Origin of the sequence: Hahella sp. CR1, from assembly GCF_029813005.1 — a bacterium.
Taxonomy (GTDB): domain Bacteria; phylum Pseudomonadota; class Gammaproteobacteria; order Pseudomonadales; family Oleiphilaceae; genus Hahella.
Genome location: NZ_JAPELK010000023.1, coordinates 1 through 56,438 on the forward strand (window position 1 = coordinate 1; position 56,438 = coordinate 56,438).

At 50.5% G+C, this 56,438-nt stretch carries 54 protein-coding genes and 2 pseudogenes; 38 read left to right on the forward strand and 18 right to left on the reverse strand.

What is annotated here, in order from left to right:
- Positions 1-928: 928 nt before the first annotated feature.
- Positions 929-3,106 carry an AAA family ATPase gene (locus ONV78_RS30330; protein WP_279508328.1) on the reverse strand — a complete coding sequence of 726 codons (2,178 nt, stop codon included), beginning with the start codon at positions 3,104-3,106 and terminating at the stop codon, positions 929-931.
- A gap of 835 nt (positions 3,107-3,941) precedes the next feature.
- Here ONV78_RS30330 and ONV78_RS30335 point away from each other — a divergent pair.
- Positions 3,942-4,145, forward strand: a complete 204-nt coding sequence (locus ONV78_RS30335; protein WP_279508329.1) for a hypothetical protein — start codon at positions 3,942-3,944, stop codon at positions 4,143-4,145.
- Positions 4,146-4,473: 328 nt separating this feature from the next.
- Here ONV78_RS30335 and ONV78_RS30340 read toward each other — a convergent pair whose 3' ends face one another.
- On the reverse strand, positions 4,474-4,602 hold the full coding sequence (locus tag ONV78_RS30340) for a hypothetical protein (RefSeq protein ID WP_279508330.1): 129 nt from the start codon (positions 4,600-4,602) through the stop codon (positions 4,474-4,476).
- Between the two features lie 35 nt (positions 4,603-4,637).
- Between ONV78_RS30340 and ONV78_RS30345 the strand changes: the two genes are divergently transcribed.
- The 15 genes and pseudogenes from ONV78_RS30345 to ONV78_RS30415 all read left to right on the forward strand — a co-directional run bounded on the left by ONV78_RS30345 (position 4,638) and on the right by ONV78_RS30415 (position 16,615).
- Entirely contained in the window at positions 4,638-5,129 is a 492-nt protein-coding gene (locus tag ONV78_RS30345; RefSeq protein ID WP_279508332.1) for a DUF2924 domain-containing protein, read from the forward strand.
- Positions 5,126-6,478 carry a recombinase family protein gene (locus tag ONV78_RS30350; protein ID WP_279508334.1) on the forward strand — a complete coding sequence of 451 codons (1,353 nt, stop codon included), beginning with the start codon at positions 5,126-5,128 and terminating at the stop codon, positions 6,476-6,478. Before ONV78_RS30345 ends, ONV78_RS30350 begins: the two co-directional genes overlap by 4 nt.
- The gene (locus ONV78_RS30355) at positions 6,475-6,978 is read left to right on the forward strand and encodes a LacI family transcriptional regulator (RefSeq protein ID WP_279508335.1); all 504 of its coding nucleotides are present in this window, start codon (positions 6,475-6,477) and stop codon (positions 6,976-6,978) included. Before ONV78_RS30350 ends, ONV78_RS30355 begins: the two co-directional genes overlap by 4 nt.
- Positions 6,979-7,181: 203 nt before the next feature.
- Complete coding sequence (radC, locus tag ONV78_RS30360; protein ID WP_279508337.1) at positions 7,182-7,730, forward strand: DNA repair protein RadC; 549 nt, start codon at positions 7,182-7,184, stop codon at positions 7,728-7,730.
- 273 nt (positions 7,731-8,003) lie between these two features.
- Positions 8,004-8,888: a competence protein CoiA family protein gene (locus ONV78_RS30365; RefSeq protein ID WP_279508338.1), complete on the forward strand. Its 885-nt coding sequence runs from the start codon at positions 8,004-8,006 to the stop codon at positions 8,886-8,888.
- 209 nt (positions 8,889-9,097) lie between these two features.
- Positions 9,098-9,460 carry a hypothetical protein gene (locus tag ONV78_RS30370; RefSeq protein WP_279508339.1) on the forward strand — a complete coding sequence of 121 codons (363 nt, stop codon included), beginning with the start codon at positions 9,098-9,100 and terminating at the stop codon, positions 9,458-9,460.
- 54 nt (positions 9,461-9,514) lie between these two features.
- Positions 9,515-10,315: a hypothetical protein gene (locus tag ONV78_RS30375; protein ID WP_279508341.1), complete on the forward strand. Its 801-nt coding sequence runs from the start codon at positions 9,515-9,517 to the stop codon at positions 10,313-10,315.
- Between the two features lie 527 nt (positions 10,316-10,842).
- Positions 10,843-11,019: a hypothetical protein gene (locus ONV78_RS30380; protein ID WP_279508342.1), complete on the forward strand. Its 177-nt coding sequence runs from the start codon at positions 10,843-10,845 to the stop codon at positions 11,017-11,019.
- Complete coding sequence (locus ONV78_RS30385) at positions 11,016-11,579, forward strand: hypothetical protein (RefSeq protein ID WP_279508344.1); 564 nt, start codon at positions 11,016-11,018, stop codon at positions 11,577-11,579. Before ONV78_RS30380 ends, ONV78_RS30385 begins: the two co-directional genes overlap by 4 nt.
- A 300-nt stretch (positions 11,580-11,879) precedes the next feature.
- A complete protein-coding gene (locus ONV78_RS30390; protein ID WP_279508345.1) occupies positions 11,880-12,431 on the forward strand; it encodes a hypothetical protein in 552 nt (183 codons plus the stop codon).
- Positions 12,432-13,018: 587 nt separating this feature from the next.
- A pseudogene (locus tag ONV78_RS30395) lies at positions 13,019-13,249 on the forward strand (hypothetical protein); the annotation flags it as partial.
- A 263-nt stretch (positions 13,250-13,512) separates the two neighbouring features.
- Positions 13,513-14,913: a tyrosinase family protein gene (locus tag ONV78_RS30400; RefSeq protein ID WP_279508347.1), complete on the forward strand. Its 1,401-nt coding sequence runs from the start codon at positions 13,513-13,515 to the stop codon at positions 14,911-14,913.
- Positions 14,914-14,929: 16 nt separating this feature from the next.
- Positions 14,930-15,658, forward strand: a complete 729-nt coding sequence (locus tag ONV78_RS30405) for a DUF2182 domain-containing protein (RefSeq protein ID WP_279508348.1) — start codon at positions 14,930-14,932, stop codon at positions 15,656-15,658.
- Between the two features lie 2 nt (positions 15,659-15,660).
- Positions 15,661-16,116 (forward strand): hypothetical protein, encoded by a 456-nt coding sequence (locus tag ONV78_RS30410; protein WP_279508349.1) that lies wholly within the window; start codon positions 15,661-15,663, stop codon positions 16,114-16,116.
- A 226-nt stretch (positions 16,117-16,342) separates the two neighbouring features.
- Positions 16,343-16,615, forward strand: a complete 273-nt coding sequence (locus tag ONV78_RS30415) for a hypothetical protein (protein ID WP_279508351.1) — start codon at positions 16,343-16,345, stop codon at positions 16,613-16,615.
- Positions 16,616-17,146: 531 nt separating this feature from the next.
- Here ONV78_RS30415 and ONV78_RS30420 read toward each other — a convergent pair.
- Complete coding sequence (locus ONV78_RS30420; protein ID WP_279508352.1) at positions 17,147-17,569, reverse strand: hypothetical protein; 423 nt, start codon at positions 17,567-17,569, stop codon at positions 17,147-17,149.
- A 61-nt stretch (positions 17,570-17,630) separates the two neighbouring features.
- Positions 17,631-17,918 carry a hypothetical protein gene (locus ONV78_RS30425; RefSeq protein WP_279508353.1) on the reverse strand — a complete coding sequence of 96 codons (288 nt, stop codon included), beginning with the start codon at positions 17,916-17,918 and terminating at the stop codon, positions 17,631-17,633.
- 469 nt (positions 17,919-18,387) lie between these two features.
- Between ONV78_RS30425 and ONV78_RS30430 the strand changes: the two genes are divergently transcribed.
- Both ONV78_RS30430 and ONV78_RS30435 read left to right on the forward strand, forming a co-directional pair.
- Positions 18,388-19,293 (forward strand): GIY-YIG nuclease family protein, encoded by a 906-nt coding sequence (locus ONV78_RS30430; protein WP_279508354.1) that lies wholly within the window; start codon positions 18,388-18,390, stop codon positions 19,291-19,293.
- An 18-nt stretch (positions 19,294-19,311) separates the two neighbouring features.
- On the forward strand, positions 19,312-21,198 hold the full coding sequence (locus tag ONV78_RS30435; protein WP_279508356.1) for a hypothetical protein: 1,887 nt from the start codon (positions 19,312-19,314) through the stop codon (positions 21,196-21,198).
- Positions 21,199-21,931: 733 nt separating this feature from the next.
- Here ONV78_RS30435 and ONV78_RS30440 read toward each other — a convergent pair.
- The 3 genes from ONV78_RS30440 to ONV78_RS30450 form a co-directional block, all read right to left on the reverse strand.
- A complete protein-coding gene (locus ONV78_RS30440; protein WP_279508357.1) occupies positions 21,932-22,309 on the reverse strand; it encodes a hypothetical protein in 378 nt (125 codons plus the stop codon).
- Between the two features lie 307 nt (positions 22,310-22,616).
- Entirely contained in the window at positions 22,617-22,808 is a 192-nt protein-coding gene (locus tag ONV78_RS30445) for a hypothetical protein (RefSeq protein WP_279508358.1), read from the reverse strand.
- A gap of 166 nt (positions 22,809-22,974) precedes the next feature.
- The gene (locus ONV78_RS30450) at positions 22,975-23,481 is read right to left on the reverse strand and encodes a hypothetical protein (protein ID WP_279508359.1); all 507 of its coding nucleotides are present in this window, start codon (positions 23,479-23,481) and stop codon (positions 22,975-22,977) included.
- A 182-nt stretch (positions 23,482-23,663) separates the two neighbouring features.
- On the opposite strand from ONV78_RS30450, the gene ONV78_RS30455 reads away from it, so the two are divergent.
- Positions 23,664-23,852: a CopG family transcriptional regulator gene (locus tag ONV78_RS30455; RefSeq protein WP_279508362.1), complete on the forward strand. Its 189-nt coding sequence runs from the start codon at positions 23,664-23,666 to the stop codon at positions 23,850-23,852.
- Between the two features lie 37 nt (positions 23,853-23,889).
- On the opposite strand, the gene ONV78_RS30460 is transcribed toward ONV78_RS30455, so the two are convergent.
- Both ONV78_RS30460 and ONV78_RS30465 read right to left on the reverse strand, forming a co-directional pair.
- Positions 23,890-24,591 carry a hypothetical protein gene (locus ONV78_RS30460; protein WP_279508364.1) on the reverse strand — a complete coding sequence of 234 codons (702 nt, stop codon included), beginning with the start codon at positions 24,589-24,591 and terminating at the stop codon, positions 23,890-23,892.
- Positions 24,592-24,703: 112 nt separating this feature from the next.
- Positions 24,704-24,934 carry a hypothetical protein gene (locus tag ONV78_RS30465; RefSeq protein ID WP_279508365.1) on the reverse strand — a complete coding sequence of 77 codons (231 nt, stop codon included), beginning with the start codon at positions 24,932-24,934 and terminating at the stop codon, positions 24,704-24,706.
- Between the two features lie 996 nt (positions 24,935-25,930).
- Between ONV78_RS30465 and ONV78_RS30470 the strand changes: the two genes are divergently transcribed.
- On the forward strand, positions 25,931-27,286 hold the full coding sequence (locus ONV78_RS30470; protein WP_216738903.1) for a cytochrome c peroxidase: 1,356 nt from the start codon (positions 25,931-25,933) through the stop codon (positions 27,284-27,286).
- Positions 27,287-27,298: 12 nt separating this feature from the next.
- On the opposite strand, the gene ONV78_RS30475 is transcribed toward ONV78_RS30470, so the two are convergent.
- Both ONV78_RS30475 and ONV78_RS30480 read right to left on the reverse strand, forming a co-directional pair.
- Positions 27,299-28,417, reverse strand: a complete 1,119-nt coding sequence (locus ONV78_RS30475; RefSeq protein ID WP_279508366.1) for a GGDEF domain-containing protein — start codon at positions 28,415-28,417, stop codon at positions 27,299-27,301.
- Between the two features lie 90 nt (positions 28,418-28,507).
- Complete coding sequence (locus tag ONV78_RS30480; RefSeq protein WP_279508367.1) at positions 28,508-29,842, reverse strand: DUF2235 domain-containing protein; 1,335 nt, start codon at positions 29,840-29,842, stop codon at positions 28,508-28,510.
- Positions 29,843-30,231: 389 nt separating this feature from the next.
- Here ONV78_RS30480 and xdp1 point away from each other — a divergent pair, with 389 nt between their 5' ends.
- Entirely contained in the window at positions 30,232-30,963 is a 732-nt protein-coding gene (xdp1, locus tag ONV78_RS30485; RefSeq protein ID WP_279508368.1) for an exosortase-dependent surface protein XDP1, read from the forward strand.
- 83 nt (positions 30,964-31,046) lie between these two features.
- On the opposite strand, the gene ONV78_RS30490 is transcribed toward xdp1, so the two are convergent.
- Positions 31,047-31,502 carry a MarR family transcriptional regulator gene (locus ONV78_RS30490; protein WP_347815439.1) on the reverse strand — a complete coding sequence of 152 codons (456 nt, stop codon included), beginning with the start codon at positions 31,500-31,502 and terminating at the stop codon, positions 31,047-31,049.
- Between the two features lie 204 nt (positions 31,503-31,706).
- Here ONV78_RS30490 and ONV78_RS30495 point away from each other — a divergent pair, with 204 nt between their 5' ends.
- The 8 genes from ONV78_RS30495 (at position 31,707) to ONV78_RS30530 (ending at position 40,517) form a co-directional block, all read left to right on the forward strand.
- The gene (locus ONV78_RS30495; RefSeq protein ID WP_279508370.1) at positions 31,707-32,924 is read left to right on the forward strand and encodes a diguanylate cyclase; all 1,218 of its coding nucleotides are present in this window, start codon (positions 31,707-31,709) and stop codon (positions 32,922-32,924) included.
- Between the two features lie 150 nt (positions 32,925-33,074).
- Positions 33,075-33,971: a methyl-accepting chemotaxis protein gene (locus ONV78_RS30500; protein ID WP_127968150.1), complete on the forward strand. Its 897-nt coding sequence runs from the start codon at positions 33,075-33,077 to the stop codon at positions 33,969-33,971.
- A 479-nt stretch (positions 33,972-34,450) separates the two neighbouring features.
- A complete protein-coding gene (locus ONV78_RS30505) occupies positions 34,451-34,663 on the forward strand; it encodes a hypothetical protein (protein WP_279508371.1) in 213 nt (70 codons plus the stop codon).
- Positions 34,664-35,206: 543 nt separating this feature from the next.
- Positions 35,207-36,229, forward strand: coding sequence for a 2-dehydropantoate 2-reductase (locus ONV78_RS30510; RefSeq protein ID WP_279508372.1), 1,023 nt, complete (start codon positions 35,207-35,209; stop codon positions 36,227-36,229).
- A gap of 149 nt (positions 36,230-36,378) precedes the next feature.
- Complete coding sequence (locus tag ONV78_RS30515; protein ID WP_279508373.1) at positions 36,379-38,826, forward strand: EAL domain-containing protein; 2,448 nt, start codon at positions 36,379-36,381, stop codon at positions 38,824-38,826.
- Between the two features lie 72 nt (positions 38,827-38,898).
- Entirely contained in the window at positions 38,899-39,309 is a 411-nt protein-coding gene (locus tag ONV78_RS30520; RefSeq protein ID WP_127968146.1) for a CoA-binding protein, read from the forward strand.
- A 12-nt stretch (positions 39,310-39,321) separates the two neighbouring features.
- Positions 39,322-40,026 carry a DUF502 domain-containing protein gene (locus ONV78_RS30525; protein ID WP_127968145.1) on the forward strand — a complete coding sequence of 235 codons (705 nt, stop codon included), beginning with the start codon at positions 39,322-39,324 and terminating at the stop codon, positions 40,024-40,026.
- Positions 40,023-40,517, forward strand: a complete 495-nt coding sequence (locus ONV78_RS30530; protein WP_279508376.1) for a glutathione peroxidase — start codon at positions 40,023-40,025, stop codon at positions 40,515-40,517. The genes ONV78_RS30525 and ONV78_RS30530 overlap by 4 nt, the downstream gene beginning before the upstream one ends.
- A gap of 51 nt (positions 40,518-40,568) precedes the next feature.
- Here ONV78_RS30530 and ONV78_RS30535 read toward each other — a convergent pair whose 3' ends face one another.
- Entirely contained in the window at positions 40,569-41,231 is a 663-nt protein-coding gene (locus ONV78_RS30535; protein ID WP_279508377.1) for a 2OG-Fe(II) oxygenase, read from the reverse strand.
- A 146-nt stretch (positions 41,232-41,377) separates the two neighbouring features.
- Entirely contained in the window at positions 41,378-42,283 is a 906-nt protein-coding gene (locus tag ONV78_RS30540; protein WP_216738916.1) for an alpha/beta hydrolase, read from the reverse strand.
- A gap of 280 nt (positions 42,284-42,563) precedes the next feature.
- Here ONV78_RS30540 and ONV78_RS30545 point away from each other — a divergent pair, with 280 nt between their 5' ends.
- Positions 42,564-42,953 carry a DUF3461 family protein gene (locus ONV78_RS30545; protein WP_279508378.1) on the forward strand — a complete coding sequence of 130 codons (390 nt, stop codon included), beginning with the start codon at positions 42,564-42,566 and terminating at the stop codon, positions 42,951-42,953.
- Between the two features lie 167 nt (positions 42,954-43,120).
- The gene (locus ONV78_RS30550) at positions 43,121-44,080 is read left to right on the forward strand and encodes an AEC family transporter (RefSeq protein WP_279508379.1); all 960 of its coding nucleotides are present in this window, start codon (positions 43,121-43,123) and stop codon (positions 44,078-44,080) included.
- Between the two features lie 9 nt (positions 44,081-44,089).
- On the opposite strand, the gene ONV78_RS30555 is transcribed toward ONV78_RS30550, so the two are convergent.
- Positions 44,090-44,593, reverse strand: a complete 504-nt coding sequence (locus ONV78_RS30555) for a GNAT family N-acetyltransferase (protein WP_279508380.1) — start codon at positions 44,591-44,593, stop codon at positions 44,090-44,092.
- Positions 44,594-44,710: 117 nt separating this feature from the next.
- Here ONV78_RS30555 and ONV78_RS30560 point away from each other — a divergent pair, with 117 nt between their 5' ends.
- Positions 44,711-46,039, forward strand: a complete 1,329-nt coding sequence (locus ONV78_RS30560; protein ID WP_279508381.1) for a DASS family sodium-coupled anion symporter — start codon at positions 44,711-44,713, stop codon at positions 46,037-46,039.
- On the opposite strand, the gene ONV78_RS30565 is transcribed toward ONV78_RS30560, so the two are convergent.
- Entirely contained in the window at positions 45,986-46,948 is a 963-nt protein-coding gene (locus tag ONV78_RS30565; RefSeq protein ID WP_279508389.1) for a DMT family transporter, read from the reverse strand. The two genes, ONV78_RS30560 and ONV78_RS30565, sit on opposite strands and share 54 nt — an antisense overlap.
- A gap of 468 nt (positions 46,949-47,416) precedes the next feature.
- Here ONV78_RS30565 and malT point away from each other — a divergent pair, with 468 nt between their 5' ends.
- The 3 genes from malT to malK all read left to right on the forward strand — a co-directional run bounded on the left by malT (position 47,417) and on the right by malK (position 53,146).
- Positions 47,417-50,173 (forward strand): HTH-type transcriptional regulator MalT, encoded by a 2,757-nt coding sequence (gene malT, locus ONV78_RS30570; protein ID WP_279508382.1) that lies wholly within the window; start codon positions 47,417-47,419, stop codon positions 50,171-50,173.
- A 200-nt stretch (positions 50,174-50,373) separates the two neighbouring features.
- Positions 50,374-51,996: an alpha-glucosidase family protein gene (locus ONV78_RS30575; protein ID WP_279508383.1), complete on the forward strand. Its 1,623-nt coding sequence runs from the start codon at positions 50,374-50,376 to the stop codon at positions 51,994-51,996.
- Positions 51,997-52,030: 34 nt separating this feature from the next.
- On the forward strand, positions 52,031-53,146 hold the full coding sequence (malK, locus tag ONV78_RS30580; protein WP_279508386.1) for a maltose/maltodextrin ABC transporter ATP-binding protein MalK: 1,116 nt from the start codon (positions 52,031-52,033) through the stop codon (positions 53,144-53,146).
- A 151-nt stretch (positions 53,147-53,297) separates the two neighbouring features.
- Here the strand turns inward: malK and ONV78_RS30585 are convergent, their stop codons facing one another.
- Together ONV78_RS30585 and ONV78_RS30590 are read right to left on the reverse strand one after the other, a co-directional pair.
- Positions 53,298-53,519, reverse strand: a complete 222-nt coding sequence (locus ONV78_RS30585; protein WP_216738998.1) for a hypothetical protein — start codon at positions 53,517-53,519, stop codon at positions 53,298-53,300.
- 17 nt (positions 53,520-53,536) lie between these two features.
- On the reverse strand, positions 53,537-54,064 hold the full coding sequence (locus ONV78_RS30590) for a GNAT family N-acetyltransferase (protein ID WP_279508387.1): 528 nt from the start codon (positions 54,062-54,064) through the stop codon (positions 53,537-53,539).
- Between the two features lie 219 nt (positions 54,065-54,283).
- Here ONV78_RS30590 and ONV78_RS30595 point away from each other — a divergent pair, with 219 nt between their 5' ends.
- The 3 genes and pseudogenes from ONV78_RS30595 to ONV78_RS30605 form a co-directional block, all read left to right on the forward strand.
- Positions 54,284-55,186: a GGDEF domain-containing protein gene (locus ONV78_RS30595; protein ID WP_216738996.1), complete on the forward strand. Its 903-nt coding sequence runs from the start codon at positions 54,284-54,286 to the stop codon at positions 55,184-55,186.
- Between the two features lie 47 nt (positions 55,187-55,233).
- The gene (locus ONV78_RS30600; protein ID WP_216738995.1) at positions 55,234-55,779 is read left to right on the forward strand and encodes a hypothetical protein; all 546 of its coding nucleotides are present in this window, start codon (positions 55,234-55,236) and stop codon (positions 55,777-55,779) included.
- A 230-nt stretch (positions 55,780-56,009) separates the two neighbouring features.
- Positions 56,010-56,438: pseudogene (locus tag ONV78_RS30605) on the forward strand (RHS repeat protein); the annotation flags it as partial.

Sequence of the window (56,438 nt, forward strand, 5' to 3'; positions counted from 1 at the left end):
CGCCTACAGCCGGCCTCGTCGCCGGCTTTTTTCGTTCGCTGTCCCTGAAGGAGAGATAAAAAGAAAACCCGCCAGCGGATCGCTCCAGGGGCGAGTATGGGGAAGAGTCGTTTGATTCGGACATCGCCCCATGGTTCGCACGAAGTACGCTAGGTTCGCAGCCAGCTGGGTCATGCCTGAATATTTATGCTTCGACCTGAAAGCTACACCAGAAGGGGTGTTTGGACTTCGGTATCATTTGGCACACGCGAACCGCAAACCCTGCAAACCTCGTTTTTAGCGCTGACGCTAAACAAACGCGGCGCTGTCGCCCCCCGCTTCGACTCATGGCCAGGAAGGACCCATCAGGAGCCCCAAAAGCGCCCAGATAGGCCAAATAATCGCCTGGCGGCTGCCATAGCGGGGAGGTGCGCGCCCTGATAGATGGAGCAGCGCTTATGGTAGCAAAACCATGCGCTTACGCTACCTCTAATTTCACACCAACCCTGCACCAGCACTACGTTTTCCGCAGGAGTTGTTTAAAACTATTCCTACCCTCGGAAAATAACGACGCCCAAGTCTAAGGACTGGATTATGTTGAGCGTGTCCATCGAGACACTTATCTCATGAGACCAATCGCTCAGGTTTTCGGCGGCAATAGTCTTAGTGTTTTGGTAGAGACCTCTGCGCTTATGCGTGAGGTCTCTACTACCCCTGTAAGGGGTAGTAGTCTGCGTGCAAACTGAAAACTGCCCCGCAGACCGCGTCGTTGCTGGGTTTCATCTCAGTTTGCAGAGGGTTTTGCAAACTTAACGCCTGCAAACTAAAAACTCACCTAACCAATTGTTTTTATTCGTTTTAAGTTTGCAGCCAGATTGCAGATTGCAGCAAACTGGCTCAGATTGCAGAGTGAATTCGGGGCTTTGTCCATAGAATATCCGTAGGCTAATCACGGCGCTAACTCCTCGTGATAGACCCAGATTTCCGGGTTTTCCACTGGCAAGAGCGAACCTGTTTTAGGACACTTGTAATGGGTTGGTCGAACAGCGGCCCCGGCGAGAACGTCCTCATCCGCGCCTGCGCTGGTTGGGCCTCCTAGTAACGCCATGCCCTCCACACACATATACCCAAACTTGCTGCGGCCGACGGCTGGCAGGCCATAATCCTCTGGGTTTCGGAAGAACTTTATATACCCTTTAGTCGCTAATACGGAAAGCCGTTCGTTAATGGTGCGATTGGCCCCTAAGCCTGCCACCCCCTCAAAAGACTCTGCGAACTGGTTAGCGGTATAACACTTACCTTTAGCGGCCTCTTCGAACAGGATCTGCAGAATATTGTCTCGTTTGCGACGTCGCTCCGCATCCAGGCGCTCCCCATAATCTTTCATAACCAGACGTTCACTGGAAGATACCTCGCGCCATTCTCCCTCGAGTTTGTCGACATACTTAGGAGGGATGTGAGCGCCATTACGCAGCTCAAAGTACATCTGCCTTACTGAGTTAGCCTCATCGGGTCGAAACAGCAGCATTCCTGTTGAATAGTACCCTCGTAGGCTACCGGCCCCCGCCAGCGCTTGAAATGGGTCCTCTTCTAACTGTCGTTTACCGAGCTTACGGGTATGGTGCGCCAAGATAATTCCTGCATTGGGATTTACCGTTTGGCGTAGTCGCTCAACGCGTTGCGACAGGAAAAACAGCATGGCGCCGTTATCGTTTTCGCCGCCAGCCTCTCCACCGTCGAACAGATTGCGGATGGGGTCGATAGCGATAATATCCGGTCCTTCAGGGCCAAAGGCATTGGTGATCGCTGGAATCACTTGAGCAAGTCCACCCTCATCAAGGACGAGTCGTAATTGTGGGGTTGCGACAAAGTTCTTACGCGCTTCCACCATACGATGGGACGGTAAACGTAATGCTTTCACTCGCTCACGCAGATAGTGGTATTGCACCTCCGCTTGTAGGTAGAACACACGTAACGGCCTTGCGGGAGTCATGCCGAGGAAGCTGGCGCCCGCCGCCATATGCGTCAGCCATGCTAATAAGAAGTCGCTTTTGCCCACTTTGGGAGCGCCGCCGAACACCAAAGTACCTGCTGGTGTGAGTACACGTGGCGCAATGAGGTCCGGCGGAACCGGGGCATCGTCATCCAGCAGTTCCCCCAGTGTGTAAGAGGGCAAGCGGTGTGGCGTTGCCTTGATGATCCGACGCTCGCCGTGGGTAACAAAACCCTCCATGTCGAAGCCCTCGGCAATGGCGTCCGCCGCATCCCATTTTTCGGGTTTATCCGGTGACGGAACGAGGATGGCCACAGAGGTTGCTCCCGCCTTCACACAAGCGGGCGCCACGCTTTCCGCATACTCCCAGCCCGGTCTGTCGCAGTCTGGCCAGATCACCACATGCTTGCCCGACATAGGGCTCCAGTCGGTTTTGCCCACCGGCGCTTTGGCTCCATTCATCGCCGTGGTGGCGCAGATGCCCGCATCGATCAGCGCCTGCGCGCATTTCTCGCCTTCCACCAACACCACCCGATCCGTTTGTGCGATGCCGGGTTGATTATACAAGGGGCGCGAATCTGGAGCCCGCCAAGCACGCGCCCGAGCATCCCAGGGGCGATACTCTTTGCCCGATGGTGGATCATAGCGATATACGCAGGCGATCAACTCGCGGTTAGCGTTTAGGTAATCCCATTTGGCAGTGTATGGCCCCAAATCATCCATGACAGGCGCAGACTTGCCCCTCTCCACCTGTCGCTGTTCATGCCTGCCGTCCACCGTATCCGTGTTTCCCAACCAATGCGTAATTGAGCGCTTTAATTCTGGAAACTGACCTTGAGCATCCAGTCCTTTAACTGCGGCCCAAAGCGAGAGAACGTCGCCGGACTCGTTAGTTTCGAAGTCAATCCAGACTCCCATTTTGGGACCGGCAAGCTCAACCACTAGGCTTTTACCTGGGTTCCCCTGCAGGTCGCCAATAAAAAATTGCGCGCCGCGAACCTTGCCATTGGGAAACAGATGGGAAAGCGCATCAGGAAGGCGTTCCAGCAATTGCATTTTCAGTTGCTGAGCGTCGCAACGAGGCGGCATAGAGAGTGCGGGACTCGCAACATCATTGAAGTCCAACCAGCTCACTGATAGTCCCCCTCCGGAAAATAGGCTTTAAACCAGTCGCCGTTCTCACGAACGCAGTAGTACTTGCGGCCGGGACCTAGGTACTTACGATCGGGTGCGATCCAAAGATGCTCTGCTTTATCGTATGCCCAACCTCCCTCACCAAAGAGGGAGTTCATCAACACGGGCATGCCACCCTGTTTGAGAGCACGACGAAACTTTCGCAACAAGGATTGATACTGCTTACTAGTTTGCTTCACGCTAAGTGCTTCACTCCTATCAATTATTGCCGTCAGCCCCTCCGCTAATATGGGACTCTCCTAGGTATTTCCGACCTAGTCTCCATCACACTCCAGCGCAGGTTTTTCAGTAGTTTGAACGTTCTGTGAAGCCGCTGAAATCCCCGTTTCAATGGGGTTTCCTGCAATAACCTGAAATAGCCCGCAATAGCATGTTAAAACTAACGGAGTTATGAAAAAAAATGAATGGGAAGAGGTGGGCGTATCCATGTTGGATTCACTCAGTATCCCCCACGAGGATTTTCACTGGTTCCTAGGGCGAAGCCGGACGCCAGTGACCATCTCGCGGAAATGGTCTCAACTACATTTCAGTTCTTGGTGACGGATGGTGACTGGCCTACCGAATAACCTTATTGCGCGTACGCGCGTGTAGGGGTAAATCAGAATGAGAGTCACCATCCGTCACCAATCGGTCTTTTCCTTTCAATTAGCCGGGAACGCGCGCTGTCTACGCCACCACAAAAAACCCTTATTAACATTACCTTAAGAGAGTATCGCTCGTTAAAAACCCGAAATCCCTTACTCTCTTAAATACGTCAATAATTCGCATGGAACAGATGACTTTCTCCGAAGCCGAATACCAGAATATGAAGCGTAAGACCCGCCGGGAAATCTTTCTGGAGCGGATGGATAAGCTGATTCCCTGGGAACGGTTAGAGAAGAAGGTCGCCCGTCATTATCCCAAGGGTGAAAATGGACGGCCGCCGTATCCGTTATCCGCCATGCTTCGCGTTCACTGCTACTTACAAAGTTCATGGTAGTCTCTGTGAGACGAAACAAGATTACGTTTTGGGTATAGCTCTGGAATCTTATCTTGCCGACCCATCCTTGCACTCTGTGTCAGTGGGCCCCGTTCAGCAAGCTATAAGTCGCCTCTAACAACGATTCTCAACATTAAATTTTCCCGCGGTTCCTGCAATTTCCTGCAATCCCCCCCACCTGCTCGCAGTATCCTGAAACTCCGTCATGGCTCGTTAGGCGGCCGGTACTGATAATGGCGTCTCCATCAAAAAGTTTGAATATTGGAGCCGCCTTATGTCATCAAACCTTCCGTTGTCTGGTCCATCCCAGGCCATTCCACCCGAGAAATTAAACGCGATGCAACGTCGCCAGGAAATGGCTCTTATCCTTGCCCACGGCATCGTTCGTCTGCGAGAGCTGAACTCTCAAAAACAGAGCAAGGTGGGACTTGCTTTCCAGGGCCTTCAGAGCGTTCATCCAACTCCGTCACACACAGAAAAAACGGAGAATAAATGAATCCATCAAGACTTCAGGAAAAACCATCAATTACCGCTCAAGTGGCCGCGCTACCCAATCTGTCTCTACAGGAGCTCCGCGCACTGTGGCGCGAGCTATTCAACAAAGAGGCGCCCACACATGTGAAAACCTATCTCGTGCGCCGCATCGCCTATCGGATTCAGGAGGTGGAGTTTCGTAAGCTCAACCCTGAGCTACTGGATAACAATCGACGGCGCATCGCCGCCCTCACAGAAACGGCCGAGCAGTCCAAGAAGTCTGCCGCCAACCTACTTCCAGCTGGTACTGTGCTGACCCGTGAATTCAGGGAGGTAGAGTACCGAGTGGTGGTGGCGGTTAACGGACAATTCGAGTTTCAAGGACGTATCTACCCTTCCCTGTCCATGATCGCCCGGGAGATCACCGGGACACGATGGTCCGGTCCTGAGTTTTTCGGATTGAATAAGGCCTCGAAATCGAAAGGGACACGCAAGGGAGTCAAAGAATGAGTGAAACCGTTAAACGTCGACTGCGCTGCGCCGTCTATACCCGCAAGTCCACCGAGGAAGGCCTTGAACAGGAGTACAACTCCATTGACGCCCAACGGGACGCAGGACACGCCTATATCGCCAGCCAGCGTGCGGAGGGGTGGATTTCTGTTGAGGATGACTACGACGATCCCGCTTATTCTGGCGGCGATTTGGAGCGCCCCGCTCTACAACGCCTGCTTAACGATGTGGAAGGCGGTAAGGTGGATATCATCGTTGTATACAAAATTGACCGATTAACTCGTAGCCTTGCCGACTTCTCCAAAATCGTGGACGTCCTAGATCGTAGCAGCGTGTCTTTCGTATCCGTAACCCAACAGATCAACAGCGCAACCTCGATGGGGCGTCTAATGCTAAACGTGCTGCTTTCCTTTGCACAATTCGAACGCGAGGTGATTGGAGAGCGTATTCGCGACAAGATTGCCGCGAGTAAACGTCGAGGGATGTGGATGGGCGGCATTCCCCCGCTTGGCTATGACTTGGAAGGGCGTTATCTCGTCCCCAATGTTCGTGAGGCTGAGCTGGTCCGTCATATCTTTCAGCGCTTCGTGGCGTTAGGCTCCAGTACGCCCCTCATGAAAGAGTTACGCCAGCAGGGCGTTACCGCCAAGTCCTGGACTACCAGCGATGGCCGTGTTCGTGAAGGAAAGCCATTTGATAGGGTGATGATCTACAGAGTGCTAACCAACCGCGCTTACATAGGGGAAATCAAACATCGGAAAGACTGGTACAAGGGAAAACATCCTTCCCTCATCACTCCTGAGTTATGGGATCAAGTTCACGAGATTTTGAGTAAAAATCACCGCTCTCGCGGAAACACCTTGCGCGCCAAAGTGCCCTACCTGCTGAAAGGCATTATCTTCGATTCAGAAGGCCGGGCGCTGACGCCCTGGCACACCACCAAAAGAAGCGGAAAGCGTTATAGATACTACATTCCACAGCGAGACGAGAGGGAGGGCGCCGGCGCATCAGGATTGCCTCGCTTACCGGCGGCCGAACTCGAATCCGCCGTCCTGGAACAATTACGCGGCTACCTGCGCTCCCCCACTCTAATTCAGGATATTTCATCCATGGGCGTAGGCCTGGACACGGAACTGGACGAGGCGAAGGTCACTGTCGCAATGACGCAATTGGACGCCATTTGGGAGCAGCTGTTTCCTGCGGAGCAGTCCCGCATCGTGCGCCTGCTGGTTGAGAAAGTCATATTTACGCCGATGAGTTTAGAGGTGAGGCTACGCATGAATGGCATTGAACAAATAACGCAAGAGCTGTCCAGCACTAATCACTTCTCAAAGGAGAAAGTAGCGTGAGCGGAGGAAGCATTCAAATCACTGGACGCACCAGCACCATTTTAGCGAGCAATGGCGCTCCAACCTTGTTTATACCCATTCGGATAAAACGCCGAGGCGGACGAAAACTAGTGGCTCTTCCTGAAGGTGAAAGCGGTGATCGCCCCTGGGACAAGACGCAAACCCCTTTGCAAGTTGCAATGGTCCGAGCTCATCGTCTGGCGGCTCGCCTTGAATCTGGAGAAGCACGTAATGTGCGCGACTTGGCGAAGAAAGAAAGTATAAACATCAGCTATCTCAGTCGCTTTCTGAACTTAACCTTACTGCCGCCTGATGTCGTGGCGGCCATTCTCGATAACACTCTGCCTAGTCAAATATCCTTTTCGGATCTGACAATAGACCCGCCATTACATTGGGATGAATATAGAAAAAAGGCCGGAATAGCTGAGAAGAATAGAAAGGTCAGCGTCGACAACGCCGTTAGCGGCGCTGACCTTACGGCCAAGCAAAGTGACTATTGAATGGTCATTAGTCAGTGTAGCCGCTGGTGCGTTTTTTAACAGGACGGAAGTCGTTTGCTTTGCACATAGGAAGGGCAGATATCGGATTGTATTAAGTTGCAATCCTCCGCTGATTACGCGTTCATAGGCTACCTCTAGTCGCCGGCGCTAGGTGTAGCAGCACCCAACGCCGACTAACCACAACCAACTGTTAGGAGTTGATCATGGCTGACGTCGAGTCTACTACGGCCACACTTCATTTGAACAGGCGCACCGGGGAATTTACCCTATCCGTGCCCTTGGATTCGGACATCGTTTTAAAGGCCGCCAAACGCGCTCTGGCGCAACGGTTTAAACGTCATTCCTGCCACATGGATGACCCAGGCAAAGTGAAAGAATATCTGATGATGCACTTGGCGCCGGAGCCGCGCGAAACGTTCGTAGGACTTTTCCTGGATACTCAGAACCGATTGATCGCCTACGAAGTGCTATTCCGTGGCGCGATCGACGAGGCCCATATTTATCCTCGCGAAGTGGTGAAAGCGGCATTACGCCATAACGCTGCAAAAGTCATCGTCGCCCACAACCATCCCTCCGGCGATCCCAAACCTAGCGTTAACGACCAGCTCATTACCTACCGTTTGCTACAGGCGCTTATGCTCGTTGAAATTCCACTCGTCGACCACTTTGTGGTGGGAGGAGATGAGGTTGTAAGTATGGCGGCTCAGGGCATCTTCGGAAAAAGACCGCGGAAGATTCCCGAACCAGCTTAACTAATGCCGTCTTGATAATACGCTCCGGGCAATCCCGGAGCCTGCACACACTTTTCTCCGAACAAAAGACGCATCGCATTTCCAACTAAGAGTTGCTCCATCAACACACATCAGCTATTTCTTGCAAGAGTGAAAAGGCAGCATGACAGCAAGAGAATAGACTTAACACCAAGATAATAACGTGGGAGTATAACTAACTCGTAAGCGCTATTCGGATGGGCGGTTGATAAAAATCAACGCTAGAAGTGACATGGATGGGAGACCTTGAATTCAATGAAACGAATTCCTTTTGGCTTGCAAGTCAACTCTTCGAAATTAGTCGATGTGCATGAAGTCCCTCGAGGAATCCATTCAGGCTGTATTTGCCCCTCATGCCGTATTGAGCTGGTGGCTCGGCAAGGCCAGAAAAAAACTTGGCACTTCGCTCATTTCACAAAAAACAAATCTGAAGAAGAAATCACGCAATGTGAGTATTCTTTTTATGTCTCAGTTGCCATGATGGCCCGGCAGTTAATGGACTCTGTTGATGCTTGTAATATCCAGCTCCCACTGTACGAAAGATTAGTTTCCGTAAACGGAATGTCAGAGTGGATAACTATAACAGAGTCACGGGAAGTGACTTTGAAAGATATCTTCGTCAGCCAACAGATGTATGGGGTTGACTTTGATGTACTTGGAAAGGTTCAGGGAAAGAAAAAAATGGTTCCCTTGGGGCTTCAGTTCGAATACCCAGAAAGGCGTATTGACCTAATTCAAGTGCCTGTAGAAAAACCAATAGGTATTCTCGCCGTTGACTTAACTGGGCTTGAGTCTTTGTTTTGGGAAGAAAAAGACCACTCAAACACATTTAAGCACGTGCTTAAAACTTTTTTGCTGGATAAGCTTGAAGGGAAAAGATGGCTTTTTCATCCAAATCAGAATAGTGAAATTCGTGCCGCCGAGAAGGAGTTGCAAAAAAAATCACCCCGCAACCCACTGTTCTCTCAAGTTGCCTACCACAACAGAACACACACTCCATACTCTACAACGCGTAACGCTCAGCAACGCACTTTTACGTGCGCGCAATGTGGGCACAACTACAACTTTTCAGCCAGCTATGGCAGCCGGTGCCCCAGATGCGTGCAGGAAGTTGAGGAAGCAGGTTGCAGACCAAGATAGCTCACTCCATCTAGCGCTCAATCAGCTTTATTTTAGGCTTGGCCTTTTGTCTCATTAAGAAACTATTCCGCACCTATTTAAGTAACTGACCAAAAAAATGCAATGTATAGATGGAATCCTACATCTGTAGGATTGGCTCTCTTAATACGTATACAGATAATTCCCCTTCAAACAATAACTCAACATAAAACGACAAAGGTGGAGTTAAAATGATTAATTTTAAATCATTACACAAATCACGTCCCTCATTAGTTATAGCATTTTCTGTTCTGGCTGCATCATATAGCAGCACGTCTATGGCCGGCAGACTTTGTGTGGAACGGGCGGAGGTTACGAAGTTGTTTGTAGGAGAAGTGAATGGAAATATGGGCACAGATGGAGGAAATGCTATTTATGCCGAATTTGATAATCAGACAACAATTGCAGCAAATCTAAAATATAATTTAGATGACGAAAAAGGAAAAGGGCTTTTAAGCATACTTCGAACTGCTTTCATTATGAAAGCAAAAGTGGATGTTTGGGATCATCATGGCGATAACTGTGACGACTTTGACGAAGTTGATATTTACTAAATAAAAACCATCAATGAGTCCAAATATTTAATTTTTTGGGCTCGAGAAGGAATTATGAAAAAAAACATTGCCATCTTATTTTTATTGCAAATATTTTCATTTTCATCAAGCGCTCAGGATTACTTTTGCCCAGATGAGAACGTTAGGTTTGTGATAGCCTCGCCTCTTATTCAAGTTTCAGATCCATCAGATGGTGCAGAAGAACTGACGAGTGCGGTGTACGGTTACGCACTGAAAGCGGGATATGACGAAGAAGATATAGCATTTTTGTATGGATCTCGAGCTACCACAGACAATTACTTATCGTACCTTTCCTGCAATAAGCTTGAGTTCTTTTTTAATATGTCTCACGGTAGTCAAGTGCATATAAAAACTTACCAACCATCATCCAGGACGATAAATTTGGGGATTTCACAGCTGGAGGATATCAATAAAGTCGAGAGCTATCCAAGGCAGCTAATATTTTATACACACAGTTGTAATAGTGGAGATATACCGAACCCAAATATTATAAACCCTAACACTTTGGCTGGTTCGGTGCTGAAATATCTTAGGGCAAAAGTATATGTTGGACAGATATCAAAGGTTGACTCACAGAAAAACTGTAGTGATGTTCGCAACTCAAAAAATCTTATTAAGTTTATACTTAATGGCTATGGAGGAAATGATTCACCTACTTTTTCTCAGGCAGAGAAGAAGGTTTTAAGTGGTGAAACAACCGCCAACTTTCGTCCAACTATGTCATTTGCAAACCCTGGCGACGACAATGATATAGCTAACACTCCAAAAAGAAGATCTGACCAAGCATTGATAGTTGAAAGCTACAATAATATGGATTATGAAGAAGAGCTTTAGTTATATGATACATTTTTAGATTGTAGAACGCTGGGCGGCATATTCAAGTTTAGAAATCCAGAGCTGATCTGACGGCTACCGGCTTTTAGGTGGTGTCTGTCAGGTCACGTTCAGCCTATGAGTTTTCCCTTTCCAGATTTTAGCCCTTCTTACTAGGCACATTTTACCCTGCTACTTTTTACCAACAACGGGTTTTCATTCGCTTCAGCTGATACTCCATTGACGACGGGCTTATTAGACAAGTGATATCCTTTAAGCTCAATCCACGATAAGTTTTGGCTTCTTTAGGAAAGACATTGCCTATCAGGAATAGCGTTTCAGAAACGCCACTTTGGATAGCATCAGGCACATATTCAGGGAGGTACCGCAGTATCGCTTCTTCAGCAATTTGTTGGGGAGATTATTGACTGCGCGGGTCCATAAGAAATATGGAATTTCTCCCGATAGGATTGAGGTTCTCGCATGCTGCCAGCGCCCGCCAAGTGTTGGCTAATGCAGCTGGCGTTCCTGTATTTGCAGGTAGAGGTATGGCAGTGCAATCAAATGGTGACGTACGCGTCGTCGATGAGAAAAAAGCTGCCGAGTTCTTTAGCGGAGAGGGTGCGAATATTAAGCCCGAAGACTTAACAGGAGCACAGCAAAGGGCTTTGAATTACCCTAAAGGCCAAGACGGCACTGTTTTCTTTCCGGAGAAAGAGTCATGAAAACATTCACTTTAGAGGCAATTGGGTTCTGGTCTGATCGTTACGAGGACGGAGTGACCCCGACGTATCTATGTGGCGAACTTCATTCAGACTTGAAAGCCAAAGTGATTGGTTATTTGAAAAATGGAGTTCGAGGCATGTCATTTTTAGGCTATGCCAGGTGCCGTTTTGAATGCGAAGACTCGGAAACGAATGTGCTTGGTAGTGCAGATCTGACCGACGGCAAATGGATTTGGCCTGAGGGCCTTTATCACTATGTTGAGAAGCACGATCTGTTATTACCCAGGAAGTTTATTGATCATCTGGTGTCGATAGACTTCGTCCTCCCAGAGATTGATAAGGATTTAGCTCGGGTGCATGAGGACCTTTTTGAAGCTAGCGATGTCGAGCTTAAGGTCAGCTCGCACGAATGGAATGCATGGCTAAAAGAAATGGGAGAAGACGAGTATTTAAAATCGCCCGTCATCGTGCCGAAGAAGGTGCATAAATTCGATCCTGACTACGACCCCATAGCAATGGCTCATTTGATGTTTGGGGACGACGACAATCAAAAATTCTGATTTCTGCTTACTCAAGAGATTTGCCGTGGTCACTCACTTATCATGTGAGGGGCGCGGGATAGGATAGTTTTATGTTGGACACCTCTAGCTCGCAACGCTTCAAAGAACATTGCCCCGGCTTTCGTCATTACTGCGCCCTGTACGAGTATTAGATGAACAGAAGGTTGCCCAGCGCACTGAAGCGAAGGGTCGCCCTCCTCTCACGAATGAAGAGCTAAATTCTTGTTTGCGTCCTGTAGGGGAAGGATTTCAAACCTTCGCACCCAATGGTTCATATTCTACCGTCGCATAGGAATAAACATGATCGTCACCTCTCTGAATGAAATCGGCTTCTGGTCGAATAATTATGAAAACGGAGTCACTCCAAGCTATCTGTGCGGAGATATCGGCTCTGACAAAGAAAGCATCATAAATTACCTGAAGAATGCCCCGCGCTGCGATGGCTGGCTCGGGTACGCACGCTGCCGCTTTGAATGTGAACACTCAGAGAGTAGTCCGCTTGGTGCTGCAGAACTGACTGATGGAGAGTGGTATTGGCCTGAGGGACTGGCTCACTATGTTGAAGTCCATCATCTATTGCTCCCCCCTCAATTTCTGGAACATATCAGGTCCTTAAACTACAGGGTCCCGGAGCTAGATCCAGTGTTCTTAAAGGCAGTCCGTAACGCCGCCAACCTAAATGAAAATGACGAGTTCAAGATCAAGTTCAGTAATCACATCTGGCTGAACTGGCTCAGTGAAATGGGGGAGGAAAGCTATCTAAGAAACCCTGTAGTTGTCCCTAAAGCAAAGCCAGCAGCTAGTTCAACTTTCGATCTGGATAGTTTACTACCGGGTGACGGAGACCTATAGGAGCTACGACTGGGGCGCTTGTTCTTGGCTGCTCAACTTTCGGCGACACTTTAAAATCAGGAAGAGTTGTACAGAATCCAGGACTTTTTCAATTTATCCACTTTAAAGGGCCACTGCCCCGGCTTTAGTCATTAAGTCGACTGCGCCATTGACTAGCGCATTTATCCGCAATTAACCAAAGGCTCCTGCGACAGCTCGACGCTCTTTGGGCATGGTATTGGCGAGACGCAGAAGGTTGCGTCTCGCCACCTAGTAGAGTCAGGCAGTGATCATTTCCCCAATTGGTTATTTCAGGAAGGCTGGGGCAACAGCTGGTCTATAAGTGGAACCACGGCAAAAAATTCAATCACCTTCTCGTTATTAACCCTCAGCCGACTAAACTCCCTGGCGACAGTCAATGGGGGTAGCAGCAACGGGCCGCAGAACCCCACATTTCCTGAATAAGGTTTCGGAGGGTCGCCATTGGGAATGGAGTGCCCCATTCCCAAACGAGAGTCCACTTTGTGGGGAAATTCTGCGAGGGGCCTGATCATGCGTAGTGGCCAACACCATCGATCGCTGTTACAGGATTCAGGCTCCAATCCTGCAGCAACGGCATACCAAGTGGAAAGCCTCAGAGTTGGGTAGTGGAGCGTACGTTTGGTTGGCTGTCTAAGTGCCGTGCGTTACTGATTCGCTATGACAAGAAGGACTGCAACTATCTGGGATTGCTGCAATTGGCATGTGGCCTGTTATGGTTTCGTCGGAGGAAGCGACCGTCGAAATTGGTGTGCCAAATCCGGTCGGGTGGCAAGAGAATCGTTGTTGTGCATGGCTAAAACTCCAAATGTGATAACAACCAAGCCAAATAGCAGGCGTTTTTCATGATGGGTATCCAACTCGGGCCTCCTAATTGGCCGGTAATTGACCTTATGCCTGTTAAATGAATCGTTGCCAACCCTCCAACAAAATGAGGGGACGCAATAGATTGCTCATATTTCCACCAGGATTTTTTAAAAAAGCATCTATATTTAACGGACAAAAGGTAGTTGTAAATTGGGACTACCTTTTGATGTGGCACAGCGCCCCAAGGAGGGACACCATGAAAACAAGACAAAACGTTTACGAATTGCAAGACGATACGCTTTCCTGGTACTCAAGAGCCGTTGAGGAAATGCAATCCAGGGACATTAACGACCCCACCAGCTGGTGGTACCAAGGAGCCATTCACGGCTACGCAACCTACCCCAGTGCTTTAATCTACTGGCAAGACGCCACAGGTTTTCCTCCATCCCAGCAGACCGTTAATAACGGCTTCTGGAACCGTTGCCAGCACGGTACCTGGTACTTCCTGCCGTGGCACCGCATGTACCTATTCTACTTCGAAGAGATTGTCGCCAAGGCAATCCGTGACATGGGTGGGCCCTCAGATTGGACGCTTCCCTACTGGAACTACTGTGACGCATATAACACAAGCGCTCAGGCGAGTGAGCAACAACAAGCCCTGCAAATCCCACCTGAGTTTGGATCTTCCCAGGGGCCCAATACCGACTTCGCCGCTTTATGGATCAAAAACCGGCGCAACTATGTGTTGAACAAGAACAACGTTAATCCGTGGCCAGCCATGAATGAAGTGGAGTTTACCAGTATCAGCAATGACATAAGCTTTGGCGGCGGAGTCACAGGATTCGCCCACTCAGGTAGCGAGACCGGGCAACTAGAAAGTCTTCCACACAACGTTGTGCACACCGATATTAACGGCGCCATGGGGAATCCCGATACGGCTGCTCTCGACCCCATATTCTGGCTACACCATGCTAATATCGACCGGCTGTGGCAGGTGTGGCTGGCTCAGGCAGGTCGCACCAACCCTGATGTGAATGCGTGGAAGGATTTCCGCTTCAAGTTCCATGACGGCAATGGCCAACCTGTCGAAATGGCGGTCAAAGACGTGGAGACGACCGAATTACTGGGTTATGTATATACCCCGTCCTTTCCTCTTCCTTCCACCAAGCCCGTCAGAAGAACAGCTCCGCCAATGGATGTTGTCGGTGCGACCCCAGGCAGCTTTTCGGTCGGCGATCATATGGCTCCCATGGATCTGACCATGGTGCCTCAGCCGGCAAGAGGCGCACGCCTTAAGTCCGCCAGAGCTGATGACGAAAAAAGAACCATTTTGCGAATCAGTAACGTGAAAGGTAAAGGCGCAACGTCCCCGATCGATCTGTTCATCACAAACCGTGATAACGAAGAAGGCAACGAAGAAAACTTCGTGGGTTGTATTGGACTGTTTGGCCTCGAAAATGCCTCAACCCCCAGTGTTGAGAGTGATGGCAGCGGCTTGAACTTTGCTCTCGATATTTCCGACACGATTAACAAGCTCAGGCAGCGTGACGATTGGGACGAAGAAAAAATTCGGGTCCAATTGATCCCCCAGTCAAAGCAGGACAGCGATGTCGAAATAAACGTTGGCAGGGTCAGTTTGCACAGTGAAATTGATTAGCGAACGGTATGCTGACATGAGCGACAGGATGAGCCGTCTGACAACGGCTCATCCATACTGGTGGCTTTTCATGGTGAGCGCGCTCAGCTGGGCATATTTGATTTCGGCTGAGCTGAGCAGCTCCGCACACTCACATCACCATATATCAGCCACTCCCATTGTGGCGCTTTCTGGTAGTTTGCTGGCCTGGCTAATGATGGTTTCAGCGATGATGCTGCCCATGCTCAGCGGTTCAGTCCGGCGGGTGAAAATTATGATGCCACGGTATCAACACTTAAGGTTGATGCCCCTTCTCGTGTTTGGGTATTCAATCGTCTGGCTGATCGCAGGAGCCGTGGTAGAGGTTATCAGGGGAATTTTTTATCAGCTGCCCTATATTGAGCATGACGTGATATCACCATTACCTGTTGGGTCGCTTACCTTTTTGGCGGCGGCGGTCTGGAACAATACATCATCCCGAAGAAAAGCCGTTTTTGCCTGCAGCAGCGGCGTCCCCATGCGGATTAGTGGCTGGTATGCCTACAGGGATGCAGTCTATTTTGGACTAATCAAGGGCATCAGTTGTGTAAAAGCCTGCCTTCATGTCATGTTGGCGCTAGTAATCGCCGGGCACAATCTTTGGCTGATGATGATTGTAACGGCTGTACTGTTATATGAACGCATGCTTCTTCCCAGAGAAACCAGACTGGTGTCCTGGATGTGCTATGCGCTGGCAGCGTACCAATTACTGATCTGGCTCAATTGATTATGGCGTCACCTTCCATAAACATTATGGCCGAGCATCCTGGACCGTTAACCTTGTCGGGAGATGAGGTAGAGATCCGGCTAGGAATGTATGAGGAAAATCGACCTCATTTCAATCACAAATCTTTGCTCACCTCACGGGTATTCCTAAACTTTCATCGCATCTTCGGTGAACCCGGCAGCCCTAACTACGATGTGTTTCTCGTTGCACACACACAGGGAGGTGCGCTCCACTATATCGGCTCATTATCGTTTTTTTCCGTCCGGCCAAAAAACCCGGACAACAACGAGGGAATGAACCTAAAAATAAAAATCGAGTCTCCAATAAAAGAATTGCTTGGTCAGGAGGCAAGCAAGAGAGATAACCTGACTCTACAAATCAAACCCCAGGACCAGACCAACGAGCCAATCCCCATAGAGGTGGAGTTCATATTCCTCTGCTGTATGCCACACGAATAGCAGCCTCTCTTGCCACTTTGCGAACCGATTCCACAGACAAAAAAGTTAGTGGCAGGACAATTTTTGTACTTTTCTTTCAATCTTCACAATACCACCCACTGAAAGCCGCTCACCAGATATCTCATCCTCCATCTGGCAGCCTTTCAGACCCATAAAGCAAAAATATAATCTCAAAGTCACATCTGGCTTCAGCGATCAAAATTCTGAAAATTGCTTTGAGCTTTTGATGATTACTAACCTGGATTCTGCGCCGCTTATTAAGCAGTTCGTTGGCTGGGCCATTAATTTTGAAAACCAGTCTGATTCCCTTGAAGTCGGAGATTTCCTTCAAACCAATGAGGAGCGAATTCCAGATACCATCTACGGCGGCTTTTTGGTTCTTCCTCCCGTATCCATTGATGAAGAGTTCCCAGTTGGAAACCGAGTTATTGGCGCGTACTTTTGGGCGCCACGCCCAGCGAGCTTGCTACAGCAAAAACTGAAGGACCATTTCATATAGCACAAGAATCTTTGAGGCAGGCTACAATGACGCAACTCCTAATAGCCGCGAGTCCGTAGCGTAACGCCCCCCCATAACAGAGACTAGTAGGGGGCAAAGCACAAAATACTTACTCATAATCCGTTGGTCCCAGGTTCAAGTCCTGGTGGGCCAACCAACTTTTCCATTTAAAAACAGCATGTTACAAGACAGCCCCTTTCTGGTTATGGCGTAATTTCGTGCTGTTTTCGCCAAAGTGTCAACGCGGAAAAGTCTGAGTTCTCACTAGCAACCAAAAACGGCGTTGAAATTGGTGATTTTCTTAAAAGCCTGTTTTCCCGAGCAGGCTTTTGGAAGCGCGGCCCCCTGCGACTTATCCAGAGCACCCCTTCCCTACTCTATCGTCGTGAACTTCTTCAGCGTCTACTTAACTGTTGTTTCCAGGTTGCCTCCCATGCAGGGAGCGTGGATTGAAACTATTTGTTGACTCCTTCCTTGAGAGCATAACGTCTGAGCTATGGGGAGGGGCGGCAGTCCCACATGAGTGATTTGTTATGGCTGAGGAAAATTTCCACACTCCAACTCAGGCAAATTACTAAAGGTTGCATGTTCTTCAAATTCACTCGTCATAATTTCATTTAGAGCATCAATACTTTCCTGGCGTGGGACTCCTCCGTGATGATCCAAGTCGAGATGACCTACAAGCACCGGAAATAATGTGAGATAACGTGCCAATAGTATCGTTCGGTGACGACCGTTAATAAACTTAATAACGCCTTCTTGAATGTATACGGCTGGCGGAGTGAAGTAACTCTCGCCATTAAATTCAAAGAACCAATCTTTATGATATGCATCGTCAATTCGTTGGGAATTACGGCACAGTAAGTCAGCTCGGTCAGTGAAGCTTATTAACTTCTCGGCATTAGCCAAAATCAACCGGTCAGTCGCTGCCGTTTTCATGACCTTTTTATTCATGTGGGCTCTCCTAACAACAGCCGAGCACAGCTAGGTCCAGCGCACGTAATGCACGGCCTTGTTAACTGTTTTGTATTTGTTGGTTATAGAACTCACACCGATCCTCTAGGCCCATAGATTTTGCAGCCTCCTTCAGCTTTAGCCAAATCTCTTTTGGCGGCTTGCTCGTTGCCTCAAGTGCTGCTTCTTCTAGCATATCAAGTGCTAGCTCTAGCTCGTTGTGATCAAGGTATTCATCGTACTCGGCGATATACTTGCTGCCCCCTGCGTAATCACAGAGAACTGCGCGGGCCTCGCTCAACAGGGCTATAGTAACCTTCCACTTTTTTTCTAATTTTCTGAAGCTCATAGGATAGTTAACATTTGTGTATCACGAATGTGCGTTTTTCCACTCCAACACTTTGAATATAGTTCCTCCAGCCACGGGTTCCAGTGTAAAAATCTCGGAAAGGCAAGCCACCAAACATACGAAAAACTGTACGAGTGCCTTTATAGATTCGTTAACGAGCAGCCTGTGTGCCGCCCTCACTATGAGAGGCGACTTATTCTCTCACTTACAATTCAAAACACCTCAAATATTTTCAATAAATGAATTTCAGCACTTAGGCGTCAGTCCTTCCAGTATGAGGTTTTACCCGTTTGCCAACTTTCCCTACATAAAGTTTTTTGCAAAACGCGCAGGCGTGGGGAGGAGTGAAAAATCTCGCTTAAGCGCGTTAATCGTCTAAGTTGTAAGGTGACATAGATCAGTTCAAGAAAGCGTCAGAGGAACTTTTTCTTAATGACAATAGAAAGCTTGGTCATAGGGAGCTGATATCATGAAACCAAACGTTTTTCTTACGAAAGTGTGGGGGTTTGGAAGCGATTGGCCTTTGGTGGCCTTTAACAAAGACGGTAATCGTATGGCGTTAATGCGCCAATACAAGTCTGGTGATTGGGTTGTCCTGGTAGGAACTTGCGGGCCACCAACAAAGGAGGAGGAGCGTGGGCGCATTTTGGGGATTGTCAAAATTGCTGCAATGTCGCCTGTAGATACCTTAGAGTTTTTAAAGGCTTTAGGAACAGAAATTACCCCTGAGAGTTTTAATGATGCAGGGAAATTTCGTTGGCCCTATAGTGTGCCATATATCGAAGCATACGCCATGGACGGCATGCCTCGTTTAAATGATGTATTGCCAGCTAGACGCCGTGACAGGGGAACCCAAGAGACTAATCAAGCTGTACGACTCCCCCCTGACGAGGCTGCAACAATATTGTCCTTACCCAAGACTGAGTTATCTCTGCCTACTTATCCAGAAATAGTAAATCTTCAGAGTCGTATACAACGTAGTTTAGAAGAAAAGCGTAGAGTTAATGGTCCTCCGCCTTATACAGGAATTTATACTGGTGAGCGCAAGGATGGCCCTGCGTGGGTTTATATTTTTACGGTTGTACTAGGTAACAAAGCGTCACGCTGCATTTGTCCAGTCATAAAGATTGGCTTCAGTAGCGATCCGCATAACCGTGCCGCATTTCTATCTGACTCAATTTATCGTGAATTATTACAGTTGCCAAGAATGGAAGTGGCTTTTTTGCAACATTGCAATAGTTGTGAAGAGGCTTATAAAATTGAGCAAAAAACTCATAATTCATTTAGAAAATATCGCTTTTGGGGGGAATACTTCCAAATATCTCCAGAAAAAGTTGAAGCTGAGATAGTTAGAATCGCTTTTTCTCTAAACTGAGCGTTAAGAGGCCTCTGGATGGAAAAGGAAATACTTCTAAATAATGGAATGAAGCTAACTCTCTCAAAGAAGGCAATAAATCACATAACTAATGGAGTAATAGTCGAATCAATAAATAACGTCAATGGCAAAAGAGTTGCACGCAAAGCAATTAAAGGCGGCCTGCACTCTTACCAAGGCTGGATTGATTTTAAGTCTAACTATAAAACAAAAATCGAACATTTGCGATTTTTTGATTCGGCTACAAATTCATTTTGGTATTTTTCTAGAGAGCTTTCGAATGGAGTCATAACACTAAGAATTCCAAGAGAGCTTTTTACAAAAAATTCTGCAAAATTAACTATGTATCCTGATGAATATTACAAATCAGGATACTTGTGGAAAACTTTGTTTCCAAAAAACTTTTCAGAGAATGATATTGTTAAAGCGATAGAGTCATCTCTCCTTAATATCGATGAAGATCAATGCCAAGTAGGGCAAATTGTAGGCTACTACAATATTAATTCACCAAGAGATACAATTAGAATAACTATCCAGCATACCGGTTCAGAGATACAATCGGCTTTTCCTTCTTGGACTCAACCAAATATAGATAACAATGGTAAACCGTATTCTCATTTTGAAAACATTGGATTTGTCCTAGCTGAATCAACAGAATATTTCGATGATTTCATAAAGATAAATAATAAATTAAGATTTAATATCGGTGGCGATAAATTAACCATAAGAAATATAATAAAAAACACACCTAACTTTTTTAAGTTGAGAGGGAAGCCTAATTTATCTTCCCCAGACTGGACTTATCAAAGAAATGAAGAAATAAAATTATTATCTAAAACCATAAGTAAAGAAGATGTAGAGAGTATTGTTACGTACCTATCCGAATTTGTTATGCTCAAAGAATATCCTTGTATTATGTCTAATGCATATTGCTGTTGCTATAATGCAATCACATCAAATATAAGATATTACAACTCATTCATGATACCTCAAAACATAATTGATGGAGTAAAATTACTATATTACCATGGGGATAAGTGCAGATTCCTTGAAGTCATTGAAAATATTTTTAAAAATATGGCCTCATTCACCATGTTTGATTTGGTCTCAAAGAAAAGAATATTGTCAACCATATTGATGCTGGTGTCTGATAGCAATGATTCAAAAATGATTTATAAATTTATAACATTTTTGTCAGTCTCACCAATAAGGCGTGAGCTATACACGGAATATAACTTGAATTCAATTAAAAGTAAGAAACGGAAACTGCCGATATATAATCTCTTAGACCTTGCAGTAATAAACAATCCATCAATACGTGCCGAATTAAATGTAAACGACTATATAGAAATACTAAAAGAGAGTGTAGGGGAGTCTTATACTTTAAATTTCAGTGATGAGTACCTCGACGACTATCTCTCGCGTCAGTTGGCGCAAATGGAAAATAATTACAAAAGCCTCATTTCTCACTCATTAATGCATTGTGATAAAGATGAATTCTTGTCCTTATCCGATCATATAGGAAAGCTTCTTGCAAACTTAAAAAGCCCGTATAAGGACAATAGTTTATTGACGGCCATAGAGTTAATAATGAGAGATTATGCGAGAATACAATTTGCGCAGAGACTACGTATTAATGCAAGATATAAAGAATATCATGATTTTACTAATGTAGTTTACTGTCCAGTTGATAAAAACTTGTTATACGGAACAATACTCAAACATGAAAGAATTTTAAATAGACTTCGGCTGGAAACTTTTTTTGACGATGTTAAAAAATATCTATTAAGTGTTAACAGTAAAAAGCAGTTGGAAACCTTAGAAAAGTTAAAGGCCAAAATTGGCAAGGAGGTTCCTCCTTTACCATTAAAAATTCCAGCGAAACTTTTTATTAAAAATAAATGACTATTTTACTACGAATACAAGAACAGTTACGACGTCAATAAGATCTATGACCTAGCCACCTTGTAGAGCAAATTAAGTTTAAACTCTCGATATTTGATCTTTCAGATTGCCCGTACGACTCGCTTGGCTGCTATGGCTCCCATTGCTTGAGACATCCTGTGTAGGTGCGGCTCTCTGTCGTAGCAGCCAACTTCTTAGTCATATAGCCAAATAGAAAAGCAATTGATTTATTAGTTTTCGTTAGTTTTAATGTAAGTTATCTCCCATCTTTTTATGACACTTACTGCATACTGGAACATCCTTTCCATTAACGTTGTACCAATATCTATTCGATTTTATCGTTAAATATTTTCCACATGAATAACAGCTATTTAAACCCTCTTTATGATTGTAGTAAATAATCGATATTGCTATTACTATAATGCCAATTAATATGAAAGAAGCTTCGAAAATACCTCTCTCCATTGCGTGATAGACCTCCGTCTTATGGGCTCCACTTTTTCACTCTAATTAAACAGAATGTTCGCTTCTTTTAATGAAGTTACTTTTTATACTCAACCCATGGGAAATTCAAAGGCTCAACAAACCCTGATGCGTGCGATGGCCTTATATACTTATGCGACAAATACTTGGCAACAATTTATAATGTTTCTTCAGATTCATTTTGAAGTACCATAGTGAACAACGAGTCTTCATTCCTTGGTTTGTATTTCTTTGAATTTTGAATGTGAATTCAATTCCTAATGCGCCTAAGATTATCTAGATTTTCATATATCCCAGTTGTTTTAGGGCCTAGCAGCTCATGTTTCTTCGAGACAGCTATCAATGTTTCAAGCTGATCTACATTCTTGCTTCTTATTTTTTTTAAAACTGCCTCAGCTACATTCCCCAAGCCTTCTCGCGTAAATTTGTTTATTCGAAAAAACATATCATATAGCAAGGCTTCAATTATAGATGTTTCAGTGACTATTATAGGCTTACAAAGTAAAATCCCGTCATCCTTACTCACAATACCCTGAGCCTTATACATCACTCTTAAACAATCGAGGTTATAGTTTATATTGTCGCCTGTTTTAAACTCTCCAATAAAGTTTCCATCAACAGTAAACATACCGTCCCCATTTACTTATCCACACAAATCAATCCTGATCAAGTATAGGTCATATCTGATGGGCCTCAACATGTATAACCGATAAATATAAATCTTCCTTGCAACTATTTTTTAGTTGTAGGGCTAATGTGTTGTTTGTAAAAGGGGTAGTTAACGTATGAGCATCAAAATTTGTGCTTTAATTGTGTCAGCGCGGCTTGCCTGAATACTATGACTACCCATGCTTGATGGCGTCCCGCTTCCTCCGCCTCCGTGGGTGTGGCTCGCCGTGGTAGCCGCCAACTCCTGAAACACCCCGATTAGATCCTCAATCACCTGCAACACATCCGCCGCCCATGGCGATGGCCGGCGTTTGGATGGTCACAGCGGAGCTGGCTTTTAGCTCTATGATTTGCGCCTGGATCTTCCTGTCCGCATGGTTACCCTGAACGTTTACGGTTTTATTGGCGCTGGTCCGCGTGTTGTTGCCGCTGATCGTCGCGGAGCGCGAGCCGCCCACCGTGGCGCTGTCGTTGCCTTGAATCGACGCGTGTCGGTTTCGCGCGATGGCCTAGTTAAAATCGGCGGCGGTGATCAGGTTCAGGTTATCCGTAGCCGAGAGGTTTGGTCAACATATGGTCATCCAATATCAGGCACTTCAGTGGCGCAAGAGAATGCCGACGAGACTACTCTCCACTGCTGTAAAAAACTCCAAATGCTAATTCTTTCTCAACATGTTCTATCCAACCTATATTTTCAATAAATATATGTGGAATTGAATTAAACGTCTGTATTTTCTTCTCATTCACCATGTCAGAATGCCAATTCCCATATATAAGCAACCCTTCAATAGCATAGATCACATCTCGTTTCGCTTGCCCTTGTGAGAAAAAAGGGGTTCCTAATGTCACCATAAAGTTAAGTTTAGGATAAGCTATTCTCAACCGCTCCATCCTTTCAATATGATCCAATGCTTGATTGCGAGCAGCAACCGTTTGATCCATTGTCATACCTATATAATAGGGCCACCAGACTCTTTTACTTTGCGCTACGATAGAATAAAAATATGCTGAAACATTTTCCTTTACCTTGCCAGAGAATAGTTCATCGTGAGTATATGGTTCAGACCATTCTAACTGAGCAATCACATCAAAATATTCCGGCCAAGCTGGTTTAAAAACACTATTCATCATTGGACTTTAATCACCTAAAACTGGAAACTCTCTTTAAGCTAAGATGACCTTAATCAAGGCAGAAAGCCACAGCTTTATGGTAAGGACGACTTTTCCGCCCATAGGTCACCACCCTATCCTTGCGCTATGAATTCCTCCCACATTACCCTATAATCTGATCACAGTATGAGGTAGCCCAAAAAATGGAAAACAAGAACGCCCGCCTAACAGTCTTAATTGATCCTCGAAAGAAACAGGCTTTTGAGGAGTTATGCGCATCCCAAGATCTAACCCCTTCCCAAGTTGTACGTCAGTTAATACGGGACTACTTAAAAAAATACAATGTCAATTATCTCTCTACTTCTAACACCGAGCTAAAAAAATCAAAGTAGCCGTCTTGGCATTCCCGCCACATCTCTAACTACGCTACTAATTGACCTTTAAATCAAAGCGTTCCATTCGCATAAAATATGGCATCATAGAAAAGCCCAAAAGCCCTTCTAGCTCATCGACCCTCTGCGCAACCATATCGTGACTCAACAACGGCATCGTATCCGTCGCTAGAACAATCCTATTTCCTGTAGTAAGGCTACAAACATAAACCTTTTCAAATATGCTCAGAATAGTATCAAAGGCAGATTTATGTACCCAGTGGGATTGAAAGTAGTTAAGCACCAACCATCCTTGTGTATTTAATAAACGCCTACACTGCCTTATGAATTTGGGATGTAGCTGTAGGCGCTCAATACCATCAGAGTGATACATATCACAAAACAGGATATCAGTTTCTTCAGTTTCTCCACTTGAAATATAAGACCATGCGTCAGATTTAATTACGGAAAGACGCTGATCTACAGGCAACTGAAAGTATTCAAATGCTATATCAATAACAGCTTTCCTCAACTCAACCGCATGAAGTCTGAGGTTACAAAAATGTTTAAAAAGGCAACTGACTAAGCACCCACCTCCTAACCCCAAAACTGTAACATGGCGAGGGTTGATGTATATTAGGGGCAACAACATCGCACGCATATGCTCGTGAACAAGGTATGCAGGATTAGACTTAAATTGACAGCTCTGCTCAAAAATTGACCCTAATGCTAGAATCCTCCTATCATCAGTATCATACACCTCCACATCCCCATATGAGTCACATCGACGGACTATTGGCCTTCCTATGCTTAGAAGTTGAATTAGTTTGTAGAATGCCAGCATTTTTTAGTCCTTGTTATTCCACAACTAATCAAAATGCAATCTCAGCACGCCTAAACCCGATCTCCTTCAATAGTCCAACTATTGACTCAAGGTTCACACAGCTAGTTACTTCGCCAGTATCACGAAGCAAGAAATGACTACGTCCGGCATAATCTTTAAATAAAATGATCCACTCACTACATAAAGATGGATTTGGCAGCACGACAACATCCTTCAACATTCCTCGGCTTTGCATCTCAATAGCTTGGTCCTTATGCATATGCGCTATGTGCCTCTAATTCTTTTAGTCGCCCACTTCTATAGCTCTGTACACATAGTTGACCTTGGTCCCATGGCTTGGTTACAGCGAAACCAAGAACCCCCTATGGTTTGAAGCCAATTCCAATTTGATGTTAATCATATTAACATCAAATGGTAATAGAATTAGCATAGCACACTACTCATAATGGGCAAGAAGCCTGATTAAGGGCGCATTTAGGAGTATCGCAAAGAATAAAGTACGATTGCGCCTTACCAAGTTACCAATCGCAGACGATACCCGGAACGAGTCAAGAAGGAATTAGAGGCCAAAGCAGTCTTTACACTGGTTTCGAGTTCTTGTCAGTGTAGAGTTCTGATTAACTCTCGATTTTCTACGCTGGAGCCAAATTTGAGAGCTACACAGATACTCACGCAACGACTAGACTCTTTAACGGTGATGATGAAGGAAGCCTTGACTTTGAGGCTTGTTGCAAGCCTCTTTTTTCAACCAATAATGTCTCTGGAGAGCATTTTATTTTTTGTAAAGAATCGCTACCTGAAATCACAAAATCTCCAGCTATTCAGAGATCTATCGTTATGTCCCACGCCCCCTCCTGAACCATCTTCCTGATTTCGGTATTAAGTGACTTTGCATTCTTACAAAGTCTCTTGTAATACCCCACGCAATTTCTCTATCTTCCGTTACTCTTCAGATCAACATTGTTTCTTCTTCCCACCGAAGCCATTGCCAAACCACTCGATTAGAATTCTTCGTAACACACTGTTTACAAAGAAAAAAAATCTTTATAATGTCGCGTACATTAACCTAACGAAAAAGCAGAGGAGGAGAGAGGACAGCCCAGGAGAGAGCAAATTAGGGTCAAATAGCATGGGTTGAGGCACTCCGCCAAGTACGCGAGAGCCAGCATGAACCCACGCCACCCCGCACAAACCTACAAAGAATAATACAAAGCAGAGGGAGTATTACTGCGACAGCTTTTTCAGGGAGAATGCTGTGACTCGTTCCAATCAAAATAATCTCTTACGTCGTTCTATCGCACTTACTATTTTAACCAGCGCACACGCCTTAGCCGGACCTTTACCAACGCCTGTCGTCGATTCGGATTACTACGATAATGGCGATCCGGCTCCGGCTAAATATGAGTTAGGGCGGATGCTCTTCTTCGACAAAATCATGAGCGGCAATCGCAATATTTCCTGCGCCACTTGCCATAACCCGCTTCTGGCCACAACGGACGGACTGTCTTTGGGCATCGGCGAAGGCGGGCGATTTATCGGCCCTTATCGCACCACAGGTTCCGGCGACGACGCCGTGCCCGGTCGAATAGGCCGACATGCGCCACACCTTTATAACCTGGGCGCGCGGGAGTTTATTCATCTCAACTGGCAAGGCATCATGGAGGGCAATGCGGACAAGCCCAGCGAAATCAGTATTCCAGCCGGTCCGGAAAAACCAGGTGGGTTAGATAACGTGCTAGCCGGACAGGCGCTGTTCCCCATCGCCAACATCAATGAGATGATCGGACAACGTGGTGAGAATGAAATCGCCGACTCCGTCCGCCCCGGCAATGGTCGCTTCCGTCCCATTTGGGAAGGTTATCTGAAACGCATCCGCGCCATTCCAGAATATGTCGAGTTATTCCAGGCCGCATATCCCAATATCAGCCTGCCTGAAGATATCAAGATCGCTCATTACGCAAACGCCATCGCCGCTTTTGAAACCAACGCCTTTCGCGCCGACAACAGCCGTTTTGATCAGTATCTGCGAGGCGATGTCGACGCACTCAGTCCGAAGGAAGTGGAAGGTATGAACTTATTCTATGGCGCAGCAGGTTGCGACAGCTGTCATAGCGGTAAATTCCAGACCGACCACAGCTTCCATAACATCGCCATGCCGCAAATCGGCCCCGGGCCGGAGGCGCGCATGCCATTAGAGGATCGCGGTCGGACGGAAGCCAGTCGCGAACAGAGTGACTTCGCCAAGTTCAAAACGCCCTCGCTGCGTAACGTCGCGCATACCGCTCCGTATGGCCACAGCGGCGCTTATGCATCATTGGAAGGCGTCGTCAGACATCATTTGAATGCACTGGAGTCATTGGACAACTACGACACATCGCAGACGTTGATGCCCTCGCGCAGCGACCTGGACGAGATTGACTTTCAGGGCTACGAGGATGTTTCGCTACGGGACAAGATCGCTCAGAACAACGAGCTACGCCCCAACCCGCTATCGGATGCGGAGGTCAGCGCTTTAATCGCTTTCCTGCATACGTTAACGGACGCGAACAGCCTTGATCTTCGTAAACTGATTCCCAATCAGGTTCCTAGCGGCATTGCAGTCAGCGATTAATATTGAGTCGCTCTAGGTAAGGGTATCCGCGGTTTGCCCCGCGGATACCACTCGATTACGTCCCGCGCCTTTGGCCGCATACAAGGCTTGATCCGCTCTGGCGATCAGGGCTTCCATGGCCTCGCCCTCTTCCAGCTCCGCCGCGCCAAGAGATATGGTGACGCGAAACTCCGGCGCTACTTCCGAAAATGAAGTCTCCATGACTGCCCGCCGTAATCGTTCTGCTGTAATGAAAGCGCCATCAAGGGGCGTTTGCGGAAGAATCAGTAAAAACTCCTCACCGCCATAGCGTCCTAAACAATCGATAGAACGCACCAGGGACTGCATGGTTTCCGCCACTTTTTTCAGCACGGCGTCCCCCGCCTGATGGCCATAGGAATCATTGATGCGTTTGAAGTGGTCGATATCCAGCAGACAGAGCGACAAAGCGCCTGAACTACGCCGACAACGACTGAGCTCATTGGACAGTTGCTTCATTAATTCCCGTCGGGTGCAGAGTCCGGTCAACTCATCTGTACTCGCCATAACGCTGATTTTTTCCAGCGCTTCATTCAATTGATGATTCTTCGCCCTCAGGCTCGCGCGTAAATTACTGATGAAGCCGCCAATCAGAGCCATCTGCGCCATGACCATAAAAAGCGCGGTCAACAATACAAATTCCGAGTTCGGCGTCACTAAGCGCGGTTTGAGCCATAGCAGCAGACCAAGCAGCCCCAGATACCCGCCGAAATAAGCTGCAGCAACGCGAATATAGCGTTTGGTGTCGATGCCGAGGATGCCATATAGCAGAGGAATGATAGCCACCATCGCCACTGCGCTGCGGGCCTGGTTGTCGTCCATGAAATACATGATATACAGCGGAGGAAATAAAGAGACCAGCATCTGCTCTTCCGTGAGGTTGGGATCTTTACGGCTTAAATTCCAATTACTCAGGAAGCACAGGTAAAAACCGCCGTTGATGGCGACGCTCATGATAAGGAAATGCACCGCATAGCGCAGCTCAAGCAGGCCTGCCGCCCACCCCGCCAAGGCGACAGCGAAGGTGAGGAGATAAGACCCAAAGGTCATCAGCGTACGGCGCTTACGAATGTGCTGATGACTCTTTATGCGTTCGTCCAGGCTGCTGCTCACTTTCCTTCGCGCTCCTTCCCTTTTAATTCGTCTCTATGTTCTGGAGCCCCTCGGACTTCCAGGCGCAAAGGAACGGAACCGCTTAATCCGTCATGCAGCGAATGCCAGCCCCGCCTCTTGTCCATTACGCCATTTCACTTCCGCGAAACGCTCGCCCCACAAAGGATGTCGCACAGTAACGCGATTATGTTCGCTGATAGCGCCGACCGCCTCCAGGCGAGCGCCAGCGCCGGAATAATCCAGCACTCGGCAAAGTTCTCCCGTTCCGGTAAGGGTCGCGCTCACTGCGGCTTCATCCACAAGAATGCGCTCACATCTACGGGGATAAAACAGCGGGACATGATCATTGAATGCAGCGTACAAGTTGCCCTTATTGAGCCCTACGCCTTTATTGTCCGACCTGACTTTCGCAAAGTGATGAATTTTCTCATTCACCCCCAGCTCCAACCCAAGCTCTTCTCGCTGCTGAGGGCCAATCGGACGACAGAACTCGCCCATTGCTGAATAAATACCTTTGAACTCATCATGCAACGATCCCATCTCACGGTGTTCCTCAGCGGTGGACATCACCATGGACGGATCAGTATAAAGGCCATGAGCTCTGGCTTGCTCACTCATGAACGCCAGGGTCAAATCAGACAATTCCGCTTCGCTGTAGCCGCCGCCCACATCAGAATGACTGCCCGGCAACCAAACCTGCAGTATGCGCTGGTTATCCCGGTCGCGACGCAGCTCGGAAGCGTCAGGATGATGGGTCCACAAATCTGGAGAAAACGGCTTGCGCAGCTCATCAATCGCAAGGGCCTGCACGGCGAACTTCACCGTATCGGACAACTGAGTGTCATGGAACCCCACCCAGCGTCGGGACAGTGTGCGCAACCCAGTGATGGGAGCGCCCAACGCGCCAACCGTGTCCCATACCCCCATAAACTCGATTTCCACGCGCCGATTCTGACTCTCCACCAGATCAATCAAGCGCCGGGCGGTGTAGGCCTGCGCCAGCTGCTCACGTTCTTCTGGTTGAGTGCGATAGTAGCGATAGGCTAATGGGAAGTTTTTCATTTCATATTTCGGCAGTAACCCGAATAAATGAATGAAACCGGCGAGAGACCTGACTGTGTAGGCCCCGCGGCTGAATCCAAACAAATAGATACGATCGCCTTCCGACCAGTTGTTAGCCAGGAAGCGGTAAGCATCCATGACATTATCGGACAGTCCCGCACCCAACGCGCCTCCAGCAAAACGGTCCCACAAGCCGTTCACACCCACGCCCATATCATAGAACACCACCTGATGCCCCCCTTGGTAACAAGGTGTAATAGAGCGCACCAGTTTGAGCACGTTCGTAGGATGACAATTCACATCCTGTTCGGATTCCGGTCTATTCCAAGTACCATCGCAGCAGACAACTATCGACTTGCCCATACATCCCTCCCCCGTATTGCATTGCGGGCCGGTCTTCGATCCTTGTCGGCGCATGCATGCGTGGCGTCAATCGCGCGTACTCCAGCAGAATCGAAGAGGCATCAGCGACCAAGGAAATTTCACCCACTATTTCCCTTTACACATGTATAAAAAATAGTCTACCGCACTAAAAATGCAATCCGGCCCAAAGGCCTTGCGCGCCAAGGCCACGCACAAAAATAGTTAACATGGGCAAGCAGTATACGACCCAACTAAGCGTCACATTCCTTTACACATTCCACCTTGGAAAGTAGCGCAACTCCTTGTTTTATAACGAGTGGCACGCCTATTGCTAAGATAAGCCAGAATTTCACTACAACCTCAAAGATATTTCTTAATGGAGTAACGACATGTTCAAATTTATCGCAAAAAGCGTACTGGTCTCCGGGCTGACGGTTTCCTCAGCATTCGCAAGCACTATCTCCTGGGACCTGAATGATGGCGTTGCTTACGGTTCTTACAACAACTCTATTTCTTACTCTAAAGACGGCTTGGGCCTGACTGTCACCGCATGGAGCGACACCAAAGGTTCTTCCGACAACAAACTCGAAGATGCGCGTCTGGGACGTTGGGACGGTCTGGGCGTTTGTAACGATGACGAGTACAGAGCGGATCGTTGCGCCTCTCCCGAGCATTCCATTGACAACGACAGCGGCTACGGCGCCGACTACGACATGATCATGTTGTCCTTTTCTGAAGCCGTTAACCTGAGCTATTTCAAGAACGGCTGGTACTACTCCGACTCCGACGTTTCCATTCTGGCTTACACTGGCGGCGCTTCCGCTTATGACCTGAATGACAAAGAGTGGAACGATCTGTTGGGCGACGGCTGGAGCGTGGCGGGCAACTACGCCGACACCAAGAAAAACGAAACTGCAACTGGCACTGACATCGCGTCCAAGTTCTGGTTGATTGGCGCTTACAACCCTGCCTTCGGCGAGAGCTGGTCTTCATACAATGACCACTTCAAACTGAGACATGTCACCATCGAAACTGTCGATGTTCCAGAGCCTGCGACAGTAGCCCTGATTGGTCTGGGTCTGGCTGGCTTCGGCTTGTCCCGTCGTCGTAAAGCAGCGTAACTCACGCTTAAATAAAAAAGCCGGCATCGCCGGCTTTTTTATATTTCAGGACTAGACACCAGCGTTTAATTTTCTACAGCGCCTCACTCTAACTTCTCGCGCTTTGACAACGCCTGACGTAATTCTTCCAGTTGCTTCCGCAGCGCCTTCACTTCATCCATCTCTAAACCAGAAACGCAAAGCACCTGCTCTGGAATGCTTTCCGCAGAGTCTCTTAATTGTTTTCCCGCTTCCGTTAAAAACAGACGCACAACTCTCTCATCTTCCGTTGAGCGTTTGCGTTGCAGCAACCCCTCTTTTTCCAGACGCTTAACCACCGGGCTCAGAGCGCCGAGATCCTGGATCAATTGTTTCGCCAGCTCAGAAGAAGTCAGCCCTTCCTGCTCCCAAAGCACCAGCATGATCAGATACTGCGGGTAGGTCAGCCCTAACTCGCTCAATAGGGGTTTATAAAGTTTACTCATCGCCAACGAAGTGGAGTAAAGAGCAAAACAAAGCTGCTCACCAAGCTTTAAGGCCTTTCCGGGAGGGGTCGTCATAATCATCATTCTCTTTTTCTGGTCTCGCAGCGCGCTCTGTGCGAGGAAAGCGGCTAATATTTAATTTATCCGCAAGCTGCCCGGAGCATTGTACGCCATCCATCCGTCGGGTCGAGACAGAGGAACCGGCATGCGCGTTTCAAGGCGTGAAAAAATAGCAGTATGCGCTTATAGTCAAAAATTTACTCCTATTGGGAATATCCCATGCGAGGAATCGCCTTCCATCGCAATTCGCCAAATAATCGGGACCTCCCTCCGGAGTTGCGAGATGAACTGGAGCAACAACGCAAGCGTGACCTGGCCAACCGCCAGCGTCCCGGAATCCTGTTCTATCCCGCAACCTGGGTGTTCATCTCGGCGGCGATCATGTTCAGCTCTCCCACACCAGAGAAATCTCTTTGGCTGGCTTATGTCGCCCTGCTGATCATTGCCGTATCAGGCTATCGTTATTACGCGATGCACCAGTTCACGCGTAAGCTTGAGGTAGGGCATGAGGCTTCTTATGCGCCTCTATTGTTTGGAGCCAGCTTCAGCGCCGGTCTGTGGGGCGGTATTGCTGCGTTATCAGTGCTTCCTACGCCCTTTTCAGCGCACTTCCCTTTATTTCTTACCTGCACTCTTGGATTGTGCGCCGGCGGAGCCGCATCTCTGGCGATACTGGGACGCATGGTGAATCTGTTCATCATTTGCCTGCTGGGCCCTATGACTCTGGCGCTGTTTTCCCCTTACGCCACCCAACCTGGCGCGGTCGGCTTTCTACTGATTACTTTCGGCCTGGGCATGAGCTGGATCTCGACGTTGCCTCGTCACGAATACGAAGTCGCAGTGTTAAGCATTATAAAGCTGTCCCAACAGGCCAAATACCTGACCGAACTGACGATTCAAGATGGTCTGACCGGCGTCAAAAACCGCCGTTATTTTGACCAGATTCTAAATACCGACTTGCGGCGGGCCTCCCGGTTGAACTACCCCATATCACTCCTGCTCATCGATATCGATCACTTCAAACGGGTCAATGATCGCTATGGTCACTTGGTCGGAGATGAATGTCTGGTGCAAACCGCACAAACCCTGATGCGCCAATTACAACGCAACAGCGATGTCCTGGCCCGCTATGGCGGAGAAGAATTCGGCATCATTTTGCCGGGCGTCGATGTGGAGGAAGCCGCCGCGCTGGCGGAGAAATTACGCAAAGCGGTGGCGGCGAGCGCCGTATGGCATCTATCGGACCCGGTATCCGTCACGATCAGCATCGGCGGGGTCAGCGGCGTTCCTCGAGAGACCATGACGCCTAAACAACTCCTGGAGCTTGCGGACAAAGCGCTCTATCAGGCCAAGTCCTATGGTCGCAATTGCGTATTCTGGTCATCACTGGATGGCGTTCTGACGCCTGTAGATTCAGAGAAAGGACAGCAATACTGACCCCTCATCTTTATGAATTTTAAATAGATTTGCGCAGGCGAAATTTACCGCCTGCGTCTACACTCAAGAATACTCCTTGACGCCCTCCACCGGCGCAGGCTCGCTTAAATCGGGCGATGACAAAAAACATGACCACAGGCGGATAAGAATATGTTCGGATTCGGCAAACCACGCGCAAATGACGACCAGACTATCATCGACAACTCACGCTTACGGGAGTTGGAGCGCAAAGCGGAATTGCTAGACAGGCTTATGGAGAAGAGCCCTGCGGCCATGGCGAAATCGATCCACGACAATGCCGTCAAAGTAAAGAAATCCACAGAAAAGCGACTGTCTGAAATTCAGGACAGTTGCCATCAGTTGGAAGCGTTTATGGATCACTCCGCACAAATCAAAGGGGTGACGGAACAGTCCGTGGAGGTGGCGGTGGGTACCGTCGACACCACCCAGCAAAGTGTGGCCGACATCAAGCAACTGTCCTCAAATATCGAAGCCTCATCGCGCTACATCAATGAATTCACCGATCTGCTGTCCTCGCTGGAAGAAAGCAACAAGACGATCAACCAGCTAGTCGAATCCATCAAAGCTATCGCCGACCAAACCAACCTGCTCGCCCTCAACGCCGCTATCGAAGCCGCTCGGGCGGGTGAGCACGGCAGAGGATTCGCCGTCGTCGCGGACGAAGTACGGCAACTGGCCACCACCGCCAACGAATCGGCGGAAGAAATACAAAGCGAAATAAAGAAAATCACCGACATTTCCGGACGCGTCATTCAGAAGCAGCAGGAAGTGTCCGAAGTCATAGGCAGCAGCGTCACCATCGCCAGCGAAACTGTACGCAATCTCAATCAATTAATGAGTTCCGCCACTGAAAGCGCGGAGGCGGCAAAAGGCGTCGCTCGGGATTTCGACCATCTTTCACAAGAACTCGATTCACTCAATCATCGCACTCAGAATCTATTGGAAGACACTCATAAGTCCGTTGAAGGCGCTGATGAAAATATTCATCTCAGTGAAGAACTCCGTCAACATCTCAGCGCCAAGTAAGCCCTTCTTAATTACGGAAGTGCGACCAACTGATTGATTTACTTGCACTTCCGTACCACTTAATTTCCTCTCATATACGTTTATATGTGCGTATAAACACATAGTCTTCATATTGATTTTCTATCGGAAACAATTTGTAACTTAGGTAATTTCCGAAATTTTTAAATTATTGTGCATTTTTTAACTGACTTATTAAAAACTTTGTCTAAACTACTAAATAAATAAGGTTTTGCTCATTCCTCCCTTGGTTGAGCGCTGTAAAAAAGTATGTTGTAAGGTTGCAAATTCTTTTCTTATGGCAATAATTCACAACAATTTTCAATCAAGGGAATTATCAAGGTTCAGCGCTTTCTAAAAGTAAGAGAGCCTTTTGAAGAGACAGAGTAGTTAAAGTCCAAAGGCTGTAGTAAAGGGAGATAGGCAAGCATTTTGCTTATCTATAGATGAGAGTAAAACTGCCGATATAGTGAGCAAGGATCATGGCGAAAATATTACAGACAGAAATTTTGGAGGTAACTGCAATGACCAGCCAAATTTCACACTACAACAAACGCTTAGAGCGTTTATACAGTAGCAAAATGGAACAACTTAACCGCGCAATGACTGCCGGCAACAAATTACGTTGTTTGGTATTACAGGCGGAAGCTGACGCGATTTGTCAGGAACTTAAACAATTTGTCGGCGCTAAATAGTCTTCTATTTATCGCCGACGCCCCTCTCCTCCAGGGAGAGCTGTAGTCGGCGTCACCAACAAAGCCTCTTATCCATTGAAATTATTAGACTTTCTTCTGTTTCTCTTACAGAGTCCCCACCGTCGCCTCATACAAACAGCCTTTATAATAAATTAGATTATATATATCTATTTTTATATTCATTAGTGACTCAATAAACTTTACAAGGCTTTTGTAAAGTATTTAACAAAAGCGGAAATATACGTCTGAAAATTTTACACCTTTATTTGTTGTAGCATTTCCGTATCTTGACGACAGGAACAATATTACACATATATTTTGTAACTCCTTGAATTTGTTCCCTGCACGAGCCTGCCATTAATTTAAATATCCCGTTTTTGGTGCTACATTCATTGAGGGTATGCGCTCTAATGCCCGCCCCTTTGGGCGTGGCGGCAATTAAAAGGAGATAGAACTCGCCGCCAAAAAGTGTCTGCCTGCGTCCGGATATCCGGACAAAATCTGCCGCTCAGCATGCTGAAAAATAACAAAAGGAGTAGAAAGATGAGGTACGCCGTCCTCGGCGCAGGAACAATAGGCAGTTTTTTGGGAGGAATGCTGCAGGCAGGCGGCAATCCCGTCTGGTTCGTTGGCCGCTCAGCGCAAGCACAGCTCATTGCGCAGGAAGGCCTGCATCTACGCAACCTCAAAGGCGGACGACGTTACTTCGATGGCGCACAGCTTCATTTCGGCGATGACCCCGCCGTTCTGGCCAACGCCGACTGCATACTAGTGACGGTCAAAAGCCAGGATACAGCCAGCGCGGCGGAGGTTCTGCGTCGTCACGCTCCAGAGTCCGCCATTATCGTGAGTTTCCAGAATGGAGTCCGCAATGCCGGACAGCTCAAAGCCCGCTTACCCCATAAGATTATTCCCGGGATGGTCCCATTCAACGTGATCCAGCCTCATCCAGGCGATCTGCGGCAAGTCTCATCCGGCCATTTAGCCATCCAGGCCTCTCCCTTTTCAGAACAGATTCAGAAAGATTTCAAGGCGGGCGGATTGCCATTGGATGTTCACGAGCGGATGGAGCCGGTACAGTGGAGCAAGTTGTTGCTCAACCTCAACAACGCCATTAATGCTTTATCGGGACTGCCTTTGCGCGCCATGTTGCTCAACCCCGGTTATCGTAAGGCACTGGCGGCGGCGCAACGGGAAGCGTTAAGGGTGATTGAGCAGGCAGGCTTCCAGACCGTTCGGTTGGGCCCGATTGTGCCGGAACTGTCGCCCTATCTTCTGCATCTTCCGACGCCGCTGTTCCGGCTTATCGCCAATGCTGCGCTGGCCATTGATCCCGACGCTGGCTCTTCCATGCAGGATGACCTCCGCCTTGGTAAAAAAACGGAAGTGGAATACATCAATGGCGAAGTAACGCACTTGGCCGACAAGTTAGGCGCTCCCTGTCCAGTTAACCGGACACTGATGAACCTGATTAAACAAGCGGAAGCCGAAGGCAGGGACTACCGTAAGCTCAGTGCGCAAGACATCCTCAACGCCATTACGACGGCTTGCGCAGCGGAGGAATAAACCCCGCTGCAATAACCTGAAAATCCAATGTTTCCCGTTAGCCGGCGCCGCAGATTTTCCGACTATACTGATTAGATAACATTTACTCAGCATCCCTTCTCACCGCCGCACCGATCATGTCGAGGGATGCGCCTGACGCAGTTTCAGACATGACACTGAAGTTTCATCGACGTATATCCTTCAAGCTGGCGCGCGCCGGAGTCATTCTGGCCTTTATCCTTGGGGGCCTGCTCAGCTCCATACAGGTGTATTTCGACTATTTGAGTCATGAGAAGGATTTTCAGGACTTTATTGAGCGCGTGCTGCAAGCCGCCCGTCCTCCCGCCGTACGCGCCGTTCACACTCTGGATGCTCGCCTGGCGGAAGAAGTCGTCACCGGCCTCATGCAGTATGATTATGTCCATCAGGTGCTGATCGTCGACGAACTGGGGCAAACCCTCGCTGAAGGCGCCAAGCCTGTCGCCGACTCCAACACTGGCTGGATTACGTCCAGCATCGGCGCGATTTATCGCACCTATCCTATCGCGCTACAAATGGAGTCTTATCACCAGCTCCAGACCGGCCGCATGGAAGTGGTGGTGAATGTGGACAAAGCCCTGGAGCCCTTCTTCAATCGCGCCTATTACGTACTGATTATCGGCATCGTGCGCAACATGGTGCTGGTGTTGCTGTTGTTTATCGCCTTCTATTACATGATCACGCGACCGCTGATCTCTCTCGCCGCCAGCTTTTCCGAGGTGAACCCGGAAGATCCCGGTGACCGCCGCTTGCGCCTGCCTCGCAGTCATGACGGCGATGAGCTGGGCTATCTGGCGCAGATCGGCAACCAGTTTCTGGAAACTTTACAAAAACGCCTGGAAGAACGTCGCGAGGCGGAAGAAACTTTGCGCGACAGTGAACGCCAGACCCGACAGATTATCGATACGGTTCCCCACCTGATTTACGCCAAAGATCGCAACGGCGCTTTTGTCTTCGTCAATCAGGCGCTCGCAAGCTTCTACGATCGCAATATCACAGAAATCGAGGGAACGGATCATCACTCGTTGCACCATTTGATTTCCAACCTGGAGTCCGTGCGCTTCGATAACGAAGACAGAGAGGTCATCGATAAGCAGAAAGTCATGTTCATTCCCGAACACGGCCTCACGGATATTTATGGCCGCCGTCGCATTCTGCAAAGCAACAAAATCCCATTTCGTTTTTTCGGCAAACCCTGCGCGCTAATCGTATCCGTGGACATCACCGACAGAGTCGAGGCGCAGTCCCGCGTTGAGCAGCTGGCCTTTCACGACCCCCTCACCGGCCTGCCCAATCGCAACCTGTTCTATGACCGTCTCACCATGGACATCGCCCGCTCCCGCAACCACGGAGCCTACGGGGCGCTATTGTTGATCGATCTGGACAACTTCAAGAACATCAACGATTCACTGGGACATTCGGTCGGCGATGAGCTATTGCGTAACGTGGCGAAAAATCTGCGTAACTGTCTGGATGAAGAAATCACTGTCGGTCGCCTCGGCGGCGATGAGTTTACAGTGATCATGCCAGAGTTGGGACGCACGCCGGAGGAGGCGGAGCAAAACGCCAACCTGATCGCGGCGAAAGTCCTCTCAGAACTGTCCTCCCCGTTCTTTTTCAACACTCAGGAATTCACCGTAACCGCCAGCATGGGCGTGGCGCTGTACCCAGATAAAGACGCCAACACGGAAGTCATCCTGCGCTACGCCGACACAGCGCTGTTCCAGGCTAAACATGAAGGCCGCAACAAAATGACCATCTTTAAAGCGGAGATGGCGGATGCGGTGAGCAAGCGTCTCAGTATCGAAAATGAATTGCGCACAGCGGTAAAAGACAAAGCGCTGATGTTCTACTACCAGCCCCAGGTCAGCGTCACCGACGGACGCATTATCGGCGCGGAGGCGTTGATACGCTGGAACCATCCACAACGAGGACTGATTACTCCCGATGAATTCGTGCCCGTGCTGGAAAACTCCAACCTGATTCTCACCGCCGGCCTGGATATGTTCACCCAGGCCTGTATGCAGGTGAAGGAGTGGCTGGACAAGGGATGGTGGGAAGAGGATATGCGCGTCGCCATCAACGTCAGCCCCAAACAGTTTTACCAGCCGGAGTTTGTTGAGCAAATCATAGAAATTCTGCAAGCCACTCGACTCCCAGCACATTGCGTAGAATTGGAAGTGACGGAGACCGTGGTTATCCAGAACGTCAAAGACACCATCAACAAGATGCTCAGCCTTAAAGGATTGGGCGTTCGTTTTTCCCTGGACGACTTCGGCACCGGCTACTCGTCCCTCAGTTATCTGAAACGATTGCCTGTCGACTGCCTGAAAATCGACCGCTCCTTCGTCACCGACATCAACAGCGACGTGAACGACGCCGCCATTGTCTCCACGATCCTGGCCATGGCCTCACACCTGGATCTTGAGGTGGTGGCGGAGGGCGTGGAGACCGTTGAGCATCTGGAGTTTCTGAAAGAGAACGAATGCGATTACTACCAAGGCTATCTATTCAGTAAACCCCTGCCCGCCGCAGAGATGGGGGAGCTGCTGAGATTACAGCCGAAAAATCCCAAGTAACCTGAGTGCAGTTGCAGGGGGCGGCGGCGCTCCGCATAATGCTGACAGCTTATCAGCGGAGCCAACGACACTATGCCCTCAGCAGCCGAAATCAGCCGAATATTGAAAAGCGTACACACTATCGCAATGGTCGGCGCCAGCGATAAACCGGGGCGCGACAGCCACCATGTCATGCTATTCCTGCAAAACAAGGGATATCGGGTCATTCCCGTCAACCCTGCGCTGGAAGGCTCCACCTTGCTGGGCGAGACCGTTTACGCCTGCCTGCGCGACATTCCCGTCCCTGTAGATATGGTGGATATCTTTCGCCGCCCGGACGCGGTTCCCGACATCGTCGACAACGCGATCGCCATTGGCGCCGGCGTCGTGTGGATGCAGTTGGGCGTCATTCATGAGCAGGCGGCGCAAAAAGCAATGGATGCGGGGATCAAAGTCGTCATGGACCGTTGTCCGAAAATCGAAATCACCCGACTGGGACTGTAATTCCTAACCTTTATGACAAAACTGAAGTTGTTATTGCGCAACGCCTTTATCGGCGGCGTTATCGTACTCTTACCGCTGGCCATATTGGGTTTATTTTTCAATTGGCTTTTCCGCGCCGTCACAGACCTGATTCAACCTATCACCAATATCGTCATCCGCATGGTGTCGGCGCCGGAAGTGGTCGGAGATATGGTCGTCATCCTGGTGATCGCTATCGTGTGCATCCTGGTGGGCAGTCTCACCGCCACCAGCATCGGCCGCTATCTGCATTCACGATTTGACGTTCATTTACGTCGTATCGCGCCGGGCTATCAAATGGTGAAGGAGATCGTCACCCAGTTGTTGGGCGATAAGAAAAACTCGCCATTCAGATCCGGCGCCGTGGCGGAAGTCAAAATATTCGGCCCTTCAACGCCGACCAGCGTCACCGCCATTGTCACCAGCACGCACGACGACGGCCGCTACACGGTTTTTGTCCCGACAGGCCCTAACCCCACAACCGGCTTCGTTTTTCACGTTCCAGGCGAAGCAGTGACGCTAAGACCGGATATCAAAGTGGAAGCTGCTATTCGCACCATTATTTCATGCGGCGCCGGCAGCGCGGCCTTGCTGGCAATCGCCGGCCCCGCCAACGCCAAAACGGACCCCGCCGTCGCCACGGCGGATAAGGGTTCAGCCCCCAAACATCCAGAGCAACATAAGGACATCCAACTATGACGACGCTTTACGATTTCACCGTCAAAGATATTCATGGCGCCGACCTGCCGCTGGAGCAGTTCAAAGGCAGAACGCTATTGTTGGTGAACGTCGCCAGTGAATGCGGTCTGACGCCTCAATACGAAGAGCTGCAGTCGCTATACGAAGAGCACAAGGACGATGGCTTAGTGGTATTGGGACTGCCTTGCAACCAGTTCGGCGGGCAAGAGCCAGGCGACGAAGCCGCTATTCACGCGTTCTGCTCTACGCGTTTTCAGGTGAGCTTCCCCATTACCGCCAAGATAGAGGTGAACGGCCCGGGACGGCACCCGCTTTACCAGTGGCTCATCGGCGATGGCGAGGACATACATTGGAATTTCGAGAAGTTTCTGGTGAATGGCGAAGGCCGCTGCGTAGCGCGCTTCGATCCGCGTACGCCGCCCAGTGATGAAGAATTGCTGGATAAAGTCGACGAGCAACTCCATCTCAGCAAAATCCTGCTGGGCAAATAGCCCAGAGTTATTTCCCAATCAGAAGAAGGCTCCGCGAATCCGCGCGGAGCTTCAGAACGGCGATGAGTTGGTGCGCAGCCAGCAGGCGATGCTCCAGCGGGCGCGGTGAGTCAGTCTGACTTCGTGAGGGAAATCCTCGCTGAGAAAGATCACTGTCCGGCCCATCTCGGGAGTAATATCCGCGATGAGACCGCCGTTACCGCCATCGTATAAACCCAGCTCACCGCCTTCATCTGGCAGCCAGTCCTGATTCAGGTAGTGCACCAGCGTCACCTTACGGGGGCTGCGGCCGCGAAAGTTGTCCACATGACGGCGGTAATACGCCTGCGGCTCATATACAGCGTAATGCGCTTCCACTTCCTGCAAGCCCAGATACAAAGTGCGATTCAGAACCTGACGCACATTTTCCAGAAAGAGCAGAAACTCTTGTTGCGTCTCACTGCGCCCATCCAGCCAACATGACCAGTCGCGCCGCACGGAGTCATTCAATTGTCGGTCTTCCGCACGTCCAATATGAGCAGGGCTAAAACCGCCTTCGGTATACATGAATTCCGCCTCCTGTCGCAGACGCGAAGCCAGCTCCAGCGGAATCAGATCGTCAAAGACGCCCCATCCTTGCTGCGCCAAAACATCAGCCATCCGCTCATGCCATTCCTGAGAAGGAAGCACACAGACCGAAGCGCCCGACTGAGCGATATCTTGATTCAAGGACATAGGATGCAATTCCTTCCGCGCCAGCGGCGAGAACAATAGGAGGACGTCAAGGTCAATGGCGGCTGCCGTGCTGACCGGGCGAAGAATTATAGAGCGGAATCTACCCCACGCGAATTGTTTTTTACTCTGTTCCCGTGTGACGAATATTAAGCCGCCGCCGTCGCTCCCAGCGGGGTGTGCGAGCGAATGAAATCGCCGATTTCATGAATGGCGCGACCGCCCTGCGGCAACAGACGGGATGCGAAATGCCAGACATGAAACATGTGCGGCCACACCTGCAATTGCAAAGGCACCCCCTGCAGTCGGGCGCGCCGGTGAAACTGCTTACATTCTGAAAGCAAAATTTCATCACCGCCCACCTGAATCAGTACTGGCGGCAGGTCGTGCAAATCGCCAAAGAACGGCGAGATGCCAGGTAATTTTGGGTCGTGTTCTCCCGCATAATGGCGGGCAAAAAAGCGTATGCGCTCCGGTGAAATCACCGGGTCATGAGGCAGGCGATGAGATTTGCTCGACAGCTGGCAGGTCAGATCCAGCCAGGGCGAAATACACACCGCCGCCGCAGGTGTCGGTAAATCCATATCACGAATGAATTGCAGCGCCGCCATGGTAAGGCCGCCGCCGGCGGAATCTCCCGCAATAACAATATGCCTGGCCTTAACGCCCCGATCCAAAAGGTGTTTATAAGCCGCCACCACATCATGCAACGCCGCAGGAAATGGATGCTCCGGCGCCAGCCGATATTCCAGCATCAAAGTGCGCGCTTTGGCGGCCTTGCTGATGCGGCAGGCCAGTTCAAGATGAGTGCGATTGGAGCCAATGACATACCCGCCGCCATGCAGATACAGAACCACGCGGGATTCGCATTCAGTGCGATGGCTCAACCATAACGCCTGTAACCCGTCAATTTCACAAGGCTCGCTGGAGAACCCCGGCGGAGCATGAATAAACCACGAGGTCTGAGAGGCGCACAGACGATAAGCCATCAAATTGTTGGGAATGAAATGCATCCCCAAACGAATCATATCTTTCAGAATATTTATGCGAGTCATACGAGCAAACAGCCGTCCAAGTTACAACTGATGGACCTACTTTTGATTTATAGACCAACTTACACAGTTGTACAAAAAACATCCGCCGCTCACAGAACTAGACATAAGTCAAAAAGGTTACCGTTGGTAACATTTTTGTCGGGTTGTACCTATATCAATTTTTTACCAAAAGTTCAAGATATGCCCCAATACAGTTTTTCATCGTTGTTTTAACAACTTACCGATTTCTTAACTAAACTGACTTTTAAGGTTTAAATTTTAAAACTAATCTGGAGTACCCATGACTGACCATCTCAAGCATATCGGCGTCGCCGATCCCCAACGCATCGAAAAATACACGCTGCGCACCGAAGCTGAGAACGACATCCTCAAGATCTACTACAAAAAGGAAAAAGGCGACCTTTTCCACAGAAGCCTGAAAGTTAAATTCCCCCGTCTGCAAAAGCAGTTGCTGGTGGATTCAGGCGGCACCAAGCGTTATGAAAACACATCTGAAATTGCGCCTAACCTGCTGCACGTTCTGGATGAGCTGGACAAAATCACCTGCAAAGAAACCGAACAGGTCGACGTAAAAGAGAAGATCCTGAAGGATCTGCGCCACTTGGAGCGCGTCGTGAACAACAAGATCAAGGAAATCGAGCGCGACCTGGACAAGCTGTCATCGCGTTGATTCGTAACGATCGATCTCGGCCGGGCGGTCTTCCAACGTAGCCGCCTGGCCAACCTGACCGCCAGCAATTGAATATTTCCCTCTCGTCATACTGACATCTCATTCATACGCTGCGGCAATCTCGCTTAAACTCCTCAACCAAGCCCATTAATTTCCAGAGTCCGCCCATGTTTGAGTTGTTGCTGCAAAGCGCCGTTTTCGCCGCCGGTGTGGTGTTGCCGATATTCTTTCTCGTCATCCTCGGCTTCTTATTGCGACGCAGCAACATGATTGACGGCGCGTTCATTGAGACGGGCTCCCGTCTGGTATTCAAAATCGCGCTACCTACTCTTATCTTCCTCAACGTCGCCGAACTACAGTTGGGGCAGGTGGTCAATCTGGCGCAATTGGGCTACGCCATCGTCTCCACGACGATTGGCTTTATTGCAGTCTGGCTCATCGCCAAACGCTATATTTCAGAACCTACGCAACTGGGCGTGTTCGTACAGGGCGCATTTCGAGGCAATCTGGGCATCGTCGGTTTGGCGTTATGCGCTGGCGCCTACGGCGCGCAGGGCGTGGCGATAGGGTCGGTGCTGCTGGGCTTCGTCACCCTGCTGTACAACCTGTTGTCAGTCTGGGCGTTAACCGCCTCGCAGCATCAAAACGCCAAGCTGCCCTGGGCTGGCGTGCTGAAAGAGATCGTCCGCAATCCCCTCATCATCAGCATCGTACTGGCGCTTGGATTTGCGGCATTACAGATTCCATTGCCGGAGATGGCGAAAAAAGCCGCCGGTTACTTCGCCGATCTGACTCTGCCTCTGGCGCTGCTCTGCGTCGGCGGCTCCATCAACGGCAAAGTATTGCGGGCGACGTCCCGACTCGCGCTGCACGCCACGCAACTGAAGCTGGTCTGGCTGCCTGTAGCGCAGATCGTGATTGCGTTCGCCATAGGCATACGCGATATCTACCTGGGTTCGCTCTTTCTCATGTTCGCCAGCCCGACCGCCACCGTCAGTTTCGTGATGGCGAAAGCCATGGGTGGGGACAGTGAGTTGGCCGCCGCCATTGTCGCCTTATCTACGTTGGCGTCCTTCGTCTCCCTGGCGATCGGCATTACCGTGCTGAACACGATTGGCTGGATGTAAGGCGCGGAGTCAGTCCAGCACTTTGATCATACGCACTTCACAGACTTGATGACCGGTATCTCCCATGGGGTCGGTCAGCAGTTCGAAGCCCAGGCGTTCGTATAAAGCGATAGCCTCTTTCAACGCGGCTGTCGTTTCCAGATAGCACTGCTTGAACCCCTGGTCCCTGGCGAACTTTTGCGCCATGAGCACGATTTTGTACCCCAGGCCTTGCCCACGGCAGACCGGCAGGAAGTACATTTTCTGTAGTTCCGCCACCGAGCCGTCTCCTCCCGCCAACGGCGCCACGCCACCGCCGCCGACGATGCGCCCTTCATACTCCACCACCCAATAGGCGGCGCCAGCGGTTGCATAGGTTTCATACATGGCGTCTACACTGGGGTCTCCGACAGCAAATCCTCGCTCAGGCGTAAGCCCGTATTCGGCGGAGACCTGACGGATGACCTCCGCCATTTGCGAGTTATCCGCAGCGGTGATGGATCGTAGGCTAAACTGAGAAGCGTTCGAGGTCATTGGCGTCCTTTTGCGTTGTATCAAGTCAATTTCTCTATGAGAAACCGATAATTACCCCATTTTTAGCGTTACATCAACCAAGACCTCGGCGTTAAGGAAAGCCATGGCTGAGCGAATATGCGATTGAAATTGATTGGGATAATCCTGGCCGCAGGGCCGCTATGCCTGGAAACGCTGATACAGGCTCCCGCCGACGCCCGTCATGGGCTCTCTATCCTGTGGATAGCCGCCGTGTTGTGGATGACGGAGTTGCTGCATGTCACCGTCACCGCCCTGTTGATTCCCATCATGGCGGTAACGTTGGGCTTACTGTCGGTCAGGGAGGGCTTCAGTGAATTCGCCAATCCCATTATCTTTCTGTTCCTTGGCGGCTTCGCTCTGGCTTCAGCGCTGCATAAACAGCAAGTGGACAGCGCCATCGCCGCCAAAGTGCTGCGCCTCACGCGCGGCAAAATCAGTCACGCTCTGATTTTACTATGCGCCCTCAGCGCGCTGCTCTCCATGTGGATCAGCAACACCGCGACGACCGCCATTATGATGCCTCTGGTTCTGGGCCTGCTCAGCCAGGAAAATGATCGCCCGGATAATCCTCGCGTATTCGCGCTACTGGCGGTGGCGTATTCCGCCAGCATCGGCGGCGTCGCCACCTTGGTGGGCAGTCCGCCCAACGCCATTGTCGCCGCGCAGTTGGGTATGTCCTTCAGCGACTGGATTCAACTGGGTTTGCCCGTGACGCTGATGCTGTGGCCGGTGATGCTTTTCATTCTCTACAAAGCGCTGCGACCGGATCTTAGCGGTCACGCCCAGACAGGGACACGCTCCGACTTTACCTGGACCCGTGAGCGTTTGATTCTACTGGGCATATTCAGCGCCACGGTTGCGATGTGGCTCTTCAGCAAGCCTTTAGGAGAACTGCTGGGAATAGAAAAAGACCTGGATAGCTGGATCGCTATATTGGCGCTGGTCGCGCTGACCGTCAGCAAAGTCGTTGCCTGGAAAGACGTCAGCGCCACCACAGACTGGGGAGTGCTGCTGCTATTTGGAGGAGGTTTGACCTTAAGTGTGGTGTTGAAGAGTTCAGGCGCCAGTCAATTACTGGGAGAATCCCTGGCGGCGCTGGTGGCCGCCTGGCCCGCCTATCTGTTGCTGCTGACCATCACCGCCTTTGTGATATTCCTGACCGAGCTGTCCAGCAATACCGCCACCGCCGCTTTACTGGTTCCGATCTTTCTGGCTTTGCCGACGGGGCAGCTGAGCCCCGAACAAACTGCGCTGACCATCGGTATCGCCGCCTCCTGCGCCTTCATGTTGCCGGTGGCGACGCCACCCAACGCCATCGTTCACGGGACTGGGCTTGTGCCCCAGAAAACGATGGTCAGGATAGGCTTCTATTTAAACCTCGCCTGCGCTCTGCTGGTCAGTGCGTTTATTTTCTTCTTCGCCTAACGGAATAACCAATGCGGGCGTGCTGATCGGCCGCAGCCAACGCAGCGCCTTGCGCGGCAGATCAAAGTACAACGCCAGCCCCAGCAGAATGAGGCAGCCGCCCAGCAGCACTGTGGGATGGATCGTCTCATCATTCAGCGTAACGCCCAACAGCAACGCCAGAACTGGCGTGACCAACGTAGCCATGGCCACCGTGGACGGCTGCAGTTTCTGCAAAACATAGTAGTAAGCGAAGAAACCCAATACGGAGCCTACCAGGGCCAGGTAAACCACCGCCCACAGACCACGATCGTTCAGGGTAATCTGGGGTATTTCCCCGTCCATCAACGCCCACAGAACAAAGTAACCGGGTAAGGCCAGCAGAATCGAGCCGAAGGTCAGCGCCAGTGGATGCGGCGTCGCTTTCTGTTTCTTCAACAACACGCCGCTAAGACTGAACAACGCCACGGCGCCCAACACCAGCAGCAAACCAAATGCGATAGCGCCTGAAGCATGCAGATCCTTGCCAAATACTGTCGCCAATCCGCTAATAGCCAGCCCCAGGGCTAGCCACTGGCTTTTCTGAAAGCGCGCTCCGTCCAGCAGATACACGCCAAGCAGGCCGGACATTATCGGCGACAGACCATACATCACGGAGATCAATCCGGAGGGAACGGTTTTCGAAGCGAAATAGGTCAGCATCATCGCGCCAAAGACGCCCATGGTTCCGCACAGATAGCTATAGAGGGAGTCCCTGTCCCAGTGCATTGGAATGCGATACAGACGGATAACCACGCCAGTGACGATCGCCGCGATCGTCATACGCAAACCTACCGCCACCGTCGGATGAAAGGACTGACTGCTCCAGACGACTCCCAGCGGCGTCGTGGACCAGACTAATATCACCATCGCATAAGCAAGAATAACCACCGCCAACCTCCGCGCCTTTCCTTAAACACAGCCGCTCGTCGTCACAGATTTATCGCAGTCGGGGAACTTTAGATCGGGCCCTCAGGGCAAAAAAAAGCCGCAGGGGAAGAACCGCTGCGGCATCAAGAACTGTTACGATCCCGCTATTTCACCGCTGCCGCATGCGCACATCGCAGAATGGACGCGCAAGACATTGCGGGCAAAGTGAAATAATGAAAACGCACTGTCGTATACATCCGCGTATGGTGGTCTTCCAGCCCCATACCAGCAATACGCAATAACCACATAAGCGCCCGCCGTCAGGGCGTATACGGTGAATGGACGCTGACTTTCCAAAGCGATATTTGCTAAAGTCTGATGTAACTGCGTCCAGGGAGCCACGGCTCCATATAATCACAAATTCATGACCGGCGTATGAACCGGCCAATAATGGACGACATTAGCGCTGAAACATAATTAGGGTCGCCGATGACAACTACAATAAAGCCCGAGTCTTTAACCTTGATAAAAGCCAAGATAATGCCTCCGCCCAGGCCTGCGCGTCTGTTGGAGCGGGAGAAGTTCGACGACCTGCTGCATGAGATCGATCCGATCAACCTGATCCTGGTGCAGGCGCCCGCTGGTTACGGCAAAACCACGATGATCGACGATCGACTGAACGCACTGGGCGCCAACGCCGCCTGGTTCCGTCTCGACGCTCAGGACAACCTGAGCGAGCAGTTCGCCTTTTATGTCGCTCACTCATTGAACGAAGCTACCCAAGGCGCCTGTCCGGAAACCCTGCGCACGTTAAACCAACAAGGTTACCCGACCTTGCAGACGTTCCTCACTGACCTGCTGTCTGAGTTACCCTTGGAAGGCGATCCGCTGCTTGTGGTGCTGGATGATTATCACCTGATCACCAATACAGAGATCCATAGCGGCGTGACGTTTCTTCTCCGACACCTGCCTCCCTACATTACGTTAGTGCTGTTATCCCGCACCACACCGCCCATCGGGGTCGCGCAGCTTCGCATGCAGGGGCGGATGCTGGAAATCACCGCCAAGGACCTTTCTTTCAGCGCCGACGAAGCTCAGGTGTATTTTGAGCAGCGCCTGAGATTTGAAGTATCCCGAGAGAGTATCGAGCGCGCCAACCGCCGGGTCGAAGGCTGGGTGTCAGCCTTGCAACTGCTGGCGGCGACCGCTTCTACTGGCGTCGAATTCAACGAATACGTAGAGCAGTTGCACAGCGGCAATCACTATATATTCGATTACTTTGACGAGCTTACCCGCACCAGTATCGACAACGAGCAGCGCCTGTTCCTGCTGCGCACCAGCGTGCTGGAACGCTTCAATGCCTTGATGGTGATGCGTCTGGCGCAACAACAGGACGGCCAGTTCCTTCTGAACTCGCTGTTGAACCTGGGGCTGTTCATCGTGCCGTTGGACAGCAGCGGCCTGTGGTTCCGCTACCATCCACTATTCGCCGCCTACTTGCGACATATGCAAGCCTGCGTGCTGCCGGATGAAACCGCACGTCTTCACCAACGCGCCAGCGACGCCTGGCGTGAAATGGGCTTTTTTGAAGACGCCGCCCGTCACGCAGTGCTGGCCAAAGACCAGCAACGCATCAAGGATATCCTGCTCAGTTGCGGCCGCGACTTTTTCACCGAAGGGCAGTTCAATCTGCTGCAACGCTGTTTCGACGCGCTGAATAAAGAAGTCATCGCCGATCACCCTATTCTCACTCTGCTGCGCGCCTGGGTGGCGCAGGGCCAGTACCAGTGGTCTGAAGTGGAGTCCTGGCTGAAAGCGGCGGAGCAGCATTTGAAAACCCACTGCAGCGAAGAAGAGTGGGAAGCCATCACCGGCGAATTCAACGCCGTGCGCGCCCAGGTGGCCATGAACGTCGGAGACGCAGAACGGGCGCAAACCTTCGCAAAATCTGCGCTGGCCCATGATCCGGTGTATCTGCCCACCTCTCGCACCGCGGCGTCTTCGGTTATTGGCGAATCCTTATTCGTGCAGGGCCACCTCAAGGAAGCCATTAACCGCATGCAGGACACCGAACAACTGGCGTTGGCGGAACATGCGCACCAGAACGTGATTTGGGCTTTGTGCCAGCAATCAGAGATCAGCGTCGCCCAGGGCTATCTGCAAAAAGCCTACAACATCCAGGAGAAGGCGCTGCAATATGCGGAAGACCACAGCCTGGAGCGTCTGCCCATTCTGGAGTTCCTGTACCGCATACGCAGTCAGATCATGTGGGAGTGGCACCATCTGGAAAGCGCGGAGCGATGCGCACTAAAAGGCATCGAGATTCTGGAAAGCCAGGGAGAACGCTGGTTCATCCAAAGCTACGTGATGCTGGCGAAGATCGCCCAGGCGCGGGGACGTCAGTCGCTGTGCGCGGACTATGTGCAGAAGATTCACAAGATGCTGGCCTCCGGCGAATACCATATCGACTGGACCGCCAACGCGCACGCCGCCATGCTGTCTTATTGGGACGCGGTGCGCGATAAAGAATCCATTCAACGCTGGCTGACCGCGGCGCCGGAGCCCACGCCAGAGCAGGCCACCAACCACTTTACCCAGTGCAATATCCGCAACTGGGCGCGGGCCTACGTCAGTCTGGGAGATTTCGACAAGGCGCTGCCGCTGTTGGAAGGCATCCAAAGCATGGCGGAACAGTTTGGCCTGAAAACCGATATCAACCGCAACCATATCCATCTATCGCAGCTTTACTGGCTCAACGAGCAACGTGAAGACGCCCTGCGCCACATGGCCATTGCGCTCAAACTCGCCAGCACCACCGGCGCGGTGGGCAGTTTCCTGCGCATCGGCAAGGTGCTGATCAACATTCTCAAAGCCTTGATCAGCGAAGAGCAGTTGGATGAGATGGAAAAACAGCGGGCGGAACGCCTGATCCAACTGGCGCAACAACAACGGGATTTCAGCCGCGCGATTCGCATTTCACTGGATGAAGCCATCATCCAGGATATTATCGACCGCCCTGACGTGCCGGAACTCATTCGCACCTCGCCCCTCACCCGCCGGGAGTGGCAAGTGCTCAGCCTTATCCATGCAGGTCTGTCCAACGACCAGATCGCCGAGCACATGAAAGTGGCGCCCACCACCGTGAAAACCCACATCCGCAGCCTCTACCAAAAACAGAACATCACCCACCGCTCCGAAGCCATCAATCTGGCGCGGGATCTGCTGAGTAAGATACAGGGGGAGTGAGCGCCGCTCCCCCCTCATACCCACCCTCCGCCTCCTCCTCCCCCCTCATCCCCACTACTACGCCAAGAAAAAAGAGGGAGGGAGGATGTTCGCCCGGTTCGCCGCAGGCACCATCTCCATAACTGTAAAAATAACAACGTCTTCCACTTTTCTGTGGGTGCAAGTGCGTTACCTGGTTTGGAGTTGTTAAGAGAGGCGACATGCAGGTTGATCGTGATTGGTGGCGCGGCGCAGTCATCTACCAAATTTATCCCCGTAGTTTTTTTGATTCCAACGGCGACGGCATCGGCGACCTGCCGGGCGTCACCGCAAAGCTGGACTATGTCGCCAGTCTGGGAGTGGACGCCATCTGGCTGTCTCCTTTCTTCACTTCCCCCATGAAGGATTTCGGTTACGACGTTTCCGACTATCGCAACGTCGATCCTATTTTTGGAACCCTGGAAGATTTCGAGACGATGGTGGCGGAAGCGCACAAGCGCGGCCTGAAAATCATCATTGACCAAGTGCTCAGCCACACTTCCGACCAGCACGCCTGGTTCAAGGAAAGCCGCAGCAGTCGCGACAATGCGAAAGCGGACTGGTATGTGTGGGCGGAGGCGAAACCCGATGGCACGCCGCCGAATAACTGGGTGTCTGTCTTTGGCGGTTCCGCCTGGGCGTGGGACAGCCGTCGTCGTCAGTACTATCTGCACAACTTCCTGACCAGCCAGCCTGACCTGAACTTCCACAATCCTGACGTGGTTGAACAAGTGCTCAGCGATGTCGAGTTCTGGCTGCAAAGAGGCGTAGACGGCTTCCGTCTCGACGCCATCAACTTCTGCTACCACGACAAGCTGCTGCGGGATAACCCCGCCAATACCGAAGTGGCGGAAGGCTCTATCGGCGTGCGTAAAGAAAACCCCTACGCCTATCAGCGTCATCTTTACGACAAGACACAGCCGGAGAACCTGCCGTTCCTGCAACGGGTGCGCGTCCTGTTAGAGAAATACCCGGGTACAACCACCGTGGGCGAAATCGGCGACGACAACTCCCTGGACACCATGGCCGCTTACACCTCCGACGGCGACAAGCTGCACATGGCGTACTCCTTCGATTTCCTGACCGAACAGTGCGACGCCAAGTTTCTGCGCAAGACTGTAGAAACCATCGAGTCAAAACTGGTGGACGGCTGGCCTTGCTGGGCGATCGGCAACCACGATGTCGCCCGCGTCGCCACGCGCTGGTGCGGACAGGAAGCGCCGCTGGCGTTGAACAAAGTCTTCATGACGATGCTGCTGACTCTGCGCGGCAGCGTCTGCCTCTATCAGGGTGAAGAACTCGGTCTAGTGGAAGCGGAGCTGGAATACGAAGATCTGGTCGATCCCTACGGCATCGCCTTCTGGCCGGAATACAAAGGCCGCGATGGCTGCCGCACGCCGATGCCCTGGAAAGCGGAGCAGGAGCATGCCGGCTTCACGACTGGAAAGCCCTGGCTGCCGGTCTATCCAGAGCATGTATCCGCCGCCGTGGCGGAACAGGAGGATGCGGAAGATTCCCTGCTGCATACCTATCGGGAATTCCTGCTCTGGCGCAAGGCGCAACCGCTTCTGCAGAAAGGCGACATCCGCTTCCTGCCAAGCCCACAGGATACCCTCGTGTATGAGCGCAGCCTGAACGGCGAACGCATGTTGGTGGCGCTGAACCTGTCGGCGCAAAGCGTGGATATCGAACTGCCCGCCGGCGCCAAAACGGTGGTGAGCGATCTCAGCGTTCTCAATGCGGAATGGAGCGACGCCTGCGTGCACCTTCCTGCATACGGAATCGGTATTTGTCAGCTGGCGTAAGCAACGCCGGCAATCAAGTTAAGAGGGTCCAGCCATGGCCAGCGTAACGCTAAGAAATGTCTGCAAAAGTTATGACACGGTAGAAATATCCAAAGACATCAACCTGGATATTGAAGACGGCGAATTCGTCGTCTTCGTCGGCCCGTCCGGCTGCGGTAAATCCACCTTGCTGCGTATGATCGCAGGCTTGGAGGAAATCACCTCCGGCGACCTGTTCATCGGCGAGGAGCGCATGAACGAAAAGGCGCCCATGCAGCGCGAAGTCGGCATGGTGTTCCAGTCCTACGCCCTGTACCCCCACATGAACGTGGCGGAAAACATGGCGTTCGGTTTGAAGCTGGCGAAAACCGCCAAAGCCGAGATCGACAAGCGAGTGGAAAACGCCGCGCGCATTCTGCAATTGGAGCACCTGCTGCAACGCAAGCCGAAAGACTTGTCTGGCGGACAACGTCAGCGGGTGGCCATTGGCCGGACCATGGTGCGCGAGCCCAAGGTGTTCCTGTTCGACGAGCCTTTGTCCAACCTCGACGCCGCTCTGCGCGTACAGATGCGTATCGAGATATCCAAGCTGCACAAGCGCTTGCAGAGCACCATGATCTACGTCACTCACGACCAGGTGGAAGCCATGACCATGGCGGACAAAATCGTCGCGCTGGATCACGGACGCATTGCTCAAGTGGGCAAGCCGCTGGAGCTTTACCACTATCCGTCCAACAAATTCGTCGCCGGCTTCATCGGTTCTCCCAAGATGAACTTCGTCACCTGCGCGGTGCTGGAAGCCAGCGCTCAGTCTGTCAAAGTCTCTCTGCCAGGAGCCATCGATCTGATCGTTCCAGTTAATGGCGCGGGGCTGAAAACCGGCGATAAGGCGACCCTGGGCATTCGTCCGGAGCATTTCGTCAGCGCGGAAGAAGGCGAAGTCATCCTCAACGGCGTGGTGAATGTGGTTGAAAGACTCGGCTATCAAACCCTGGTGCACGCCGACGTAGAAGGATTCGACAGCACCCTGACCTTGCGTACGCCCGGCGCCAATCCGGTACGGGAAAATCACCCGATTGCTTTGGGCCTCAAGGCGCATAACTGTCATCTGTTCAAAGAAGACGGCAGCGCCTGCCCGCGTCTTTATGTGGAGCCTGGCGTAGAGCTGTAAGCCAACGCCGGAATAGAAGCTGGAGATTGCCCGCTGCTGGCGCCAGTTCAGCGGCGTTAAAGGATTACTGCGACCGCAGTGATAAGACGGATCAAGCGATTCCTGTATCGCTCACTCCGTCTATGTAAGCACCTCGACCCTGAGTGTTTACTCAGCGCTTTGCCCGGCCTTCGCCGGGTTTTTTTTCGTCTGCCGCCAGTGTTTCCTGTTCACGCTCATCGCTTTCCTGCTGGGCCTTCTCTTCCTTTAATAAGTCGGCGGCGCCGGAAAAATCAAATCCCGTGTCTTCGTCCAACTGCTCTGGATCGAAACGGACGCCACAGCCCGCTTTCACTAATGGAGGCGGCTTACTTTGTCCTGTCTTTCTCGACATATCGACTCCTACCCAAATCAGGATTTTGGAATGCTGTAAAGCAGAACCTGCTTCTGCTGAATCTCCAGGGTTTTACTGGCTTTCCCTCCCAGCTTTTCCGCCAGACGCCGCGAGCGGGCGTTCAGGGGATGGATCAGGCTGACCAGAGAGGATACGCCCACGTGCGAAAACGCCACATCCCTGATTGCTTGCGCTGCCTCATAGGCATAGCCCTGCCCCCAGGATGCGCGACGCAATAGCCAACCGATTTCCATACCTGGCCATCCCTGCGGATAATAGAGTCCCGCACGCCCCAGCAGACGCCCGCTCTCAATCTCCTCCAACGCCCACAAACCATATCCCCGCAGACGCCAATGGCCGAGCATCAGCGCGAGGCTTTTCCAGGCTGCGTCCAAATCATACCCCTGGCCGTTCGCCATGTACCGCATCACTTCGTCGTCAGCCAGCATCTTGGCGTAATCCGGCAAATCCGCTTCCGTAAACTGGCGCAACCTTAAGCGCTCCGTCGTCAGCGTGAGCGGCGCTTTAATCTCAATACTTTGCATAGGTTTCGCGTCTTTCCATAGAGTCCGTGCAGATAATGGCTTTATTCAGCTTTCTACTACACTTGAATGAAGTTAATTAATTATATGCATCCTGGGTTAAGTCAGTTATTTATTATAGATATATCAACAAATTGATTTATAAACATATTTTCTAAAAATGAGTGATGACAGACAGATTTAACTAGACTTAAAAGTGGAACACCTGCAATTGGGACAGCAATGAACGCACTGGAACAAGAGTTCGGTTTTCAAGACATTGTGGAAAACGCCGCTGACGGCGTCTTGGTCACCAAAGCCTCGCCCTTGGACGATCCTGGTCCGGAAATCGTTTACGTCAACAGCGCCATGGAGGACTTGTCCGGTTACTCCAGAGATGAACTTCTCGGCGCCACTCCCAGAATGCTGCAAGGACCATTAACCGATGCAAGCGCCTGCCGACGCATTCGTCGCGCCTTGCAGGAAAAGTCTCAAGTGCGTTGCCGGCTGCTGAACTATCGCAAAGACGGCAGCCAATACTGGATCGAAATCAGCATCATGCCGCTGTTGGATAAAAGCGGCGCGGTCAGCCATTTCGCTGCAATCCAACGGGATATCAGCGCGTACGTGAAACTGGAGGAGCACTTCTCCAAAGCCGCCGGTAAAGACGAAACCACCTTGCTCGCCAACAAGGACCATTTCCTTGATGGGCTGGACAAAGAATGGCGCCGCGCCTATCGACATCATTCGCTGTTCTCGCTACTCACTTTTCAGGTGGACCAGTTCAACGCCTCCCATGCCCGAGATTCGGAGCAAAGCCAGCAAATGCTGGCGCTCATCGGCGCGACCTGCAAAGCGGTATTCCGTCGCGAGGACACGCTCGGACGCATCGGAGAAAACGAATTCGCCGTATTGATGCCGGAAACGGATCTGCGTCAGGCGGGCCTTGCCGCAGAGCGACTGCGTAGCAAGCTGGCGGCGCTGGTGGACCGCCACCCCAGCATCCGGCCGCCGTTTACAGTCAGTATCGGCATTACCCAGAACCAGTTGTTGGATGAACGCCCGGAAAGCGTTCTCAACCGCGCCCGCCAGGGCCTGATCAAAGCCGGCGCTCAGGGCGACCGGGTCACGATTGTGGAAATCTGACAGGCGAAACAGGGCGTAAGATCAGAACAAACAATAGAGGCAAACGGATGAGCAAGGCAGAAACCCCTTTGGAGCTAAGCGAAGAGCAATGGCTGCACATCAACGAAACCATCACCATGCTTACGCTGGCGGTGGCGCAGATCGAAGCCTCCATTCTGGAAAGCGAGAAATCTTTCGGCCGTTTGACTCAGTCCTTCACGACCATCGTGGAAACCGTCAACTCCGCCCCAGACCCATCTACACAAGCCCATGAACTGAAATTGCAATTGGACGGATTAAAGAAAGACGTCCATAACGCCGTGGTCGACTTCCAGTTTTTCGACCGCTTGGCGCAACGCCTTTGCCACGTAAAGGAAAGCCTCGGCGAACTGGGCGGACTCTTGCAGGCGCGCGAACGTCTGGACAAACCGGAAGAATGGAAGAACCTGCAACAGGAACTCAAAGGTCGCTACACCATGGCCTGCGAGAGAGAAATGTTCGATATGATCCTCAATGGCGTCGCCATTGAAACCGCTCTGGCCCACTTCAAAGCCAACTATCTGGATGAGATGGCTAAACAAAACGAAGATGACGGAGAAATCGATCTGTTTTAAACACGTAAACCGCCCCCTTCTCTACAGCGCGACTTTCACTTACTCCTTTTTCATGACTGGCGTTAGTCCCAAAGGACGATTGATCAAAAAACAGACACAAATACAATAACGCCAGCATTATTTCTGTTTGTAACCCGGCCTCTTCTTACAGCAACTCAGGTTCCCCCCCCCCCCGGTTTACCTGAGTCTTCATGCGTCCAGAAGCGGCCTTTAACAAGGGATGTTTCCTGATGCATTACCCCCGTCGCTTCCAAGTCAAACATCACTTGGATATCGTCGCCGATGAGCTGACGCGCATTGAGTCGCCCACCACCGCCATCGGTTATATCGAGAAATGTCTGAGCGACGGAGACGGGCGCGGCAAAGATTTCGACGCCTTTATTGCTTCGCTGCAGGGAAGTCATTTTCAGTCCACCTCCAACAAGTTTCCCGGCCGCACCGCGGCGACGTTCAATACCTGGCGCAACACCCTGATTCGCGAAGCGCGCCATGGCAATGTGTTGCTGGTGGTGGATGCAAGCGAAAAGCCTTTCCATCCGTTGATCGTTGAGAAGAACAAGAAGTTGACGCCGGGGCAGTCCAACACCCACGCCGCCACCCAGTTGTTGAATCGCCTGAAGCCGGTGAAAACGCCGTCGCCGAAACGTCCGGCGGGGACG

Bases quoted from the DNA above. Each gene is read 5' to 3' on its own strand.
- ONV78_RS30510 (WP_279508372.1), top strand. From the start codon at position 35,207: ATGAGGTACGCCGTCCTCGGCGCAGGAACAATAGGCAGTTTTTTGGGA.
- ONV78_RS30350 (WP_279508334.1), top strand. From the start codon at position 5,126: ATGAGTGAAACCGTTAAACGTCGACTGCGCTGCGCCGTCTATACCCGC.
- ONV78_RS30550 (WP_279508379.1), top strand. From the start codon at position 43,121: ATGTTTGAGTTGTTGCTGCAAAGCGCCGTTTTCGCCGCCGGTGTGGTG.
- ONV78_RS30455 (WP_279508362.1), top strand. From the start codon at position 23,664: ATGGAAAACAAGAACGCCCGCCTAACAGTCTTAATTGATCCTCGAAAG.
- malT (WP_279508382.1), top strand. From the start codon at position 47,417: ATGACAACTACAATAAAGCCCGAGTCTTTAACCTTGATAAAAGCCAAG.
- ONV78_RS30400 (WP_279508347.1), top strand. From the start codon at position 13,513: ATGAAAACAAGACAAAACGTTTACGAATTGCAAGACGATACGCTTTCC.
- ONV78_RS30390 (WP_279508345.1), top strand. From the start codon at position 11,880: ATGATCGTCACCTCTCTGAATGAAATCGGCTTCTGGTCGAATAATTAT.
- ONV78_RS30555 (WP_279508380.1), bottom strand. From the start codon at position 44,593: ATGACCTCGAACGCTTCTCAGTTTAGCCTACGATCCATCACCGCTGCG.
- ONV78_RS30525 (WP_127968145.1), top strand. From the start codon at position 39,322: ATGACAAAACTGAAGTTGTTATTGCGCAACGCCTTTATCGGCGGCGTT.
- ONV78_RS30535 (WP_279508377.1), bottom strand. From the start codon at position 41,231: ATGTCCTTGAATCAAGATATCGCTCAGTCGGGCGCTTCGGTCTGTGTG.
- ONV78_RS30425 (WP_279508353.1), bottom strand. From the start codon at position 17,918: ATGAGCTTCAGAAAATTAGAAAAAAAGTGGAAGGTTACTATAGCCCTG.
- ONV78_RS30505 (WP_279508371.1), top strand. From the start codon at position 34,451: ATGGCGAAAATATTACAGACAGAAATTTTGGAGGTAACTGCAATGACC.
- ONV78_RS30380 (WP_279508342.1), top strand. From the start codon at position 10,843: ATGGCAGTGCAATCAAATGGTGACGTACGCGTCGTCGATGAGAAAAAA.
- ONV78_RS30530 (WP_279508376.1), top strand. From the start codon at position 40,023: ATGACGACGCTTTACGATTTCACCGTCAAAGATATTCATGGCGCCGAC.
- ONV78_RS30405 (WP_279508348.1), top strand. From the start codon at position 14,930: ATGAGCGACAGGATGAGCCGTCTGACAACGGCTCATCCATACTGGTGG.
- ONV78_RS30365 (WP_279508338.1), top strand. From the start codon at position 8,004: ATGAAACGAATTCCTTTTGGCTTGCAAGTCAACTCTTCGAAATTAGTC.
- ONV78_RS30540 (WP_216738916.1), bottom strand. From the start codon at position 42,283: ATGACTCGCATAAATATTCTGAAAGATATGATTCGTTTGGGGATGCAT.
- ONV78_RS30495 (WP_279508370.1), top strand. From the start codon at position 31,707: ATGCGAGGAATCGCCTTCCATCGCAATTCGCCAAATAATCGGGACCTC.
- ONV78_RS30590 (WP_279508387.1), bottom strand. From the start codon at position 54,064: ATGCAAAGTATTGAGATTAAAGCGCCGCTCACGCTGACGACGGAGCGC.
- ONV78_RS30600 (WP_216738995.1), top strand. From the start codon at position 55,234: ATGAGCAAGGCAGAAACCCCTTTGGAGCTAAGCGAAGAGCAATGGCTG.
- ONV78_RS30420 (WP_279508352.1), bottom strand. From the start codon at position 17,569: ATGAATAAAAAGGTCATGAAAACGGCAGCGACTGACCGGTTGATTTTG.
- ONV78_RS30375 (WP_279508341.1), top strand. From the start codon at position 9,515: ATGAAAAAAAACATTGCCATCTTATTTTTATTGCAAATATTTTCATTT.
- ONV78_RS30490 (WP_347815439.1), bottom strand. From the start codon at position 31,502: ATGACGACCCCTCCCGGAAAGGCCTTAAAGCTTGGTGAGCAGCTTTGT.
- ONV78_RS30520 (WP_127968146.1), top strand. From the start codon at position 38,899: ATGCCCTCAGCAGCCGAAATCAGCCGAATATTGAAAAGCGTACACACT.
- malK (WP_279508386.1), top strand. From the start codon at position 52,031: ATGGCCAGCGTAACGCTAAGAAATGTCTGCAAAAGTTATGACACGGTA.
- ONV78_RS30335 (WP_279508329.1), top strand. From the start codon at position 3,942: ATGACTTTCTCCGAAGCCGAATACCAGAATATGAAGCGTAAGACCCGC.
- radC (WP_279508337.1), top strand. From the start codon at position 7,182: ATGGCTGACGTCGAGTCTACTACGGCCACACTTCATTTGAACAGGCGC.
- ONV78_RS30575 (WP_279508383.1), top strand. From the start codon at position 50,374: ATGCAGGTTGATCGTGATTGGTGGCGCGGCGCAGTCATCTACCAAATT.
- ONV78_RS30560 (WP_279508381.1), top strand. From the start codon at position 44,711: ATGCGATTGAAATTGATTGGGATAATCCTGGCCGCAGGGCCGCTATGC.
- xdp1 (WP_279508368.1), top strand. From the start codon at position 30,232: ATGTTCAAATTTATCGCAAAAAGCGTACTGGTCTCCGGGCTGACGGTT.
- ONV78_RS30345 (WP_279508332.1), top strand. From the start codon at position 4,638: ATGAATCCATCAAGACTTCAGGAAAAACCATCAATTACCGCTCAAGTG.
- ONV78_RS30370 (WP_279508339.1), top strand. From the start codon at position 9,098: ATGATTAATTTTAAATCATTACACAAATCACGTCCCTCATTAGTTATA.
- ONV78_RS30440 (WP_279508357.1), bottom strand. From the start codon at position 22,309: ATGTTTACTGTTGATGGAAACTTTATTGGAGAGTTTAAAACAGGCGAC.
- ONV78_RS30515 (WP_279508373.1), top strand. From the start codon at position 36,379: ATGACACTGAAGTTTCATCGACGTATATCCTTCAAGCTGGCGCGCGCC.
- ONV78_RS30480 (WP_279508367.1), bottom strand. From the start codon at position 29,842: ATGGGCAAGTCGATAGTTGTCTGCTGCGATGGTACTTGGAATAGACCG.
- ONV78_RS30450 (WP_279508359.1), bottom strand. From the start codon at position 23,481: ATGATGAATAGTGTTTTTAAACCAGCTTGGCCGGAATATTTTGATGTG.
- ONV78_RS30385 (WP_279508344.1), top strand. From the start codon at position 11,016: ATGAAAACATTCACTTTAGAGGCAATTGGGTTCTGGTCTGATCGTTAC.
- ONV78_RS30595 (WP_216738996.1), top strand. From the start codon at position 54,284: ATGAACGCACTGGAACAAGAGTTCGGTTTTCAAGACATTGTGGAAAAC.
- ONV78_RS30435 (WP_279508356.1), top strand. From the start codon at position 19,312: ATGGAAAAGGAAATACTTCTAAATAATGGAATGAAGCTAACTCTCTCA.
- ONV78_RS30545 (WP_279508378.1), top strand. From the start codon at position 42,564: ATGACTGACCATCTCAAGCATATCGGCGTCGCCGATCCCCAACGCATC.
- ONV78_RS30585 (WP_216738998.1), bottom strand. From the start codon at position 53,519: ATGTCGAGAAAGACAGGACAAAGTAAGCCGCCTCCATTAGTGAAAGCG.
- ONV78_RS30410 (WP_279508349.1), top strand. From the start codon at position 15,661: ATGGCGTCACCTTCCATAAACATTATGGCCGAGCATCCTGGACCGTTA.
- ONV78_RS30340 (WP_279508330.1), bottom strand. From the start codon at position 4,602: ATGAACGCTCTGAAGGCCCTGGAAAGCAAGTCCCACCTTGCTCTGTTT.
- ONV78_RS30500 (WP_127968150.1), top strand. From the start codon at position 33,075: ATGTTCGGATTCGGCAAACCACGCGCAAATGACGACCAGACTATCATC.
- ONV78_RS30415 (WP_279508351.1), top strand. From the start codon at position 16,343: ATGATTACTAACCTGGATTCTGCGCCGCTTATTAAGCAGTTCGTTGGC.
- ONV78_RS30465 (WP_279508365.1), bottom strand. From the start codon at position 24,934: ATGCATAAGGACCAAGCTATTGAGATGCAAAGCCGAGGAATGTTGAAG.
- ONV78_RS30430 (WP_279508354.1), top strand. From the start codon at position 18,388: ATGAAACCAAACGTTTTTCTTACGAAAGTGTGGGGGTTTGGAAGCGAT.